Genomic DNA, 57671 nt, shown 5'->3' on the forward strand with positions numbered 1-57671 from the left:
GCGGCGCTCAATGCGCAGGCACCGGACTTCCGTCTCGGTCAGCAGTTCTACGGCGAGCTGAAGACGCGGCTTGCGGTCGACGCCCCGCAGCCGCAGCTGCAGGCATTGGCCGAGGAGGCCCGCCTGCGCCTGGCGAGCGAACGTGCGGTGCCGAAGGCCGGCACGATGCCCGATTCGGTGCTGCGCCTCGCCACCAGCTTCAAGCATCTGATCGTCGTCGATCTGCCGCGCGCGCGGCTGTACGTGCTTGGCAACGACGGCGGACAGCTGAAGCTGATCAGCCACCACTACGCGGCGATGGGCAAGAACGGCTGGGGCAAGCAGAGCGCCGGCGACAACCGCACCCCGGTCGGTATCTATCACGTCACCGGCTGGATCGACGGCAGCAAGCTGCCCGCGTTCTATGGTGCCGGTGCGTTCCCGCTCAACTACCCGAATCTCTGGGACCAGTTCAAACGTCGCACCGGCTACGGCATCTGGCTGCACGGCGTGCCGATCGGCACCGACACGCGCCCGCCGCTGTCGAGCGAAGGCTGCGTGACGATGGCCAATGCCGATCTGCTCGCACTCAAGCCCTACATCGAACTGGGCCAGACACCGGTACTGCTGAGCGACGCGCTGAGCTGGCAGGAACCGGAGCAGATGCGCAAGGATCGCGATGCCTTCATGGCGCGCGTCGAACGTTGGCGCACGGCCTGGTCGTCGAAGAACACGGCGGCCTACCTGGATTTCTACGGTCCGGAGTTCACGACCGAGGGCATGAATCGCAAGGCCTTCGTCGATCACAAGGAGCGCGTCAACGCGCAGAAGAAGTTCATCGACGTGCAGCTCAGCGATATCAGCCTGTATCGCTATCCGGGCAGCGACGATCAGCTGATGCTGGCCGAATTCACGCAGCACTACCGCTCCGACAACTACAAGCTCGACTCGCGCAAGCAGCAGTTCTGGAAGCGCGACGACAAGGGCGAGTGGAAGATCTTCCGCGAAGAAAGCCGCTGAGGCGCAACGCCGGGGGCTCTGCAGAGCTTGTCGTCGCGGGAAGTTCGGCAACGAAGCAGTCCAGCGACACCGCTCGAGCCGGCGTCTCCTCTGGATTGCTTCGCTACGCTCGCAGTGCCGATCAACAGTGCAGGGTTTCTGCGCTTCCCGAACGGCTCTGCACAGCGTAGCGAGCGGGCCTAGTCGCTTTCCCAGGACTTCTCGGTCAGGCGCAGATAGATCGGCGGTTCCTTCGGCAGATTCGCCTGCAGCCAGGACAGCATGTCACCCCAAACGCGCTGCGATTGCGCCGGCGTCGGCATGATGCCGGCGTGCGGCAGTTCCAGCGTGATCACCGGCAGGCCGAGATTGACCCCGGCATAGTTGCCGAGCGAGCCCGGATAGGTGCCGAGCTGATGCAGGTGCAGATAGCCGAATCGCGTCGGCGGTTCGTCCGGGCCGTCGTAATCGAGCACGCCGTAAGGCGCGTGCACCGAGACGATCGCATCCGGGTGGAAGTCGTTGATCTGCTGCAGCAGCCAGCGCGTTTCCGGCTCCGACAGTGCCGCCGGCCCCGGATAGCGGCGCGGATCGCGGTGCGTGCGCTGCTCCCAGTACTGCATCGCGTCGGCCTTCCAGTCCGGCGTCGGAAAATTGCGGTTCAGGTCGACGCCGTGCGCGTTCATGCGCGTCGCCGGATCGCCGAGCAGGCCGTCGGGGTTGGCACAGGGAATCACCCGCCAGTGGAACGGCTGGAAACGCTCGCCCTGCAGACGCTTCATCCACTGGAAGACCACGCTGACGGCGGAAAACTCGTCGCCGTGAATGCCGCCGAGCAGCAGCACGCGGCGCGGCGCCACCCGCCGCGAACGCGGCAGATAGTCGCGGTACAGCAAGGGCTGGCCGTTGACGCTGGCCGCCTGCGTGATCTGCAGATCCGACTGCAGGCAGGTCTGCACATCGACGCTGCCGAGTCGCTCGCCGAGCGCCTGGCACGCAGCGCTGACACTCGCCAGCGGCATTGCGTGTGCGCCACCGGCGGCTGCAAGAAAAAGCCCGGCGAGTAGCCGGGCTGGCAGCTGCGCGAGCAGCCGCTTATTTTTTGATGCCACGTTCCTTGCGAACCTTGTCGACGAGGAAATTGATGGTGGCAATGGTCTGATCGAGACCGCCGGTCATCGCCGGACCCGTCATGTATTTGCCGCCGACGATGATGGTCGGCACGCTGAACACACCGTAGCTGCGCGCCAGGTTTTCGGCCTGCCGGACTTCGGCGTCGACGACGAACCCGTTGAACGTGCCGCTGAACTTGTCCGGATCGATCCCCGCCTTGCTCTGGAACAGCGCGGCGATCTGCGCTTCCGAGATCAGCGGATTGCCGTCCTTGTGGATCGCGTCGAACAGCGCCGTGTGCATGGTGTCGAACACGCCCAGCGCCTGCTCGGTATAGAACGCCCGCGAATGCAGCAGACCCTGCGGGTGACCGAGCGAGTTCGGATAGCGGACGAAGTCGACGTCGGCCGGCTTGGTCTTCTCCCAGGCCCGCAGCGACGGATCGAAGGCGTAGCAATGCGGGCAGCCGTACCAGAAGAACTCCGCGACCTGCACGCGCTTCTTGTCGGCCGGCGCCTGCACTTCGTTGACCTGCTTGTACTGCTTGCCTTCCTCGAACGAGGCCGGTTTGTCGGCCGCCGAACAGGCAATGGCAGACAAGCTCAGGACAGCGGCAATCAGGCCGCGAAGCGCACGACGCATGGGTATGTCCCCGCTGGAGGGTCTTACTGCAGACCGTTGACGTATGAGGCGAGCGCAGCGATTTCTTCATCGCTGAGCTTGCCTGCGACCGTCGCCATGATCTTGTAGTTCCCGTCCTTCAGTTCGCCCTTGCTGGCCTCGCGATAGGCCTTGAGATGATTCGCGACATAAACCGAATGCTGTCCGCCGATACGCGGAAATGCGGCCGGCGAAACACCGGCGCCGGTCGGGCCGTGGCAAGCGGCGCAGGCCGGCAGGCCGCGCGCGGCGTCACCGGAGCGGAACAGCTTCTGCGCGACCGGAATCGCATCGGCGCTGCCGACGCCGGGAGCCGGTGGCTGGGCCGCGAAGTAGGCCGCCAGATTGGCGATGTCCTCGTCCGACAGCGCAGCCGCCTGCGGCTGCATCAGCGGGTTCTGGCGCTCGCCGGCCTTGAAGCGATGCAGCTGCTCGCTGATGTAGCGCGCGCTCTGCCCGGCCAGCTTCGGCCATTCGGGATTGGCGCTGTTGCCGCCAGGACCGTGGCAGGCGGTGCAGGCCGCCGACTTGGCGGAACCCGCCTCGACGCTGCCCTGCGTGAACGGATCTTGGTTGGTCCCTTCCGCGGCCATTGCCAGCATGGGGGCGGACACGCACAGAACGGCAGCCAGCAAAACGCGCTTCATGCGACAAACTCCCGAAAGCGATTCGCGTGCGTAGCCGGCGTGGCGCCGCTAGCCGCGATGAGTGGACAAAACAAAAGTCGGCCGATTCTACAGGTTCCGCGAGATGGATTTCACGCTGCCGCACCGATGCGCTCGGCCCATGCACGTTATGCTCGCGCCATTCCGATGCCTTGGCCTTCGATGTCCGTCTCGCAAAAAAACGGCAGCTCCACGCAGGGTGATCGCGGCGCACCGAACCCGTTCGTCGGCGCCGCGTTTCTGATGTCCTGCGCCAGGATCACGCAATTGCCGGCCGACGGTCTGCCGGAGATCGCGTTCGCCGGACGCTCCAATGCCGGCAAGTCGAGCGCGATGAATGCGCTGTGCGGCCAGAAACAGCTGGCGCGCGTCAGCAAGACGCCGGGCCGCACGCAGCTGATCAACATGTTCAATGTGCCGAACGGTCGCTTCGTCGATCTGCCCGGTTACGGCTTCGCCAAGGTGCCGAAGGATGTCAGCCAGGCCTGGGGCAGTCTGATCGGCGACTATCTGCAGGGGCGCGCCAACCTGCGTGCGATCGTGCAGATCATGGACATCCGCCACCCGCTCACCGACTTCGACGTGCAGATGCTGGAGTGGGCCGCGCATCGCGGCCTGCGCTGCCTGGTGCTGCTGACCAAGGCCGACAAGCTCCGTTTCGGCGCCGCCAAGACCGCCCTGCTGCAGGTCCGGAAAGCGCTCGCCGGCTTGCCGAACGTGGAGGCGCAACTGTTCTCGTCGACCTCCAAGCAAGGCCTCGACGACGCGCGCAACACGCTCGCGTCGTGCTTGAGTGCGACGATCGCCGGAACGCCCTGACGCCGGTCCGGCGTCGTCGCTGGGGAATCATCCGCATTGCCAGCCGCCGGCGCCGCGGGCAGGCTGGCGCGCGGATCGTCCATCGCCCTGACACGTTTCCTCAAGTGATGTGCAAATCCGCAAAACGGTGGCGGGATTCGCCACGCCGGTCTGTCGGGATGCCCGGACAGAACAGGCAAGTCCATGATTTACAAAAATTATTCTGGAGACCCGAAAACGGCATCGCTTGTGCTCGTCATCGAGGCATCCAATTCTGCGGTTGCCGCATCTAATCACTCACGCTCCGAAAACTCGTGCTCATGACCTCCCGCATCCGTACCGGGCCGCGCCTGCTGGCTACCGCCGCGCTGTCGCTGTGCGCCGCCTGCGCCGTCGGCCCCGACTACCGCGCGCCGGCGGCCGACGCAGCGGCGGTGCCGCTCAACTGGCACGCGCGCCTGCCGCACGACGGTTCGCTGGCCTCGCTGGCGCAGTGGTGGCGCCAGTTCGACGACCCGCTGCTCAGCGAACTCGTCGATTCGGCCGAGGCCCACCATCCGAGCATCGACGCGGCGATCGCCTCCGTGCGCGCAGCCCGCGCCGGGGTCATCGCGGCACGCGGCGGCCTGCTGCCCAGCGTGAACGCCGATGCGTCTCTGACGCGCAGCTCGGGCGCCGGTGACACGTCCGGCACCAAATCGCCACCGTTCACGCTGGTCAACGGCGCACTCGATGCAAGCTGGGAGCTCGATCTGTTCGGCGGGGCGCGTCGCGATCTCGAGGCCAGCCACGCGCGGCTGCAGGCTGCACAGGCGGACTGGAACGAGGCGCGCGTCTCGCTTGCCGCCGAAGTCGCCGATGCCTATGTCGAACGCCGCTATTGCGAGCGCCTGCTGCTGCTGTATCGCGACACCCTGCAGTCACGCCGCGAAACCGAGCGCCTGACGACGCTCAAACTCAAGGCCGGATTCGTTTCACCGGCGGACGAGGCCCAGGCGCGCGCCGGCAGCTACGACAGCGAGAACCAGCTGATCGCGCAGGAAGGCATCTGTCAGCAGGATCTCAACCGCCTCGCACAGCTCAGCAGCATTCCGGCCGCGCAGCTCGAAGCCCGGCTGACGGCCAGCGCGCCGGTCCCGGCACCGGCCGCCGATGAGGCCAAGGTCGCGGTGCACTCCGGCATTCCGATGCCGCAGGACCCGGCGGTGCCGTCGGTACCGGCGGTGATCCTGTCGCAACGCCCGGATCTGCAGTCGGCGGAACGCAGCCTGGCCGCGGCCAGCGCCGGCATCGGCGTCGCGGTCGCCAGCCGCCTGCCGGCCTTCAGCCTCAGCGGCTCGATCGGCATCAATCATCTCGTGCATGCCGACGGCAACGTGCGCAGCTGGTCCTGGGGTCCGTCGTTCAGCCTGCCGGTGTTCGACGGCGGCGCCGGCCATGCGCGCGTCGAGACCGCGTACGCACAATACGATCAGGCGCTGGCGCAGTATCACGGCAAGGTGCTGGTCGCCGTGCAGGAAGTCGAAGACGCGCTGACCCGCGTCGACGCCTCGGTGCGGCGCGCCAATGCCGCGCGCGAAGCCGAGCGCAACTACACGATCCTGCTCGACTCGCAGGAGAACCGTTACAAGCTCGGCGAAACCTCGCTGCTCGAACTCGAGGACAGCCGTCGCCTCGCGCTCGCCAGCCGCGAATCGCTGGCCGCCGTGCAGCTCGAAATCAGCGAATCGTGGATCGCCTTGTACAAGGCCGCCGGCGGCGGCTGGAACGACGCGACGGCGACGCCCCCCTCATCACCTTCCGCGCCCGGCGATCACGCCGCGGCACCGACATCGCAAGCAGGAGCCGGCGCATGAGCCTGGTCTTTTCCCGTCCCCGTCGCCAGACCGTTCCGTTCGCCGTGCTGTCGCTGGCCCTGCTCGCCGCACTCGGCGGCTGCAGGAAGAAGGAAGCGGCAGCTGCCGAAGCCAAGCCGGTGATGTCGGTCGAGGTCGTCTCGCCGCAGCCCGGCGAGTGGCCGCAACGCCTGCCGGCCAGCGGCAATGTGCAGGCCTGGCAGGAAGCGGTGGTCGGCGCCGAAGTCGGCGGTGCGCGCCTGCTCGAGGTCAAGGTCAACGTCGGCGATGTCGTCAAGAAGGGTGACGAGCTCGCACGCCTCGATCCGGCGACGCTGAGCGCGCAGGTCGCGCAGCAGCAGGCCGCGGTCGCGCAGGCCGAAGCCAATCTTGCCAAGGCGGATGCCGACGCGCGGCGCGCGGCACTGCTCGACCAGACCGGTTCGATCAGCCAGCAGGACATCCTGCAGTACCGCACGGCTGCCGCAACGGCGGCCGCGCAGCTCAAGCTGGCGCGTGCACAAAGCGACGTCGCAAGCCTGCAGTTGCGCTACGCGCACGTCGTGGCGCCGGATGACGGCGTGATCTCGTCGCGTACCGCGACGGTCGGCACCGTGGTCGCCGCCGGCACCGAACTGTTCCGCCTGATTCGCGGCCAGCGTCTCGAATGGCGCGCCGAGGTGCCGGGCGACCAACTCGGCCTGCTGAAGCCGGGCATGCGCGCCGACCTGCGCCGGCCGGGCGACGGGGCGCCCATCGCGGGCACGATCCGCCAGCTCGCGCCGACGGTCGATCTGCAGACGCGCGATGCGCTCGTCTATGTCGATCTGCCCAAGGATGCCGGCCTGACCGCCGGCCAGTTCGTCGAAGGCGGCTTCGAGCTCGGAACGCAGTCGGTGCTGAGCCTGCCGGAGTCGGCCATCGTGCTGCGCGACGGCCACAGCTATGTGATGACGGTCGACGACAAGCACCTCGTCCATCAGCTGAAGGTGACGACCGGCGCGCGCAACGGCGACGCGATCGCGGTCAGCGGCGATCTGACGCCGCAGACGAAGATCGTCAAGGCCGGCGGCAGCTTCATCGGCGACGGCGACCTGATCAGCGTGGAGACGCCATGAACATCAATTTCTCGGCCTGGTCGATCCACCGACCGACGCCGGCGATCCTGCTGTTCTTCCTGGCGACCGTCGCCGGTCTGGTCGGCTTCCGCGCGCTGCAGATCGCGAAAATGCCGGACTTCGACTTTCCCGGCATCGTCGTCGACGTGCAGCTGCCGGGTGCGACGCCCTCGCAGCTGGAAACCGAAGTCACGCGCAAGATCGAAGACGCCACCGCCAACATTCCCGGCGCGCGCCACGTCACGTCGAGCGTGTCCGACGGCGACTCGAACACCTTCATCGAATTCGAGATCGGCAAGAACATCCAGGAAGCACTGGACGATGTGCGCGATGCCGTGACCGGCGTGCGTTCGGCGCTTCCTGCCGACATCCTCGAACCGACCGTGCAACGCGTCACCACCAACGGCAGTTCGATCGCGACCTATGCGGTCAGCGCCGACAACATGGACGAGATGGACCTGTCGTGGTTCGTCGACAACATCGTCAGCAAGGCCATCATGCCGATCCTTGGCGTCGGCAAGGTGTCGCGCTTCGGCGGCGTGTCACGCGAGGTTCGCGTCGAACTCGATCCGGTCAAGCTGCAGGCCTACGGCGTCACCGCCGGCGAAGTCTCGCGACAGCTCGGCAGCATGCAGCAGGAAGCACCGGGCGGACGCGGCGACCTTGGCGGCCTTGAACAGGCGGTGCGCACGATCGGTACCGTGCAGACGGCGCAGGACCTGGCGCATTTCAGCTTCCCGCTTGCCGACGGCCGCCGCATCCGTCTCGAACAGATCGCGACCGTGCACGACACCGTCGCCGAGCCACGCCAGGCCGCGACACTCGACGGCAAGCCGGTGATCTCGTTCCGCGCCTATCGCGCCAACGGTTCGGCGGAAGCCGAAGTCGCGACCGCAATCGCCAGGGAGGTCGAGCAGCTCGGCACGAAATATCCGCATGTGCATTTCCAGAAGATCTACACGACAGTGGGGCCGATCGAGCACTCGTATCGCGCGTCGATGCAGGCGCTGCTCGAAGGCGCGATCCTCGCCGTGCTCGTGGTCTGGATCTTCCTGCGTGACTGGCGTGCGACGCTGATCTCGGCGGTCGCGCTGCCACTGTCGATCCTGCCGACCTTCGCCTTCATTCACTGGGCCGGTTTCACGCTCAACACGATCACGCTGCTGGCGCTGACGCTGGTGATCGGCATTCTGGTCGACGATGCGATCGTCGAAGTCGAAAACATCATGCGTCACCTGCGCATGGGCAAGACGCCGAAACAGGCCGCACTGGAAGCCGCCGACGAGATCGGCCTCGCCGTGATCGCGACCTCGCTGACGCTGGTGTCGGTATTCCTGCCGGTGGCGCTGATGCCCGGCATCTCCGGGCTGGTGTTCAAGCAGTTCGGCTGGACCGCGGCGATCGCGATCCTTGCTTCGCTGGTCGTCGCGCGACTGCTGACGCCGATGATGGCTGCCTACATGCTCAGCGCAGCCGGCCTCGGCAAGGGTCACGCGGATCAGACGGACGGTTGGCTGATGCAGCGCTACCTGCGCGCCGTGCGCACCTGCCTGCGTCATCCATGGCTGACCAGTACCGGCGCGGCCCTGTTCTTCTTCATGTCGCTGTGGCTGGCGACGCTGCTGCCGTCGACCTTTCTCAATGCCGACGACTCGGCGCTGTCGCTGGTCACCCTCGAAGCGCCGCCCGGTTCGACGCTGAAGGAGACGCTGGCACTGAACCAGCAGGCCTACGAGCTGCTGCGCAAGATTCCCGAGATCGAGCACGTCTACACGATCATCGGCAACGGCGTGACGGCCGGCAGCAGCGTTTCCAGCGGCGGCAACGTCACGGTGTTCACGCTGCTGATTCCGTTGACGCCGCAGAACCAGCGCAAGCGTACGCAGCAGCAGGTCGAGAACGAGATCGGCGATCAGCTGCACAAGCTTCCGGGCGTGCGCACGACGGTCGGCGGCAACGGCAACGGCCAGCAGCTGACCGTGCAGCTGACCAGCGAAGATCCCTTGATGCTGCAGGCCACCGCCAACAAGGTGCTGCGCGAGATCCGCACGATTCCCGGACTCGGCGGCGCAACCTCGTCGGCCAACCTGCTGCGTCCGGAACTGGTGATCCGACCGGACTTCGCACGCGCCGCCGAACTGGGCGTGACGGCCGAGGCGATCGGCGATGCCGTGCGCATCGCCACCAGCGGCGACTACGACGTGATCCTGCCGAAGCTCAACCTGCCCGAGCGCCAGCTCTATATCCGCACCCTGCTCGATCCCCGCTCGCGAACCGACATCGACACGATCCGCGACCTGCGCGTCGCGTCGATGCACGGGCCGGTGCCGCTGGGCAATGTCGCGAGCGTGCAGGTCGAAGGTGGCCCGGCGCAGATCGATCGCTACGATCGCGCGCGCAATGTGACGCTGACCGTGAATCTGCAGGGCCGTCCGCTCGGCGAGGTCAACAAGCTGATCGAGGCGCTGCCGTCGATGAAGCACCTGCCGCCGCAGGTGCGGCGCGGCGAAGGCGGCGACGTCGAATTCATGAACGACCTGTTCGGCAATTTCGCGATCGCGATGCTGACCGGCATCTTCTGCGTCTACGCCGTCATGGTGCTGCTGTTCCACGACTTCGCACAGCCGTTCACGGTCCTGACGGCGCTGCCGCTGGCGGCCGGCGGCGCGCTCGGCGGCCTGGTGATCTTCGGCATGAATCTGTCGCTGGCCTCGCTGATCGGCCTGCTGATGCTGATCGGCATCGTCAGCAAGAACTCGATCCTGCTCGTCGAATACGCGATCACCGCGCGTGACCAGCGCGGCCTGTCGCGCACCGACGCGATCATCGACGCCTGTCACAAGCGCGCGCGGCCGATCGTGATGACCACGGTGGCGATGATCGCGGGCATGCTGCCGATGGCCCTGAACATCAGCAAGACCGACGCCGGCTTCCGCACGCCGATGGCGGTCGCGGTGATCGGCGGCCTGCTGACCTCGACGGTCCTCAGTCTGCTGGTCGTGCCGGTCGTCTACGAGATCGTCGACAACATCGAAGCCTGGCTGGCCCGGCGTCTGCGGCGCGGCAAGCCGACGGCCACCGACGGTGAGTTGTCGCTGTCCTGAGCGACGCGCGGCGCATTTCGATCGTGCAATAAAAAACCCGATGACTTGGGGGGAAGTCATCGGGCCACGCTTTCCGGCTTGGGGGAGTGCCGGACCCGCCCAGGGAGGGAGGCGGGGAGTGGGCAACAGGGAGATATCGCCACTCGAAGGATTAGATGCGGCCGGCGGCGCAAAGTTCAACGCCTGCATCGCGAAAGTCATGTCGTCGCGATGGCGGATCCCGGCAAGACGCGCCGCACATAAAAAAGCCCGGTGACTTGGGGGGAAGTCACCGGGCCACGCTTTCCGGCTATTGGGGGTTGCCGGACCCGCCCAGGGAGTGGAGGCGGGGAGTGGGACAGGGAGATATCGCCACTCGAAGGATTAGATGCGGCTGTCGAATTGAAGTTCAATGGCGTCCGCAAAATATTTTTGCGGCGCCGCATATCGCCAAACTGAACGTTTGAAATCAAATAGTTGCAGAACCTGACTTTCTGGTCAGATCGCCGATTTCGAACTAAATTCCGTTCAAGTTCCGCTGCTTGCGTGACCGGACCCGGAATGGGCCGAATCCCACTCGGAACCGAAGCCGAAATCCGCCACCAGCGGCACCTGCAGACGGGAAATCCGCACCATGCGGCCGGCGATGACCGGCGCCAGCTCGCGCAACCTGGATTCCGGCCCTTCGAAGACCAGTTCGTCGTGCACCTGCATGATCATGCGCACATCCGGCGCGCGCCGATTCAGGAACCGGGCGACGTCGACCATCGCCAGCTTGATCAGATCGGCGGCCGTGCCCTGCAGGGGCGCGTTGATCGCCGTGCGCTCCGCGTACTGCCGCTGCGCCTGATTGCTGGCGGCGATGTTCGGCAGATACAGGCGACGACCGAACAGCGTCTCGACATAGCCGGTTTCGCGGGCATGGATGCGGGTCGTGTCCATGAAGTGCTTGACGCCCGGATAGCGGCCGAAGAAGCGCTCGATGTAGTCCTGCGCCTCGCCGCGCGGAATACCGAGCTGACGGGCGAGACCGAAGGCCGACATGCCGTAGATCAAACCGAAGTTGATCGCCTTGGCGGCGCGGCGCCGTTCGGCCGGCACGTCGTCCAGCGGCAGGCCGAAGACCTCGGCCGCCGTTGCCTGGTGAATATCGAGTCCGTCGCGAAACGCCGCCTGCAGGCGCGCGTCGCCGGAGAAATGCGCCATCAGGCGCAGCTCGATCTGCGAGTAGTCGATCGACACCAGCGCATTGCCGGGCTCGGCGATGAACGCCTGGCGGATGCGCCGACCCTCGGCATTGCGCACCGGAATGTTCTGCAGGTTCGGATCGGACGACGACATTCGGCCGGTCGCCGCGCCCGCCTGATGGTAGGAGGTGTGGATACGGCCGGTTTTCGGATTGACCGCGAGCGGCAGTTGCTCGGTGTAGGTCGAGCGCAGCTTCTGCAAGGCGCGCCAGTCGAGGATCAGACGCGGCAGGCGGTGCTCGGCGGCCAGACTTTCGAGCACGTCCTCGGCGGTCGACGGTTCACCTTTCGGTGTCTTGCCGAGCACCGGCAGCTTGAGCTGTTCGTAGAGAATCTGGCCGAGCTGCTTCGGCGAACCGAGATTGAATTCGGTGCCGGCTTCGGTGAACGCCTCGCGCTGCAAGGCCGTCATGCGCTCCGCGAGCTCCAGCGAAATCTTGCCGAGCAGCGGCACGTCGATCTTGACGCCGGTCTGCTCGATTTCCGCGAGCACCGGCACCAGCGGCATTTCGATCGTCTGGTAGACCTTGTGCAGCGCCGGCATGGCGCCCAGGCACGGGTACAGAGTCTGGTGCAGCCGCAGGGTGATGTCCGCATCCTCGGCCGAATAGTCTGCGGCAGCGTCGAGCGCGATCTGGTTGAAGGTCAGCTGGTTCTTGCCCTTGCCGGCGATGTCGGTGAACGAGACCGTCTTGTGGCCCAGGTATTTCTCGGCCAGCGTGTCCATGTCGTGGCGATTGCCGGCGGCATCGAGCACGAAGCTCTGCAGCATCGTGTCGTGGGCAATGCCGGCGAGTCTGACGCCATGCCGGGCGAAGACATTGAGGTCGTACTTGATGTGCTGACCGAGCTTGGGCCTGGCCGCATCCTCGAGCAGCGGCTTGAGCTGCGTCAGCACCCAATCGCGCGGCAGCTGTGGTGGGGCACCGAGATAATCGTGTGCGAGCGGCACATACCAGCCTTGCCCGGCTTCGACCGCGAAGGCGATGCCGACCAGATTCGCCTGGTTCGAATCCAGGCTGTCGGTTTCGGTATCGACACAGATCAGCTCGGCGGCCTGCAGCGCGGTCAGCATCGTCGCAAAGCCCGCTTCGTCGACGACCAATGTCGCGACCGTCGCCGGCGACGGTGTATCGGGCGGCGCCGGCAGGACCAACGTCGGCTCGCCCGTATCCGGCGGCGGCGCCACCGCCGGCTTTTCCGTGACCGTCGTCGGCGTCGCCGGCGCAGCACGTGCCGGCCCGGTATCGTCCTGCCTCGGCAGTTCGCCGTGCTGCTGCCGCAACTCGTCGACCCAGCGCCCGAAGCCGAGTCGAGTGTAAAGCGCGACGAGCTTGCCGAGATCGGGCGCTTGCGGCTTCAGGGCCTCGAGCGCGATCGGCAGACCGACGTCGCAGCGGATGGTCGCCAGCTGTCGCGACAGCGGCAACTGCGCCAGATGCGCGCGCAGCTTCTCGCCGACCTTGCCCTTGATCGCGTCGGCGTTCTGCACGACACCATCCAGCGAGCCGTACTCGTTCAGCCACTTCGCAGCGGTTTTCGGGCCGACGCTGGGCACGCCCGGAATGTTGTCGACGCTGTCGCCCATCAGCGCGAGGTAGTCGACGATGCATTCCGGCGGCACGCCGAAGCGCTCGATCACGCCGTCACGATCCAGCGTGCGGTTCTTCATCGTGTCGAGCAGCTTCACGCCGCCGCCGACCAGCTGCGCCATGTCCTTGTCGCCGGTGACGATCAGCACGTGCTGGCCGCGCGCCGCGGCCTGCTGTGCAAACGTGCCGATCACGTCGTCGGCCTCGACATCGGGCACGGCGATCACCGGCAGGCCGAGCCCTTCGATCATCTCGACGATCGCCGGATACTGCTGCTTCAGTTCCTGCGGCGTCTCGTCGCGGTTGGCCTTGTACTCCGCATACAGCTCGTGGCGGAAGTTCGTGCCCGGCGCATCGAAGATCACGGCGATCTCCTCGGGCGCGTAATCCTTGAGCAGCTTGCGCAGCATGTTGCCCATGCCGTACACGGCACCGGTCGGCTCGCCCCTGGCATTCGTCAGCGGCGGCAGCGCGAAGAACGCGCGGAACAACCACGACGAACCGTCGATCAGGATCAGCGGCTGGTGCGGGCCGTCACTCATGGTCGCGCAGAGCCGGCATCACGGCAGCAGCCGCTCGCCGCGCACCAGATCGTCGAAGCTTTCGCGGGCACGCACCACATGCACGTCGCTGCCATCGACCATCACCTCCGCGGCGCGCGGTCGCGAGTTGTAGTTGGACGCCATCGTGAAGCCGTAGGCACCGGCGGTCCGCACGGCCAGCAGATCGTCGGTCGCGATCGCGAGTTCACGATCCCTGCCGAGCCAGTCGCCGGACTCGCAGATCGGCCCGACGACATCGTAGGTCTGCAGCGCGCTGTCGCTGCTCTCGATCACCGGCACGATGTTCATCCAGGCCTGATAGAGCGTCGGCCGCAGCAGGTCGTTCATCGCCGCATCGACGATCGCGAAGCGCTTGGCCTCGTTGCCCTTGATGCCGAGCACGCGCGTGACGAGGATGCCGGCGTTGCCGGCAATCGCGCGGCCCGGTTCGGTCAGGATCTTCAGGCCCAGGCTGTCCAGCTTCGGCCGCAGCGCGGTCGCCCACTCGCGCGGCGCAATCGGCTTTTCCTCGTGATAACGCACGCCGAGGCCGCCACCGACATCGAGATGGCGCAGCGTGATGCCGCGCGCGGCCAGACGTTGCACCAGGGCCAGCACGCGATCGAGCGCATCGAGGAACGGCGAGACGTCCAGCAGCTGCGAGCCGATGTGGTTGGCGATGCCGATGATCTCGATCCCCGCCATTTCCGCCGCCCGCTGGTAGAGGGCTTCGGCGGTGGCGATGTCGACACCGAACTTGTTGTTCTTCAGACCCGTGGAGATGTATGGGTGCGTCCTGGCGTCGACGTCCGGATTGACGCGAAACGCGATGCGCGCGCGCTTGCCCATCAGCCGCGCCGTCGCATCGAGCAGTTCGAGTTCGTATTCGGACTCGACATTGAAGCAGTAGATGCCGGCGTCGAGCGCGAGACGGATCTCGTCCTCGCTCTTGCCGATGCCGGAGAACACCACCTTGCCGGCGTCGCCGCCGGCGCGCAGCACGCGCTGCAGCTCGCCGCCGGAGACGATGTCGAAGCCGGCGCCGAGCCGCGCCAGCGTCTGCAGCACGGCAAGGTTGGAATTGGCCTTGACCGCGTAGCAGACCAGATGATCGAGCCCGGCCAGCGCCTCGTCGAAAGCGCGATAGTGGCGTTCCAGCGTCGCCCGCGAATAGACGTAGAGCGGCGTGCCGTGCGTTTCGGCAATGCGCGAGACCGGCACATCTTCGGCGTGCAGCTCGCCATGGCGGAATTCGAAGTGGTCCAAGTGCAAAACCTGTGTTCGGATCAGGGTGACGGCGGCGAGCTCTCGCCGGGATTCGGAGTGCTGTCGACGGCACCGGTCGACGGCGTCGCATCGGCCTTGCGGTCCGGGGCCGCCGGGGCTGGCTGTGGCGTCGCGGGCTGCGCGGTCGGCACGACCTTGGCGGGCTTGTCCTTGTGCCTGGCCGGCGGCTTGCCGCGATCGGGCAGATACAGCGCGCCGGTCTGTCCGCAGGCGGACAGCAGCAGGGCAACACAGAGCGCGGCAATGGACTTCGGCATGATCGGCAACCGGACGGGGCACGCAGTTTAGCGTGCTTCGCCCGCCGGCCCGCGGCGTTGGCGAATCGCGCGCGCGCGGCGACAATCGCCGCCATGAAAATGATCCGCAATGCCGACGCCATCGTCCTCGAACCCCTTGCGCCGGCACGCGCGGCCGTGGTCTGGCTGCACGGTCTGAGCGCCGACGGCAGCGACTTCGTGCCGCTGGTGCCGGAACTGGGATTGCCGGCCGATGCCGGCATCCGCTTCGTCTTTCCGCACGCGCCGATGCGGCCGGTGACGCTCAACGGCGGCATGCCGATGCGCGCCTGGTATGACATCGTCGGCCTGAGCACCGGCGATGCCCAGGACGACGCCGGCATTCGCGAGTCCGAGCGGCGGGTGCGCAGCTATCTCGATCAGCAGCTGGACACCGGTATCGCACCCGAACGCCTGATCCTCGCCGGCTTTTCGCAGGGCGGTGCGATCACCCTGCACACCGGCCTGCGTCTGCCGCAGGCGATCGCCGGACTGATCGCACTGTCGTCCTACGTGCCGCTGCACGAGGTGCTGGACGTCGAAGCCACGCCGGCCGCCCGGCAGATGCCGATCTTCATCGCCCACGGCCGCCAGGACCCGGTCGTGCCCTATGCCTGGGGCGAGGACAGCGCCAATGGCCTGAGCGCCCGCGGCTACCGCGTCGAATGGCACCGCTACGCGATGGCGCACGAAGTCTGTGCCGAGGAGATCGCCGACATTGCCGCGTTCCTGCGCAAGACGCTGCTGTAAGGGCGCCTTGCGCGCAACCCGCGCTTGCGGATGAGCGCGCATGACGCTGGATTGCGACTTGCGTCGCTCACTGCAAGGGGACCCGGAGCGACGTCAGGCGTTGCAGGCGCGGCGCGAACCGCGATTGCCTTTGCTGTCCAGGCCGCCGATCGCGACTTGCACCGCTGCTACTTGCGCTCGACCGTGTAGAGCAGGTCGCCGCCCGATTCGACACCGGTCTCGGTGCGTGCCTTGAAGCCGTGGCCGAGGTCGTATTGCATGCGAAAGGTATAACCCTGCTGGAACAGGCCGATGCCGTAACTGATGAACAGTTTCGGCGACAGGTATTTGCCGACCGTGAACATCGCCTGCTCGTTGCTTTCGCCGGGCTTGGCGCCCACCGTGATCTCGTCGATGCCGATCTTGCTGCCGAGCTGCTGCGCCAGCCATTCGCCGCCGGCGAGACCCAGCGAAGTCGCTGCGTTGCCCACCGCCGACTTGTCGTCCGCGCTCGCGGTATCGGCCAGCGGCCGGCCCAGCACCAGCCAGGCCAGTTGCTGCTGCTGCGGCATCGGCGGCGTCGAGAACAACTGGAAGTCCGGTTTGCGCAGGGTGCCACGCACGTACAGGCCGACCGTCACCTCCTCGGTCGGCTTTCGCGTCGCGCGCACTTCCAGCGCCGGCTCGGTAACCGGCCCGCCGCTGAAGATCAGCTTGCCGGTTTCGATCGTCAGATCCTGACCGTAGGCCTTGTAGTGGCCGTCGACCAGATTGATCTCGCCGCGCGCGCGCGTCGCCACGCCAGGCTGTTCGATCGCCTGCACGGAACCGCTCAGGCGTGACTTGAGGCCGAAACCTTCGAAATGCACGTCGTCGCCGAGCTTGAGCGTGACGTCGGCATTGATCAGCACATTGCGTTTCGGCTGCGCGCCCGGATCGTCGCCGACCATGACCTCGTCGCTGCTCGCCGAAACGCTGCCGTCGCCGAGCGACTTCGGCGTGATGCCGGCCTTGGGCACCGCGACACTGCCGTCGACAGCGAGCCGTCGGTCGGCGAGCGCGACATGCAGATCGGGCGACACCCAGACCTTGGCTTCGTTGGTGTTCATCGCCTGGAAGTTGTCGCCGCGCAGACGCAGATCGAGCTTCAGCGGATCGGCACGCGGGCTGACCGTGCCGGACAGGTGCACGCTGCCCTTGTCGGAACTGGCCTCGCCGTCGAGCTTGAGATCGCCGGCCGCGTCGGTATCGACCCGCAGACCGATGGCGCCGAGCGTGATGCCCGGCGTCACCAGCGCCAGTTCGCCGTCGGCCAGCTCGACACGGCCTTCGAACTGCGGACTTGCGAGCGTGCCGCCAAGCTGCAACTGGCCGCTGGCATGACCCTTGGCGCTGGACACTTCCGGCGTCAGCAGATGCAGCCAGGCCAGGTCCGGAAGATCGAGCTTGAGCGTGCCACCGAGGTGGCGCTCCATGAACGCGGCGCCGGCGGCAAGCGTCGCATCGGCACTGATCACGCCGCTGGCGAGCGGCAGGTTCAATTCGATCCTGGTGCCGTCCGCGCCGTTGTCGTCGATGCTCAGCTTCGCGGGCTTCAGTGCGATCGGCGGCAGACCGCCGACCTGCCAATGGCCGTCGCCGGTCGCGAGGTCGGCGCGCAGATCCTCCATGCCGTTCGGCCCGAACTCGGCATGACCGCTGGCCTGCAGCACGACATCGGCTCTGGCACCACCCGGCAGCAGAGGCTGCAGATAGGTCAGCGCGAAATCCGAGAGCGCGAAGTCGGCGCGCTGCTTGCCGCTCTCGTTCTTCAGGCCCAGGCAGGCGTTCGCATCGGCTGCGGTCCAGCACATCGGATCGAAGCTGAGCGTGCCGGCATCGAAGACGATCGCGGTCGGCTGCTTGAGCGTCCAGGCTGCCAGCGAGGCCGGCGTGAGCTGGCCGCTGCGCAACTCGCCTCGCCATGACGGCCGCTCGATGTCGAGCGCGCCATGCGCGGTCAGCGCGACGTCACCCTGCGCGCTGCTGACATCGAGCCGGATGTCGTGGTCGCCGGCCGGGCCGTGAATCGCCAGCGTCGCTTTCGGGATCGCCACGCCGACGTCCGCGTCGTGCAGGTCCAGGTCCAGATCCAGCTGCCCTTTCGGATCGACGTCGGCATTCAGCTGCGCGTGCTGCAATTTCATGCCGTGATAGCTCAGGCCGTCGACGCGCAGCCTGGCCGTGGCATGCGGCGCGCGCAGCGGACCGCGCGCACCGATCTGTCCATGCAGACTGCCGAGCAGTTCCGGCCAGGCATCGGCCAGGCGCGGCGCATCGACGTCGGCCTGCGCGTCGAGCGTCGGCAGCACCTGTCCCCTGGCCTTGATGACCGCCTGACCGCTCTGCAACTCCAGGGTTTCGAAACTCAGTCGATCGCCGCGGTACTGGCCACGGGTATTCAGGCTCAGCGGATAACCGCGCAGCGTCGAGTCGTGCAGTTGTGCAGTGAACCGCACATTCGGCTGGCCGTCGGCGATCGTCGTGTTCGCGTCGAAGCTGCCGTTCAGCACACCGGGCAGTTCGCTACTGAGCTTCTGCGGATGCAGATTGCTGAACTGCCCGGCACCGTCGATCCGCACGCCATCGTTCCAGCTGACGTCGGCCCTGGCGTGCAGTTCGCCGTCGAGGCCCCTGGCGTCGAGCTGCGCCAGATGCACGGCCGACAGCGAGCCGGTGCCGCGGGCCTGCAGCGAAACGGCAAGCTGTGGCAGCGTCACCGCGCCATGCAGATCGAACCGGTAATCGTCGAGCAGGCCGCGCCAGTGCGCCTCGCCGCCGCCGCTGTCGAGAGCGGTCGCCGCCGCATTGGCGGCATCCGGCGGCCATGCGATCTTCTGCCACTCGAGATGCAGATCGCTGGGCGTGTCGTAACCGAATACACCGTCGATGCTGGCGACGGCAAAGCCCTGCGTGTGCAGCGGATGCAGCTCGATCGCGTCCGGCCGCAGCGTCGCGATTCCGTCGAGGCGCGCATGACCGACCCAGGGGGTGGTGGCCTCCAGGCGTTCGACGACGACACGATCGCCGACCCAGCTTGCAGCCAGCGCGGCATCGTGGATCGTGATCGGTTCGCTGCCGGCGGGCACGATGACCAGCTCGCCGATGCTGGCGTCGTGCACGGCGATGGCCAGCGGCAGCCTCGCGATCGCGCCTTCGCCGGACGCCGGCGTCTGCTGCGGTGCGCCGGGCCTGAGCGCGAGCTGCACGCGCGTGGCGTGCAGGGCTGCGACATCGAGCCTTCGCCGCAACAGCTGGGTGAAGTCGGCATCGAGCTCGGCATCGTCGATCGCGATGTCGATGCTCGCGAGGTGCACTTCCAGGTGCTGCAGTTTGAGCGGCCCCCAGAGCGTGCCGTCGACACCTTCGGCAACCACCATGTCGTTGGTCACGGCGCTGGCGATGCGCAGACCGAGTTGCGCGCCGGCCGTGGTGAACGGCACGAATACCAGTGCGCCGATCAGCAGCGCCCCGACGATCCAGACCGTCGCGCGGCTGATCGCCAGGGCCAGCCACAGGGCATTCTTCAGGCGCGCATTCACAGGCCGACCCTCACGCCGATGTTGAGCCGGACCGGCGGCTGTCCGGCATCGAACGGGTGGCCGACATCGACGCGGATCACGCCGACCGGCGAGCGATAGCGCAGGCCGCCGCCCGCCGCGTAGTGAAATCCCGGTGCCGCGTCCGAGGACACGCCGCCGCCGTCGGCGAATGCGGCGACGCCCCAGTTGCCCCAGACGCGCGTCTCGATTTCGCTGCTGAAAGTGGTCAGGAAGTTGCCGCCGATGACCGCGCCATTGGAGTCCTCGGGGCCGATCGACTCGTAGTCGTAGCCGCGGATCGAATCGTCGCCACCGGCGAAGAAACGCTGCGACGCCGGGAGCTTGCCGAAGTTGCCGACCCAGTTGGCGCCGTACTCGTAACGCAGCAGCACCCGCGAACGGCGGCCGATCGGATAGGCGAGCTTGGCGGTTGCGTGGGCCTGCACGAAGCTGACCGTCGACAACAGATTGTGCGCGGCGCCGTGGACATCGGCGAAGATCGACCAGCCGCGCCGCGTGTAGATGGTGTCGTCCAGTTGCGAGCGGTTGATGCCGATGCCGGGCATCACCAGATCGGCGCTGGTGCTGTCCTCGCCCAGATGCGAATCCTCGTGCAGATACTTTAGATACAGGCGCCGCTGCCATTTGCCGGGCGAGCGCGTCAACCCGAAGCCGAAGCCGCGCAAGTCGCTGGAGCCCGATTTGTAATCCTGCTGGCCGATGTTGCCGGTGATCGAGAACAGCTCACCGGCCTTGGTGCCGAGCGGGATGCGGTACTCGCCCAGCGCTTCGGTCTTGATCTGCGACACCTGGGTTTCGAGATGCAGGGTATGGCCGCTGTCGTTGAGACGACGGAAATCGGCGCCGACCGAGCCGCGCAGGCCGGTATCGGTGCCGTACCCGATGCCGAAGTCATAATGCTGGCTGTTGCGCGGCGTGGTGTTGATCAGGATCGGCACCTTGCCGTCGACCGCGGCGTCGCGCTGCGTGAGGATTTCCACGCTGTCGAAATAGCCGAGATCGCCGAGCGCGAACTGCGTGTTGAGGATCACCTGCGGATCGTAGACATCGCCCGGCGTGATCGGCACGTAACGCCGCAGGAAGGCGTCGTCGAGCTTGCGGCCGTCCTCGACCTGCACGATCGTGAAGTCGCCGAAGCGATACTGCGGCCCGGTCTCGAAATGCAGCACCGCCTCGGCCGTGTTGTCCGACGGCTTCACGCGCAGTTCCGAGCGCACGTAATGCGCGTCGAGATAGCCCTTGGCGTAGGCAGCGGCGGTCAGGATCGCCTTGGCCTCGTCGTACTGGCTGTGCAGCAGCGGCTCGCCCTCCTGCAGCCAGCGGTGCATGCGTCGCAGTTGGTGATCGAAGTCCCTGGCGCCGTCGCCGCTGATGTCGATGTCGACCGCGGTCAGCTTCATCTGCGGTCCCGGATCGATCGTGTAGGTCGCCCGCCAGTTCGGCGCCTGACCTTCGAGCCGGGCATCGATGAACGGGTTGTAGTAGCCGAACGGCCGCAGCGATTCACGCAGCTCCGGGCCGGCCTGACGCTGCAGACGCTCGACCGTCGCCTGGTCGAGATCCTTGCGGTCGGCAGCGTCGCGAATGCTCAGATAGGCCTCGGCGTTGTGCTTCAGGGCACCGCTGACGCCGTCCACCTCGACGTGAATGCCCGCCGCCGCCAGCAGCGGCCAGCACAGCAACACACCGGGAAGAAAACGAAGACGCGTCACAGAGGGTCCGGAGCAGCCCTTTACGGGCGGGGGCAGAGGCGCAGTATTATCCACATGCCCGGTCGACAGTTCTGCCTGCGAGCAGCTGCTGACCGCATCGGGCAATGCCACGGAAAGGAAGTCCCCCGATGAATCCGATGACGCTTTATATCGGCAGCAAAAGGCTGTCGTCGTGGTCGCTGCGGCCCTGGCTGCTGATGCGACATCACGAGTTGTCGTTCGCCGAATCGGTGATCAGCCTGGACGCACCGGATACCCACGCACGCATCCTCACGCACTCACCCAGCGGTCGCGTGCCGGCGCTGGTCGACGGCGATATCCGCGTCTGGGAATCGCTGGCAATCTGCGAATACGTGGCCGAGACCTGTGCCCTGCCGCGTGCCTGGCCGCTGCTGCCGGCCGCCCGTGCGATGGCACGGTCGATCTCGCAGGAAATGCACGCCGGCTTCGCCGATCTGCGCCGCGAATTGCCGTTCAACGCCTGCCGTGAACCGGAGCGCACCTCCATCTCGGTTGCCGCGGAAGTCGACATCAAGCGCATCCGCCAGCTGTGGCGCGAAGCGCGCCGCAACTACGGCACCGACGGCGAATGGCTGTTCGGAAAATTCGGCATTGCCGACGCGATGTATGCGCCGGTCGCCCTGCGTTTCTTCATCTACGACATCCCGCTCGACGGCATCGAGCGCGACTACATGCACAGCGTGATCATGCATCCGGCCGTTCAGCAGTGGATGGAAGCGGCGACGCTTGAACACCCGGGCGGTGAATCGACGCTGGACCGCACTCAGGAAGTGCCGGCTGCCGCAACGGCGGCCGCGTCCGGACCGGCACAGGCCTCGGCGATTTCCGCTGCGGCCGCCGCAATCAAGGCCGGCGCCGCGCTCCCGAAAGTCCGCTCGTTCCAGTTGCCCAGCGACTGAATCGCCGTCGCCGCGCTAGGGCCTGTTAACGCCATGGACGATCGCTGCGTTGCTGCCAGAAATCACGCCAGGCAAGGCAGGAGCCGCAGGGCTTGGTGGCGCCAAGCGCAAGGCTCGTAACGCCGCATGGCGCGATTGCTGGCGCAACCCGAATGGGGCGGAGGCCGTTTTGGCGCAGGGCGGCGTTGCCAGCCGCTTGCCTGGCGCGACCAGGCGGCGCGGCTGGCGCCTTGCCCTGCGCCAAAACGACCTCCGCCGCAGCGATTGCCATCGCGTTAACAGGCCCTAGTCGTGCGGCACGGCGGCCGGTGGCACCACGCTCAGGCTGCTGTCGAGTTTGAGATCGAGCGGCACGCCGGCAGGTGCATCGACACGGCGCACATCGAAGCCGCGCAGGCGCAGCGCCGGTACGAGGCCGTCCGGGCCGACCAGATGGGCGGCGCCGACGATGATCATCTGCGAACCCGGCAGCTTCAGCCGTGCCGCCAGCACCGGCAGCCACGCGCGATTGCGCGCGGCCAGCAGGCGTTCGTACAGGGCCGGATATTGCTGCTTCATGTCGATATCGAGTTGCTCGACGTAGCCGATATCACCCGCTCTCCAGGCATTCAGCAATGCCGTCGGCTGCTGCCGCGGATCGCCATCCTCGTCCAGCACCGAAGCCAGGAAGCGGCGGCCCATGTCGGCGTCCATTTCGGTGAACAGGCGCAGGTGCTCGCTCGGCGCCTCGAACCAGGCGACCGTCTTGTTGTCGTTCGCGGCCCGCGCGTAGAAATACTGATCGAGACCGGTTGCGGCGTCGAAGCCCTGTTGCTGGAACGAGAAGATTTCCAGCGTCATCGCACAGAACCAGGCCGCGTACGGATCGCAGACCGTGTCCGCAAGCCCGTAACGGCGCGCGCGCGCCTGAACGCGCTCGTACAGGGCCGGCGGGATTTCGTCGCGCAGCCCCTTGCCGCGCGCGGCCGCCAGCACGTCGCGCTGCATGGCCGGCGCATCGAGCGCGCCGAGGTCGCTTTCGAACACCAGGGTGTCGGCACCAGCGTAGGCCTTGTCGAGCGCCGGTGGCAGCGGTTGCACGGACTTCGGCAGCAGATGCACCGAGCCGAGCAGGTAGTGCGTGACATTGCCGACGGAGATCTGCCACAGGAACGGCGCCGGCGAGGCGACGACCGTGTCTGCGGTCGGGGGCGCCACCGCGCCTGCCGGCGCGGCATTCGGCGTTGGCGCCGGCGCCTGGCTTGCCGCTGTCTGCGCCGACACGACGCCGGAGCTCGCGAACAGCAACAGCAGCGCGGCGATGAACTTCATGATGCCGCGGTGCCCGATTCAGGCATCAGCCAGTCGATTGCAGTGCCGACGTCGCCGCCGAGACCGGCAAAGTCGAACAGCCTGGGATCGGCCAGCTGCGACGGCGCGACATTGGTCAGCGCGGCGAACACCTGTTCGATGCGTGCCGGATGCTCCTTTTCCCAGGTTTCCATCATGCGCCGCACCTGCTTGCGCTGCAGCTGTTCCTGCGAGCCGCAGAGATTGCAGGGGATGATCGGGAATTCCTTGAGCCGTGCGTACTCGGCGATGTCGCGCTCGCGGCAGTACGCCAGCGGCCGGATGACGACGTTGCGACCATCGTCGGACTGCAGCTTCGGCGGCATCGCCGACAGCTTGCCGCCGTGGAACAGGTTGAGGAAGAACGTGGCGACGATGTCGTCCTTGTGATGCCCGAGCGCGATCTTGGTGAAGCCGTTCTCGGCCGCATACGTGTACAACGCGCCGCGGCGCAGCCGCGAGCACAGCGAGCACATGGTCTTGCCTTCCGGAATCACGCGCTTGACGACCGAATAGGTGTCCTGCTCGATGATGTGGAACGGCACGCCGACCGCCCGCAGATAGTCCGGCAGCACGTGCTCCGGAAAATCCGGCTGCTTCTGGTCGAGATTGACGGCCACCAGCTCGAACTTCACCGGCGCCTTGGCCTGCAGCTGCACGAGCATGTCGAGCATCGTGTAGCTGTCCTTGCCGCCCGACAGCGCGACCATGACCTTGTCGCCGTCACGGATCATGTTGTAGTCCATGATCGCCTGGCCGACCTGGCGACGCAGGCGCTTGGCGAGCTTGTTCTGCTCGCGGCGTCCTTCCGGCAACACGAACTGGACGGGAACTTCGGCGACGACAGCGGACATCGTGCAACTCGGTGATCAGGCTGGGCGGCATTGTCGCACGTCGCACTGAGGAATCGACCGGATAGGGCCGGACCCGGCTTTTGCCGACAATCGGCACATCGGCCGGGGGGCGTCTGCGGACGACCGGCCATCGTCATTGGGGAACCATTGCATGGACGCAACACTGTGCGCGCCGCTGGCGCCGGGCACACGTGTCGGCGGCTGGCAGATCGCCGGCCTCGTGGAACGCACGCCTTACCTCTGCCGCTACCGCGCCGAAGACGGTCGGCGGCGCGTGATCCTGCAGGAATTGCTGCCGCAGGCCTTCGTGCTGCGCGATGGCGACGGCATCCAGCCGCACGATCCGGAAGACCGCACGACCCTGCGCTGGTGGCTGCGCGCCTACCTGGATCGCGCGCACGCCTTTGCGGCACTGCCGCTGCCGGGCATGGCGCAGGTCTTCGACGCCTTCGAAGCCAACGGCACCGCGTACGCGGTGCTCGAGCCTTTGCAGGGCGAAGCCCTCAGCGAGCGCCTGCGGATGCGCGGACTCATGGCCTGGGACGAATATCTGGTGGCGCTGCGCCCGGTCGTCGATGCGTTGACCCGTCTCCACGCGCAGAATCTGGTGCTGCGCGATCTGAGCCCGGCACAGCTGGTCCTGCGCAGCAACGGCACACTGGCGATCAGTGCGTTCGGCCCCCTGCGCGCGGCGGTGCGATTCCGGCGCCAGACGCTGATTTCGACGCTGCCGCGCGCGTACGCCGCGCCCGAGGAACTCGGCGCCGGCGCGGCGATCGGTCCCTGGACCGATCTCTACAACCTCGCCGCCAGCAGCGCCCAGGTGCTGGCCGGACGTACGCCGGTCGACGGCGATCCGGCGTCCCTCGCCGACCTGTTCACGCTACCCGATCCGATGCCGGCCGCCACCCGCGCCGTGTTGCAGGCGATGCTGAACCCGGTCGCCGAGCAACGCCCGGCCGCCGGTGCATTGCTGCGCAGTCTGCCGGGCAGCGACGTGGCCGCGCCGTTCGCCGGCGAAGCCGGATCGGGTGCCGCGGCAACGACGGCGCCGCTCGCACGGCGCATCGGTCTGGTCGCCGTCGGCGGAATCGCAGTGCTCGGCCTCGCCCTGTGGCTGTGGCTGCGCACGCCGGCGCCGGAAGCAGAACCCGCGGCCAGCACCGCGAACGCGCTCACGACGGCGCCGGTCGCGACAACACCCGCTACGGAGCCTGCGGCGCCGGTCGCGCCGGACCGTGGCGCGTCGCTCACGGCCGTGGCGGAGACGGCGCCGGCAAGCACCCCGAGTCCGGCGGGCACCGGCACCGCCGCGAAAGCCACGGCCGCGATACCGGCACCGCGCATCGCGACGGCCAGTCCACCGCCGGCCGCCGCCGTCACCAGCACCGGCGTACGCGCGTCGGACGCCGCTGCCTCGCCACCGATCACGCACCCGGCCGCAATGCCGGAAACCGCATCCGTCAAACCGGACAGCGAGCGTTTCGCCGTACCGAACGCACCGCTCGCGGTCACCATCACGACCCCGACGCTGAACGTGGCCCCGGCGAGCAAACCCGCCGTCGACGCGCAGGCCGAACGCCAGCGACTGGCCGCCGCGCACGCCGCGGAGCTGGCAGCGGAACGCAAGCAGTGCAAGACGCCGATCTCCGCACTGCTCGGCGACCGCCCGATCACCTACGCCGATCTGTCGACGATGAAGGGAGTCGAGCATGACAGTGGCGGCCAGCTGCGGCTGCCACACGTTGCCACCGACGACGGTCGCCACGTGTCGCTGCGCGTCGATCCGCACGGCTGTGTGGTCGACGTGCACGTCGACTGACATCGCGGTCAGACCTGGTTCATCATGCCGCCGGTAAAAACGCTCGGCGCCATGACCGACCCATTTCCGACCCTCGCCACAGGACGCTGCGACGCATGCTCAGCCGCCGCCGATTCATTGCTGCCTCGACCTCCGCCGCCGCGCTTGCCGCACTCGGTCTCTCGCCGTCGGCGCTGGCCGCATCCGGCCTCAAGCTCGGCAAGGCGCGGCCGTTCTCGTACGACGCGTTGATCGCGCAGGCGCGCGCGCTGGCCGCCGCCGGCTACGCGCCGCCCCCGGTGCTGTCGCGTTCGGTACTCGAACGCATCAACTACGAAGAGCACGGCAAGATCAAGTTCCGGATCGACGACGCGCTGTTCGTCGACGGCCCGGGCGCCTACCCGGTGACCTTCTTCCATCTCGGACGCTACTTCCAGACGCCGGTGCACATGCACGTGCTCGACGACGATGCGCACAGCGCACGCGAAATCATCTACGACGCCGCGTACTTCGACATGCCCGCCGACAGTCCGGCGCACGAATTGCCGAAAGGCGCCGGCTTCGCCGGCTTCCGCTTCCAGGAAAGCCGCTACGGCGACCAGAAGACCTTTCCGTGGCAGAAGGACGACTGGGTGGCGTTTCTCGGCGCCTCGTATTTCCGCGCGATCGGCGCGCTCGCACAGTACGGCCTGTCGGCGCGCGGCATCGCGCTCGACATCGCCGAACCGGACCGGCCCGAGGAGTTTCCGTCGTTCACCAACTTCTGGTTCGTGCCGCCGGCGAAGGGCAGTGATCGCGTGACCGTCTACGCACTGCTCGACGGGCCGAGCATCAGCGGCGCGTACCGCTTCGACATGCAGCGCGAGACCGGCGTGGTGATGGACATCGCCTGCTCGCTGTTCCTGCGTCGCGATGTCGCGCGCCTCGGCCTCGCGCCGGCAACCTCGATGTTCTGGTTTTCGGAAACGATCAAGCAAACCGCGATCGACTGGCGTCCGGAAGTACACGACTCCGACGGCCTGGCGATGTGGGCCGGCGACGGCGAACGGATCTGGCGCCCGCTAAACAATCCGCCGCGGACCATGGCCTCCGCATTCAGCGACAAGACCCCGAAAGGCTTCGGCCTGCTGCAGCGCGACCGCGTGTTCGATCACTATCAGGACGGCGTCTACTACGATCGCCGGCCGAGCCTGTGGGTCGAACCGCTGGGCGACTGGGGCGAGGGCAGCGTGCAGCTGGTCGAGATCCCGACCGACGACGAAACCAACGACAACATCGTCGCGATGTGGGTCCCGAAGGCAGCCGCCAGGGCCGGCAACGAATATCACCTCAAGTACCGGTTGCACTGGGAAGCCGACGAGCCGTATCCGACCCCGCTGGCGCGCTGCGTCGCGACCCGTCTCGGTCGCGGCGGCGAACCCGGCAAGCCGCGCCCGCAGGGCGTGCGCAAGTTCGTCGTCGAGTTCAAGGGCGCGCCCCTGGAGACGCTGGCCTACGGCGTCAAGCCGGAGGCGGTGCTGAGCGCCTCGCGCGGCACGTTCTCGTACGTGTTCACCGAAGCGGTGCCGGACGGTGTCGCCGGTCATTGGCGTGCGCAGTTCGATCTGACGGTCGACGGCAAGGAGCCGGTCGACATGCGCCTGTACCTGAAGCACGGCGACCAGACCCTGTCGGAGACCTGGCTGTACCAGTATCACCCACTGGCCTGAGTTCGCCGCGCCGTCGAGGCTTCACCGCCGCGACACATTCGATCGCTACCGTCGGCGGTCGACGCGGTGCACCTCGGCGGCGCATCGCGTCTTCCCTGCCACGGTTCGAGCCGCGCGTTGATGCCGCGTGGCGCGCGGACCTTTTCGAGACGCCGGCGTGCCACGCAATCCTGACGAAACCGAGCAGCCGCTGCCCGACGGCAAGCGCCGCGCCTTGCTGAAAGCCGGTGCCGGCGCCTTGCCGTTGCTGTTGTTGCCGGGCTGCGGCAGTGGCAGCCATCCGTCGACCGGCGGTGGCGGCAGCCTCCCGCCGGGCACGCCGGCCATCACGCCGCGCGGCCTGCACGTCAGCTTCACCGGCGATCCGCAGACGACGCGCACGCTCAGCTGGTTCACCGATGGCAGTGTTGATCCGGGCGGCGTGATCGAATACGGTCCGGTGACGCCGGACATGGACGCGCGCGCGATCGCGACCGCCGCGTTTCCGTCGCGCGCCGAGGGCACGGCAACGGCGACTTACGGAGTCGATGCCCTGACGCACCGCGCCACCGCAGCCGATCTGCCGGCCGATCTGCCGTTGCGCTACCGCGTCGGCTCGGCGCAGGGCTGGTCGGCCGTGCAGCTGCTGCCGGCTGCGGCCGGCGAGAACTTCCGTTTCTGCCATTTCGGTGATCACGCGCAGAACGACGCCAGCCGTGCGGTGCGCGACGGCGTGATCTCGCGCGCGCCGGATTTCACGATCATCGCCGGCGATCTCGCGTACGCGAACGGCGAGCAAAGCCTCTGGGATTCGTACTTCGACATGCTGCAGCCGCTGGCCGCGCGCATCCCGATCATGACCGCGCCGGGCAATCACGAGGCCAAGGACGGCGGCGGCCAGGGCTACAGCTCGCGCGTCGCGCAGCCCGGCAAGGGCACCTACTACAGCTGGCAGTACGGGCGTGTGCACTTCGTCCATTCGACCGGCGGCTCGCTGCTCGGCAGCGATGCGGCGTCGGCCGCGGCGCTGGTCGACGAACTGCTGTGGCTGGAACTGGATCTGGCGAGCGCGGCGCTGCAGCGCGCCGCCGGCAGGATCGACTTCATCGTCTTCGTCCAGCACTACACGATCTGGACCGACGACGACGGTCGCAATCCGGCGAACTTCGAACTGGTCGCGCTCGAAGAACAGTATCTGCTCCTGTACGGCGTCGACCTGCTGCTGGTCGGTCACGACCACATCTACGAGCGCTCGAAACCGATGGCGCTCGGACTGCCGCTGCCGGGCGGCTACGTGCAGGTCACGCAGGGCGGCGGCGGTCAGGACCTGTACAGCGTGCTGGCGAATCCGGCGAGCTGGTCGGCAATGGCGGTGGCGCGTCACGCCTTCACCGAGTTGAGCGTCGAAGCGGGTCGCATCAAGGGCACGACCTGGGCGGTCGATGATGCGTCGAACGAGCTGCGTCGCGACGGTTCGCTGGAGTCGATCGACCAGTTCGAGATCGTCGCACGCGGCGCCACCGCCAGCGCCGGCTTTGCCAGGTCGGCACGGCCACGCAGCGCCGTGCTCGCCGACATCGATGCAGTCATCGCCCACACGCGCCAGCGCAATGTCCTGCACGATCTGATCGAGATCGGCGGCGAGCATCTCGGGCCGTAAGCGGACACTGGCTCGATTTCCCATCGTGGGCACCCGCCGCGCAACCGTATGATCGCTGCCGGCCGCATGCCGTTCGCAGCAGGGGGAACATGAGATGGCGCCACCGATTGATCGACGCGATTTTCTCAAGGGCGCAGCCGCACTCGGCGTGCTGCCGCTGACCGGTACGCTGGCCGACTGCGGCGGCGCTCGCAGCCCGGATGGCAGCGGCGACTCGTCCGGCGGCGATCTGCCGGGCAATCTGAACGAAACAGCAGACTTCGATTTTCCGCTGGCGCTGCCGTTGCCGTTCGCGCACGGCGTCGCCAGCGGCGATCCGCTCAAGGATCGCGTCATCATCTGGACGCGCATCACCGAGACGACACCGTCGGCGAACACGATTCCGGTGCACTGGTCGGTATCAACGACACCGGATTTCGCGCGCGTGCTCAAGTCCGGTACACAGATGACGAACGCGGCGCGCGACTGGACCGTCAAGGTCGACGTCACCGGCCTGGCGCCGGCGACCAGCTACTACTATCGCTTCGCGGCCTTCGGCCGGAGCTCGATCGTCGGCCGCACGCGCACCGCGCCGGACACGGCAGTCGATTCGATCCGCTTCGCGGTGCTGTCGTGTTCGAGCTACTGGTCAAGCTACTGGAGCGGCTTGTCGCATATCGCCGATCGCAATGATCTGGATCTGGTCGTGCACTGCGGCGACTACATCTACGACTTCGTCGACGAAGACGAGACCGTTCGCGCCCGCAAGGATCGGAAAGACACGGCGCTGCCCGACTATCGCGACTGGCTCGACATCGGCGAACTGCGCCGTCGCTACGCGCTCTGGCGTTCGGATGCGAACAATCTGCGCGCGCATCAGCAGCATCCCTGGTTCATCGTCTGGGACAACCACGATCTAGACGAGGACTACGGCAACGAACTGCCGACGCCGCTCGACGGCCAGAAGAGCACGACGACGCTCGCGCAGACCACGCAGGTGTTCTGGGAATGGACGCCGTCGCGGCCGGTCAGGGCCGATGGCTCCGGCGACTTCGTGCTCGTCGACGACGGTTCGTATCCCGAGCCCGAAGACAGCCAGCTGGTCTGGCGGCGCCTGCCGTACGGACCGCTGCTCGACGTCTTCGGCGTCGACACGCAGATCGGCCTGCCGGGTCACGGCCTGACGATGGACGCCTCGCACCTGGCTGCCGGCAACAGCCTGATGGGCCGCAGGCAGTTCGAATGGCTGACCACGGCGATGCAAGGCTCGGCGCAGGCCGGCGTGACCTGGCGCTTCGTCAACAACCAGACCTGGTTGGCGCCCTGCGATACCCCGGATGTCATCGACGGCCTGCCGTCGTTGCCGAAACTCGGCATCAGTCGCTGGAGCGATTACCCGGAAGAACGTGCGGCGCTGATGCAGTACCTGCGCGGCGACAACGATGCGTCCTTTCGCGTGCGCAACAACATCGTCGTGTCCGGCGACGTGCACGGCAACTTCGGCTCCGATCTGATCGAAAGCCCGGCGCTGCTGAGCAACTACGTGCCTGCCGCGCCGCTGCCGAACCTGCGCCAGGGTTCGACGGCGGCGAATTTTCCGGCAGGCTTCGGTCGCGCCGGCACCGGCAATCCCGGGCCGCTGAATCTGCGCGCCGCGTCGGTCGGCGTCGAGTTCGCGCCGACCTCGATGGGCCGCGGCGGCGGCGACGAGATGCTCGCCAACTGGCTGCAGCTGCCACCGGGTTCGGCACCCACCATCGTCGGCACGCGCGCGCTCGAAACCGCGCTGATCACCGCCAACAAGAACGTGCAGTTCATCGAATGGGTCGACCACGGCTACGGCATCGTCGACATCAACAGCGAGCGCGCACTCTTCGAATACTGGTGGCAGGACAAGCTGACGCCGGATTCACCCGATGTGCTCGGCCGGCAGATGGTGGCCTGGGCACAGCAGGACACGAATCGTGCGGTCGCGCGTTTCCAGGACCAGCTCGACGACGTCAGCGCGCACGGCATGCCGGTCGCGGCCAGCTCGGGCACGCGGAGCGCCGAACCAGCGCCACTCGACCCGAGCGTGTTGCAGCCGCGCTGAACGCCCGGTGGTGCGGTGCAGCCTCAGTGCTCCTCGGCGAGCGCCTCTGCGTCCGAAGCGTCGGCCACGCCGCGCACGAAGGTGCGCTCGCGGTAGAAGATCGCGACGAAGATGAACAGCAGCGCGCCGCCGCTCATCACCGCCGTGAAGAACAGGAAGTACATCGGCCCGACCAGCGCGTAAGTCGAGACCTGCGCCGCACCGGAATTGAACTGGCCATCGCTGGCGATGGGTTTGCGGTGTATCGCATCCATCAACCGCACGCGGCCGGCGGCAGCATCAACCTCGGCGACCATGAAGGTGCCTGCCAGCGGCTGCGGCTGGTCGTCGACGGTCACCGTCACGCCCGTGTCGCCGGCGAAATCGATCTTCTGGCCGACGACCATCTTGCCGGCGTCGGCGAGCGAAACCCAGGTCTGATCACCGGTTTCGACCGAACTCGCCTGCAGCGGCTGGACCATCACGTCGTTGACGACCGCCGTGAACAGATTGCCGACACTGGTCGACAGCAGGAACAGCGCCATGATGAAACTCTTCATGCGCAGCGGCGCCTGCTTGTAGCTGAATTCGAGCGCGGTGATCGACACCAGCACTTCGGACGCGGTGAGGATCGCGTAGGCCAGGATCTGCCACCAGATGCTGACGACATGCCCGGCCTGGATGCGCGATTCGATCCAGGCGATGACGATGAACGACGATGCGCAGACGAACAGGCCGGCGGCGATCTTGCGCAGCGGCGTGATGGTGACGAAGCGACCGACGAAGGGATAGATGCCGTAGCTGAACACCGGCACCAGCATCAGGATGAACAGCGCGTTGACCGACTGGATCTGCGCCGGCAGCACGTCGAAGGAGAACAGGCCGAAGACATTGATGTGCTTGTCCATCAGATCCGACTGCGCCTGCAGCACCCAGGTCTGGCCGTTGGACTGCTCCCACAGCGACCAGAAGAACGCGACGAACAGGTAGATCAGCAGCAGCCGCAGGATGATCGACAGGCCGTCCTTCGAGAACACGTCGCGGAGCCAGGCCTTGCCGGCCGGCGGCACGACCGCGAAGTTGCGGCGACCGAGCCAGAACACCAGCGTCGCGAACGCCATCATCACGCCGGGCAGGCCGAACGCGAATTTCGGCCCGTAATGCGGCAGCAGCCAGGGGCAGGCGATGATCGAAATCAGCGAACCGGCGTTGATCGACAGGTAGAACCACGAGAACGCCCGCTCGATCAGGTGCTGGTTGGCGGCGGTGAACTGGTCGCCGACATTGGTCGACACGCAGGGCTTGATGCCGCCGGTGCCGAAGGCGATCAGGCCGAGACCGAGCGCGATGCCGGCGCCGTCGCTGCTCAGCGCGAGCATCGCGCAGCCGATCACGTAGACGCTCGAGAAGATCATGATCGTCTTGAACTTGCCGAGGAAGACGTCGGAGACGATCGCACCGACCAGCGGGAAGAAGTACGCCGCCGACTTGAACAGCGACTGCCAGCTGGTCGCCTGCGCGTCGCCGAAGTGCAGGAAGTTGACGAGATAGACCGACAGGATCGCGTTGATGCCGTAGTAGCAGAAACGCTCGGCGAACTCGTTGGCGACGATGTACGGAATGCCGGCTGGCATGCGGCTGTTGCGGGTATCGGTCATGAGATTCACGGTCGGCGGTAATGGGAATGCGGTCGGCCCGGCGGCCGACAGCGGAGTCTAGGCAACGAAGCCCGGCAGGCGCCTGAGGATTTCTCCGTCGTCGAGGCCGGTGATGTCGAACAGTTTCTGGCTGCGGGTATCGCCCTGCAGCAGCGTGATCGCGGATTTCGGCAGCCGCAAGGACCTCGCCAGCAGCGCCTGCACGGCGGCATTGGCCTTGCCGTGCTCGGGGACGGCGGTAACCGCCACCTTGAGCATCGCGTCGTGCCAGCCGAGTACGGCATTGCGCGAAGCCCTGGTGCCGACTTTCACCATCAGCTTCACGGCGCCGAGACGTTCTGCAGCAGTTGCCGGTAGAAACGCACCATGTTCGCGAATTCGTCGACCGATACCCGTTCGTCGACACCGTGTATGCGTTCCAGATCGTCGGCCTGCAGACGACCCGGCGTGAAGTTGTAGCGCGCGTCCATCACGTCGGCGTAGTGGCGCAGATCGGTGGCGCCGACCACCAGCCCCGGCACGACGATCGCGTCCGGAAAGATCTGTTCGACGGTCTTGCGCAGGATCGCGAAGCCGGGGCCGCCGGCATCTTCGTCCGGAGACGCTTCCTCGGACAGCTGCGGATCGTTGCGAACCGTGATCGCCGGATCGTTGATGGCGGCAATCACGTGCGCGCGCACATCGGCAATCGTGTCGCCCGGCAACAGGCGGAAGTTGACGACGGCGCGCGCTTCGCCGGGCAGGACATTGTCCTTGACGCCGGCATCGAAAATCGTCGGCGCCGTGGTCGTCCGCACCAGCGCGTTGGTCACCGGCGCCTGCGCGAGCTGATGCAGTAGCACGGTCGCGAACAGCCAGCGATTGGCGATCGCCAGCCGCTGTGCGAACGGCAGCGATGGCGCCAGCGCGTCGAGCATGCCACTCACCGGCGCGGTCAGGCGCGCCGGCATCGGTGCGGCTTCGAGCTGCGTGATCGCGCGTGCCAGCTCGCCGATCGCGGTGACCTTCGGTGGCATCGACGAGTGACCGCCAGCCGCGTGCGCCAGAAGCTCGAACGAGACATAGCCTTTTTCGGCCGTCATGATGGACGCGATCGGTGCGCGCACGGCCTTGATCACGCCCTGCGTGATCGCACCGCCCTCGTCGACGCCGAACAGGGCATGCACGCCGCGCTGTTCGAGCACGGCGGCAATCTCGCTGGCGCCGTGGACACCGCCGGTTTCCTCGTCGTAGCCGTAAGCGAAATACAGCGTGCGGCGCGGCGCGTAGCCCTGCGCCAGAAGCGCCTCGACGGCTTCGAGCTGGGCGATCAGATTGCCCTTGTTGTCGAGCGTGCCGCGGCCCCAGATGTAGCCGTCGCTGACATCGCCCGAGAACGGTGCATGCTGCCAGCGCGGCAGCGCGGCCGCCTCGACCGGCACCACATCCTGATGCGCAAGCAAGAGCACCGGCGCAAGTTCGGCGTCGCTGCCGGGCCAGCGATACAGCAGACCGTGCTTGTCGACGGTGTCGAGTTCGAGCGCTGCATGCGCGCGCGGATACTGCGTCTGCAGCAGTGCCGCGAAGGCATCGAACGCGGCGTCGTTGGGCAGCTCGGCGGTCGGCGACACCGTCGCGATGCGAATGGCTGCCGCGAGATGTTCTGCGAGCGCCGCATCATCGACCGCAATCGCGACCGGTGCCGCGCGCGACGCCGGCGTGGATGCCTGCATCGTCGGCAACAGCAGCGCCACCCCCAGCAGCAACACGGGAACCGCAAGGATCAGCAGATACCGCATCGCCAGCTCCGTCAGTTGGCCTCGCCGCGCGACCGTCCTGGCGCGCCGGCCCGGTCGCCAGACCGGTATCTCAGCTCGCGAGCAAGCCGCCGATCACGGCGCCGACCAGGAGTGCCGCGACCTGCATGCCGGCCAGAGCCAGTCCCCCCATACCGGCCACGAAGCCGATGATCGGCAGGCCGGCAAACAAGGTGGCAAGAAAGAACAGCAATACGCCGATGATGACACCAGGCAGAAGCGCCGCCACGAACGCCGCGCCAAAGCCGCTGGCGAGCTTGCCACCGACGATGCCGGCGACCAGCGTGCCGAAGCCCGGAATCCAGCTCAGCAGTACGCTGAGCATCAGCATTGCCGACATGCCCGCAGCCATGTCGCCGCGGTTCGCACCTCTTGCCATCTTGCACCCCCAACCGAAACGTCGCGGGCCTTGCCGACCCGATGCCGGTGACCGGACCGTTCCCGACGGTCCCGGCCGCTGCGCCCCCGCGCAACGAAACGGCGCATCCGCGACGCGCGTCCTCCGATGGGCGAATCTTCGGCCAGAACCGGCAGGGTCGGCAATATCAAACCGCTGACACGGATCGGGGAATCTGCCCACAGGTCCGGCGGCGCGACGCGACGCTTCGAATGGCGCGCACCGCACCGCGGCGAGGTAATCGGGCGGCCAGTCGCAAAACCTCGTCTGTTACCATGTGCAGCTCATTTCGCAGCCCCCGAATCCCATGGAAATCGCAGATCAACGCGTCGTTTCGATCCACTACACGCTCACCAATGCGCAGGGCGAAGTCCTCGACAGCTCGCAGGGCAACGACCCGCTCGCCTATCTGCACGGCGGCGGCAACATCATCCCGGGCCTCGAAAAAGCGCTGCTTGGCAAAAAGGCGGGCGACAAGCTGACCGTCAATGTCGCGCCGGCCGAAGGCTACGGCGAACGCAATGACGCGCTGATCCAGCAGGTGCCGCGTCGCGCGTTCCAGGGCGTCAAGGACATCGAGCCCGGCATGAGCTTCCAGGCACAGGGCCCGCAGGGTCCGATGCATGTCCGCGTCACGCGCGTTGCCGGTGACATGGTGACGGTCGACGGCAATCATCCGCTGGCCGGCGAAAACCTCAACTTCGATGTCGAAGTGACCGACGTGCGCGCTGCCACCGCCGAGGAAATGGAGCACGGTCACGTGCACGGCGCCGGCGGCCACCATCACTGAGTCCGTCGTCATCGCCTGAAGCGGCCGGCAGGCGTGTGACGCCAGCCGGCCGCCGCGCTTCGGGCGCTACCGCGCCGCCGCCTCGGCGAACTGGTAGTCCCAGTCGTCGCGCTGGTGTACGAGTCGCAGGTCCTGCCACAGCACATAGGGCCGCGTGTGCAGGGCGCGGCCAACGTCGCTGACCGAGAGGTCGAGGCTGCTGGCGATCCGCAGCGCGCCACTGACCACTTCCGAGCGTCCGCTCTTCTCGTGTCCGACCTGCGGCCATTGATGGCGGAACTGCGCACGGTACGCAGCGGCGTCCTGCGGCTCGAATTCGACCTGATACAGACGGTCGTTGAAGAATTGCAGTTCGAGCGCCCCCGGCTGATCGAGATGGCGGTAGTTCTTGACCGTCAGGATGTCGAGATCGCTGGGCGGCACGCCATCGGGAACACGCGCGTGGCGTGACACGCGTTGCGGCTCGTAGCCTGCCTTCTCCAGCGCCGTCTGCGTCTCCTCGAGTCCCGCATAGCTGCGAAACGGCGCGAAGAACAGCAATCGCTGCGCCTCCGGCGGCCGTGCCGTGTAGGCCGCGAGCACGTCGGCCGAGGTGATCGGTTCGTCCTCGATGATTTCCTGCGGGGGCGGCGGTGTCTGCGCAGCTGGAGCGGTCTCATCCGGCTTGCCGGTTTCCGCAGGTGCGGCATCGCTCGCCGGCACGGCACCATCGGCTGGCGCCGTCTCATTCGCCGCCGCGGTCGTTGCCGCCGGCGCCGTTGGTGCGGCCTCCATGGCCGGCGCCGCGGATCGTGCGGCGGCCGGCGGTGGCGCCGCGGGCCACAGGTGCCAGACGATGCGGGCAATCACCAGCAGGCCGATCAGCGCGGCCAGCCAGCGCAGCGGACGCCAGCGCTTCCACCAGTCCGGCGGCTCGTTCGGCATGCCCTTCATGCGCGGGCCCCGCTACGCTCAGGCATCGTCGCTGCCATTGGTTCGTCCATGCTCAGGTGCGGACCGGAGCATAGCGAAGCCGCGGCGCCCGCACTACGCGGCGCGCCGCGGGCGTCAGTCTTCCGGCTCGTAGCCGAGGTTCGGCGCCAGCCACTTCTCGGCCTGCGCCAGCGTCCAGCCCTTGCGCTTCGCGTAGTCGGCCACCTGGTCCTTGTTGATGCGCCCGACCACGAAGTACTGCGATTTCGGATGCGAGAAGTACCAGCCGGACACGGCGGCGCCGGGCCACATCGCCATGCTCTCGGTCAGCGAGATGCCGGCGTTCTTCTCGACGTCGAGCAGTTGCCAGAGCGTCTGCTTCTCCGTGTGTTCGGGGCAGGCCGGATAGCCGGGCGCCGGACGGATACCGCCGGTGCTGCCGATGTACTTCTCGGCGATCAGCTCGTCGTTGCTCAGATGCTCGTCCGCGGCATAGCCCCAGAACTCCTTGCGCACACGCTGATGCAGACGCTCGGCGAAAGCCTCGGCGAGGCGGTCGGCGAGGGCTTCGAGCAGGATCGCGCTGTAGTCGTCGTTCGCCTTGCGGAAGGCTTCGACGCGCGCCGCCGAGCCGATACCGGCGGTGACGGCGAACGCACCGACGTAATCGTGCAGGCCGGTTTCGGCCGGCGCGATGTAGTCGGCGAGACAGCGATGCGGAACGCCGGGGCGATGCTCGCTTTGCTGGCGGATGCTGTGCAGACGCGCGATCTCGTGCGCGTAGGTCTCGTCGCTGTAGACGGCGATGTCGTCGTGCTCGACCTGACGCGCCGGGAAGAGACCGAATACGCCGTTCGCGGTCAGCCACTTCTCGTCGATGATGCGATCCAGCATGGTTTGCGCGTCATCGAACAGCTTGCGCGCCGCTTCCGAGGTCGCCGGGTTGTTGAGCAGGTCCGGGAAACGACCCTTCAGTTCCCAGGCAATGAAGAACGGCTGCCAGTCGATGAACTCGCGCAGCTCGGCCAGCGGATAGTCGTGCAGGGTCTTCACGAACTGCATGGCATTCCCCTCTCCCCCCGGGAGAGGGGTCAGGGGTGAGGGCACCGCATCCGCCGGCGCTGCATGCGTTACCGACCACAGCGCTTCAAGCACCTGTTCGGTTGCATTCAGAACCTCCGTGTTCCAGAAGCGCTGCACTCGAATGCCCTGATCGTTCAGATACTGCGTTCTCGCTTGATCGCGCTTTTGCACTACAGGCTCGGCGTGCTGGCCGCCATCAATCTCGATCGCCAGCTTTTTCTCGTCGCAGTAGAAATCCAGCACATAGGGGCCCAGCGGATGCTGCCGCCGGAACTTCATGCCGTCGAAGCGCCGGTCCCGAAGCACCGACCAAAGCCTGGCTTCCGCGTCAGTCTGCTCTTGGCGCAAATCCCGAACGAAACCGAGAAGCTCGGCTGGAAGCCTGGCTTTGCTGCTTTTTGCAGCACCCTCACCCCCGGCTCCTCTCCCGGCGGGGGAGGGGTGATGCCGATGGTCGCAGCCGACGATGCCGCAGACATCCTTCGCCTGCTGCAGCAGCAGGCGCGGGCGCGGCGGCCGGTAGCCGGCCCAGTCGATGGGCGTGCGATTGGCACGCGCGGCGTCGAGGCTGACGAACTTCTCCTGGCGATCCTTGTTGGCGTGACGGTGACGGATTTCGTCGTAGTCCTTCTTCGTTGCCGCCAGCAGCGCCGGCTTCTGCTCGGCCGACAGCAGGCCGGCGGCGACCGGCACCGAACGCGACGCATCCTTCACCCAGATCACCGGCCCGTGATAGGCGGGATCGACCTTGACCGCGGTATGGGCGCGCGAGGTCGTCGCGCCGCCGATCAGCAGCGGGATGTCGAAGCCCTGGCGCTCCATCTCCTTGGCCAGCGTCACCATCTCGTCGAGCGACGGCGTGATCAGGCCCGACAAACCGATGATGTCGGCCTTGTGTTCGCGCGCGGCGTCGAGGATCTTCTGCGGCGGCACCATGACGCCAAGATCGACGACGTCGTAGTTGTTGCACTGGAGCACGACGCCGACGATGTTCTTGCCGATGTCGTGCACGTCGCCCTTGACCGTCGCCATGACGATCTTGCCCTTGGCCTGCTGTGCGTCGCCGGGCTGCTTTTCGGCTTCGATGAACGGGATCAGATGCGCGACCGCCTTCTTCATCACGCGCGCGGATTTGACGACCTGCGGCAGGAACATCTTGCCGGCGCCGAACAGATCGCCGACCACGTTCATGCCTTCCATCAGCGGACCTTCGATCACTTCGATCGGCCGCTTGCCTTCGGCGGCGAGCTGCGCGCGCAATTCCTCCGCGTCGGTTTCCGCAAACGCGTCGATGCCCTTCACCAGCGCGTAGGTGATGCGCTCGCGCACCGGCTTCTCGCGCCACAACAGCTCGTCGCCGGTCTTCTTCTCACCGGCGCTCGCACGATAGCGCTCGGCGATGTCGAGCAGGCGCTCGGTGCCGTCGGCACGGCGGTTGAGGATCACGTCCTCGATGCGCTCGCGCAGTTCGGCATCGATGTCCTCGTAGACCGGCAGCACGCCGGCGTTGACGATGCCCATGTCCATGCCGGCGCGGATGGCGTGGTACAGGAATACCGAATGGATCGCCTCGCGCACGAAGTTGTTGCCGCGGAACGAGAACGACACGTTCGACACGCCGCCGGAGACCTTGGCGTGCGGCAGGTTCTGCTTGATCCAGCGCGTCGCCTCGATGAAATCGACGCCGTAGTTGTTGTGCTCCTCGATGCCGGTTGCGACCGCGAAGATGTTCGGGTCGAAGATGATGTCTTCGGCCGGAAAGCCGACCTGCTCGGTCAGGAGCTTGTACGCCCGCGCGCAGATGTCCTTGCGGCGCTGCAGGTTGTCGGCCTGGCCCTGTTCGTCGAAGGCCATCACCACCGCGGCGGCGCCGTACTGCAGGCACAGCTTCGCCTGGGCGATGAATTTCTCCTCGCCTTCCTTCATCGAGATCGAGTTGACGATGGGCTTGCCCTGCACGCACTTCAGGCCGGCCTCGATGACTTCCCATTTCGACGAGTCGATCATGATCGGCACGCGCGAGATGTCGGGCTCCGAGGCGATCAGGTTGAGGAAGGTGCGCATCGCGGCGACGCCGTCGAGCATGCCCTCGTCCATGTTGACGTCGATCACCTGGGCGCCGGCCTCGACCTGCTGGCGCGCGATCGCCAGACCGGCGGCGTAGTCGCCGGCCTTGATCAGGTCGCGGAACTTGGCCGATCCGGTGACATTGGTGCGCTCGCCGACATTGCAGAAGTTGATCGCGCGGGTCAGGTTCAGCGGCTCGAGACCGGCGAGACGCGCGACCGGTTCGACCTCGGCCGGCGCCCGCGGCGCGAGCCCGTCGACGGCTTTGGCGATGGCGCCGATGTGGCCCGGTGTCGTGCCGCAGCAGCCGCCGACGATGTTGACGAGCCCGGCCTGCGCGAACTCGCCGACGATCGCCGCCGTGTCCTGCGGCAGTTCGTCGTATTCGCCGAACGCGTTCGGCAACCCGGCGTTCGGATAGCAGGAGATGAAGGTATCGGCGAGCCTGGAGAGCTCGGCGATGTACGGGCGCATGTCCTTGCCGCCGAGCGCGCAGTTCAGGCCGATCGCCAGCGGCCGCGCGTGACGCACGGAATTCCAGAACGCCTCGGCGACCTGGCCGGACAGCGTGCGCCCGGAGGCATCGGTGATCGTGCCGGAAATGATCACCGGCAGGCGCGTTGCGCTTTCCTCGAAGAAGGTCTCGCAGGCGAAGATCGCCGCCTTGGCGTTCAGCGTGTCGAAGATCGTCTCGATCAGCAGCAAGTCGACGCCGCCTTCGACGAGGCCGCGCACCTGTTCGAGATAGGCCTCGACCAGCTCGTCGTAGCTGACGTTGCGCTTGCCCGGATCATTGACGTCCGGCGAGATGCTGGCGGTGCGATTGGTCGGCCCGAGCGCGCCGGCGACGAAGCGCGGCCGCGCCGGCGTCGCCGCCGCGTCCGCGGCTTCGCGCGCGAGCTTCGCCGCGGCAACATTCATCTCGCGGCTCAGCGCTTCCATGCCGTAGTCGGCCATCGAGATGCGCTGTGCGTTGAAGGTGTTGGTCTCGATGATGTCGGCGCCGGCCGCGAGGTACTTGCCGTGAATCTCGCGAATGATGTCCGGCTGCGTCAGCACCAGCAGATCGTTGTTGCCCTTCAGATCGCTCGGCCAGTCGGCGAAGCGCGTGCCGCGGTAGTCGGCCTCCTCGAGCTTGTAGCCCTGGATCATCGTGCCCATCGCGCCGTCGAGCACGAGGATGCGGCGGCGCAATTCGAATTCGAGACGGGCGGCGGGCGCCGGAACGGGACGGGCAGGCATGGCGGACGGAGAAAGCGGGCGGTGGTGAATTATATCTGTTTATGCGGATAGACGGATTGGCGCCGTTCATCCGACCGGATCCGCCACGCATCCTGCGCCGCCGTTTGCCGCCATCGCAGGGCGGTAGTCTGCAGTTGTGGCTCGCGGCAAGGACGCCGCCGCCGAATTCCCCCAACCCGGATTCCCCAACCTTCCGGGTTCCTGAGGACCAGCCCCAAGCTGGTCCTTTTTTTTGCTCGCCGCGGCGCATGCCCATTTCCGACCAACGGATTTGACTTGAATTAAACGAACGGATAATTTCATCGCCCAATGGCAAGATCAACCGCGAGCTTGCGGGGCCATAATCCGAATCCGAGGAGAAGGGCGATGACGACTGCAACGCTGGCGCCGGTCTGGCGCGACAACAAGCGCTACCTGTGGCCGCTGGGTGCGGTCATCATGCTGATCCCGATCATCGCCGGCCTGCTCTACGGCCTGACCGGCTGGGGCGTCTGGTGGTGGCTGGGCCCCATCGTCGTCTACGGCTTCATCCCGCTGGCCGACTGGCTGGTCGGCACCGACACCAACAATCCGCCGGAGGCCATCGTGCCGACGCTGGAACGCGAGCGCTACTACCGCTACGCGGTCTACGTCGCCGTCGTCGCCGAATATGCGGCCGTGATCTGGGGCGCCTGGACCTTCGTGCACGGCGGCCTGCCCTGGTATCACCTGGTCGGCCTGACGATCACCATCGGCATGATCACCGGGGTGTCGATCAACACCGCGCACGAGCTCGGTCACAAGACCGACCCAACCGAGCGCTGGCTGGCGAAGATCGCGCTCGGCCCGGTCGCCTACGGCCACTTCTTTACCGAGCACAATCGCGGCCATCACGTGCGCGTCGCGACACCGGAAGATCCGGCCAGTTCGCGCTTCGGCGAGAATTTCTACGAGTTCCTGCCGCGCACGATGATCGGCAGTCTGACGTCGGCCTGGGAACTCGAGCGCAAGCGCCTCGAACGACAGGGCAAGGGCGTGTGGTCGCGCGACAACCAGAACCTGCAGGCCTGGGCGATCACCGTCGTGCTGTTCGGCGCGCTGACCGTGTGGCTGGGCTGGATCGTCCTGCCGTTCCTGCTGATCCAGGCCTTCTACGGCGCCTCGCTGCTGGAAGTCGTCAACTACCTGGAGCACTACGGCCTCAAGCGCCAGAAGCGCGCCGACGGCAGCTACGAGCGTTGCCAGCCGGAGCACTCGTGGAACAGCAATCACATCGTCACCAACGTGTTCCTCTACCACCTGCAGCGCCACTCGGACCACCATGCCAATCCGACGCGCTCGTACCAGGCGCTGCGCCATTTCGAGCAGGCGCCGCAGCTGCCGTCGGGTTACGCGTCGATGATCGTGCTCGCGTATATCCCGCCGCTCTGGTTTAAAATCATGGACCCCAAGGTCGTCGCGCACTATCACGGCGACATGCGCCTTGCGAACATCAAGCCCTCGCGTCACGACGAAGTGATCGCGCGGTACGCAGCGCAGCGTTCGTCCGGAGTTGCCGCTTAAGGCCGCCCGTCGCATCCCCAGCCCATCGTCCCGGCGGCGCATCGGCTAAGATGCGCCGCCTTTTTATTGTCTGCCGTCGGAGCCTGCGAGAGAGTTATGCCGTTCAAGAAGTGGCGTTGCGTGATCTGCGATTACGTTTATGACGAAGAGCTCGGTGCCCCGAATGACGGCATCGAACCCGGCACGCGCTGGGCCGACGTGCCCGACAGCTGGAGCTGCCCCGACTGCGGCGCCTCGAAGGCCGATTTCGACATGGTCGAGATCGACTGATGAGCACGCAGTTCGATCAGGTGTCGGTCGTCAAGAAGGCCAACGTCTATTTCGACGGCAAATGCGTCAGCCATACGGTCACGCTGGCCGACGGCACGCGCAAATCGGTCGGCGTCATCCTGCCGTCGACGCTGAATTTCGGTACCGCGGCGCCGGAAACCATGGAACTGCTGGAAGGCCATTGCCGCGTGCGGCTCAAGGGCCAGGACCACTGGATCGAATACCGCGGCGGTCAGTCGTTCGACGCGCCCGGGAATTCGTCTTTCGACATTGAAACCATCGACACACTGCACTACGTCTGCCATTTCGGCTGAGCGCCGGACGGCAGGCCCGACGCGACCATGAAATGGGTCGCGCAGACCGTTGCGGCCACCCGGCGCTGGCGCTTCCAGGCCGGCCGCTTCTGGCTGCGCTGGAAACCGCGTCTGCGCTGGTGGACGGCCGCCGCGGCCATCGGCTTCGTCGCCGCGATCTTCACGCGCGGTGCGGAATGGGCCTACTCGCATCTGATCGCGTGGACCCACTGGCTGCCGGAAATCTCCCTGCTGCTGGCACCGATCGGCATTACCGCCATCGTCTGGATCACGCGCCGCTACGTGCCGACCGCCGCCGGCAGCGGCATTCCGCAAGTGCTGGCCGTGCTGCACCATGCCGACGACGGCATGCGCAAACGCATGCTGGCGCTGCATATCGGCCTGCTCAAGCCGGTCCTGACCTGCATCGCCCTGCTGTGCGGCGCCTCGGTCGGCCGTGAAGGTCCGACCGTGCAGATCGGCGCGGCGATCGCCAATTTCGTCGGTCGTCACAATTCGGCGCGCCTGCAGCGCGGCCTGATTCTCGCCGGCGGCGCTGCCGGTGTCGCCGCGGCGTTCAATACGCCGATCGCCGGCATCGTGTTCGCCATCGAGGAGCTGTCGTCCAGCCTCGAGGAAAAAGCCAGCGGCACGCTGCTGCTGCTGGTCATCATTGCCGCGCTGGCGGCGATCGCGGTGCTCGGCGATCGCGTGTATCTCGGCGTCATCGACACCAATCTCGATCATTTCAGCCAGTGGCGCGCGGTGTTGATCTGCGGCCTGGCCGGCGGCCTCGGCGGCGGCCTGTTCAGTCGCATGCTGCATGCCGGAACCCGCGCCGCGCAGCATTATTTCAGCACCCGCGGCCTGCGCTGGCCGCTGCTGTGCGGCGTGCTGATCGCGCTGCTCGGCATCATCAGCCACGGCACGACCTATGGCAGCGGTTACGCCGAGGCGCGCGCGCTGCTCGACAATCACACGGCGGTGACGCCGTGGTACCCGCTGCTCAAGGGCCTTGCGACCTGGCTGTCGTACGTGAGCGGCGTGCCCGGCGGCATCTTCTCGCCGTCGCTGGCCGTCGGCGCCGGCATCGGCGCCGATCTGGCCCGCTACATCGACTTCGCGCCGTCTGCAGCGGTCATCCTGCTGACGATGGCGGCGTACTTCGCGGGCGCGACGCAGGCGCCGCTGACGGCAGCGGTGATCGTCGCGGAAATGACGCTCGGCCAGAAGATGACCCTGCCGCTGATGGGCGCCGCGCTGCTCGGCGGCGGTACTGCGAGGCTGGTCTGGCGCGATTCGCTGTATCACGCGCTGATGCGCGATCTGCTGCCGCCGCCGGCACCGGTGACGACCCCGGAAACGCCGCGGTAGTCAGGATCGGCCGCGCGCGACCGTGGTGCGGGTCGGCGATTGTTGCGCGGGCTGCGGGCGCAAGTCGGCACTTCGCCGTTCGCCGGATCTGCGGCCAGGCCCGCATCCGCTGGCAACGATGCGCCGTATCAGGGTCTCCAGAAAACGTCTGCGCGGTCACTGCGCGGACCAGCGGAGAACGCTCATGCAAGCTCGTTTCGGAAATACCCTGATCGCCAGCGCCGCCGTCGGCGGCCTCATCGTCTGCGGCGCCGCGCTCGCACAGACCGCGGCACCCGCAGAACCGGAAACCGTGTTCGTGCGGCCGGCAATGGTCTACACGCATCCGATGCCGGCCAGCGCCGAGGATCAGGAAATCACGCGCCAACTGGTCAGCGTGCTGGCCAATGATCACGATCTGGTCGGTGACAACATCGGTGTGCGCACCGTCAACGGTGTCGTCCATCTCAGCGGCCACCTCCGCTCGCCGGCACGCATCTACCGCGCCGTCGAACTGGCCCGGCAGATTGCCGGCGTCGTGGCGATCGACGATCGCGCGCTGGACGCCTGAAGCCGGCGAAGCCCGTTAGCATGTGCGCGTGAACAGCGCGCACCTGCTTCAGTTTTCGCTGGACCGGAAGGTCGCCATCGTCACCGGCGGCAGCCGCGGACTCGGACGCGAAATGGTCCGAGCCCTGGCAGCGGCCGGGGCGACGGTGTACCTGCATGGTCGCGATGCCGGGCGGATCGATGCCGCCTTGCAGTCGCTGGACGACGATGCGGCCGGTCGCATCCGGCCACTGTGTTTCGATCTTGCCGACGAACAGGCCACGCACGCCACACTTGGGGCGCTGACTGCGGCGCACGGCGGCATCGACATTCTCGTCAACAATGCCAGCGTGCGTGACCGGCGCAGTCTTGCGCAGCTCGATCGGGCCGCACTGCGTACGCTGCTGGAAATCGATCTGATCGCCCCGTTCGAACTGGCACGGCTGGTTGCACCGGCGATGCCGAGCGGCGGCCGCATCGTCAACGTCACCTCGATTGCCGGGCAGATCGCACGCGGTGGCGACGCCGCCTACACCGCCGCCAAGGGCGGCCTCGACGCGCTGACACGGGCGCTGGCCGCCGAACTCGGGCCGCGCGGCATCACCGTCAACGCGATCGCACCCGGTTTCTTCGCTACCGAGGCCAATGCCGGCATGGTGGCCGATCCGGCGGTCGGCGCCTGGCTGGCGCAGCGCACCTCGCTCGGCCGCTGGGGCAGGCCGCAGGAGATCGCCGGCGCCGTGTGCTTTCTCGCATCGCCGGCCGCTTCGTACGTCACCGGCCAGACGCTGGCGGTCGACGGCGGTCACCTCACCCATTTCTGAATCCGCGCTTCAGCGCTGCGGGGACGCCACATGACCGACACTGCATGCAGGATCACCGACCGGCACCGGAGTCGCTGGCGATGAGCGATGCGATCTTCCCGGCGCGTCCGGACCGGCAGTCGAATCTCGCCGGCACCGTCCGCAAGTCCGGCACCGCCACGCTGACGCTCGGCGCACTGGGCGTCGTCTACGGCGACATCGGCACCAGTCCGCTGTACACGATCAAGGAAGTGTTCGGGCCGCTCGCGCATATTCCGCGCGATGCGCCGAACATCATCGGCGCCGTGTCGGTGATCCTCTGGGCGCTGGTGCTGGTCGTCACGCTCAAATACGTGCTCTTGATCCTGCGTGCCGATCACAACGGCGAAGGCGGCATTCTCGCGCTCGCGTCGCTGGCCTCGCGCACGGCGCGCAATCGGCGGCTGCGCGGCGCGCTGCTGCTGATCGGCGTCTGCGGCGCGACGCTGTTCTACGGCGACGGCGTCATCACGCCGGCGATCTCGGTGGTCGGCGCGATGGAAGGCCTGGAAGTGGTCGCACCGTCGCTCGGCCGCTACGTCGTCGCCGCGAGCCTGGTGATCCTGGTCGGCCTGTTCATGATCCAGCGCTACGGCACCGGCAAGGTCGGCAAGACGTTCGGGCCGGTCATCCTGCTGTGGTTCCTCGTGCTCGGCGCCACCGGCATCGCGCAGATCGTTCGCGAACCGATGATTCTCGCAGCGCTCAATCCGCTGCACGCCTGGCAGTTCCTCGTCGCGCGCGGCTGGCATCTTTTTGCGGCGATGAGCGCGATCGTCCTCGCGCTGACCGGCGCCGAAGCGCTGTACGCGGATCTCGGCCACTTCGGTCGTCGGCCGATCCAGTACGCCTGGAGCGCCGTCGTGCTGCCGGGGCTAGCGCTCAACTACATGGGGCAGGGCGCACTGCTGCTCGCGCAGCCGGAAGCGGTCGACAATCCGTTCTTCCGCCTGTTTCCGAAACTGCTGATGATTCCGGCGCTGGTGCTCGCGACGCTGGCGGCGATCATCGCCTCGCAGGCCGTGATCACCGGCGCGTATTCGATGACCAAGCAAGCGATCCAGCTCGGCTTCCTGCCGCGCATGGCAGTGCGCTACACCTCGGTGCGCGAAGCCGGACAGATCTACATGCCGGGCGTCAATTTCACCTTGATGATCGGCGTGATCATCGTCGTCGAGATGTTCGGCAGCTCATCGGCTCTCGCCGGCGCCTACGGCATCGCCGTGACGCTGACGATGATGATCACCTCGCTGCTCGCTTTCTTCGTGCTGTCGCGACACTGGAAGCTGGGGCCCGTCCCCGGCGCCGCGATCACGCTGTTCTTTCTCGCGCTCGACGTGCTGATGGTCGGCGGCTGCATCCTCAAGCTGCCGGACGGCGGCTGGTTGCCGCTCGCGCTGGGTGCCGCGCTGTTCACGCTGATGAGCACCTGGCGCCGTGGGCGCGCCCTGATCCTCGAGAACAGCCCGGACCAGGATCTCAGCCTGAAAGCGTTCGTCGCCGAACTGGCCGGCAAGTCCTATCCGCGTGTCGCCGGTACCGCGATCTATCTGGTCGCCACGCCCAACCGCGTACCGCAATCGCTGGCCAGCAATCTGCGACACAACAAGGTGCTGCATCAGCGCAACATCGTCCTGCACCTCGTGTTCGTCGAAGAGCCCTGGGTCGGCATGTCCGAGCGTGCGACGCTGCAGGCGCTCGGCAACGGCTTCTGGCGCGTCACGCTCAAGTTCGGCTTCATGAACATCCCGGATGTGCCGAAGGCCCTGCAACTCTGCAACAAGCATCAGGGACTGCAGATCGACGAGGACGCGGCCGATGTCACCTATTTCCTGAGCCGCCTGCGTGCCGTGCCGACGCCGGGCCAGGGCATGGCACCGTGGCGTGAACGCCTGTTCGTGACGATGAGCGCGCGCGCCGGCAACGCCGCCGAGTATTTCTGCCTGCCGGACAGCTCGGTGATCCAGCTCAGTACGCGCGTGCCGATCTGAAACATCGGCGCGCGGATTGCCGGTTCGGTGCTAGGCGCTGCGCACCGGACAGCCGGTCTTCTGCCGCACCGCCTCGAGGTCGGTGCCTGGCGACAGTTCGCTGACCAACAGGCCGGCGGGCGTCACGTCGAACACGCCGAGCTCGGTGATGATGCGATCGACGACCCCGACGCCGGTCAGCGGCAGATCGCAGGCCTTCAGAATCTTGTGCGTGTCGCCCTTGGCGGTGTGTTCCATCAGCACGACGACGCGCTCGACGCCGGCGACCAGGTCCATCGCGCCGCCCATGCCCTTGACCATCTTGCCGGGGATCATCCAGTTGGCGAGATCACCCTTCTCGGACACCTGCATCGCGCCGAGGATCGACAGATCGATGTGGCCGCCGCGGATCATCGCGAACGAATCGGCGCTGCTGAAATAGGCGCTGCCCGGCAGGTCGGTAACGGTCTGCTTGCCGGCGTTGATGAGGTCGGCGTCGACTTCGGCGTCGGTCGGGAACGGGCCGATGCCGAGCAGGCCGTTCTCGGATTGCAGCCAGACGTCCATGCCGGCGGGAATGTGGTTGGCGACCAGCGTCGGCAGACCGATGCCGAGGTTGACGTAGTAACCGTCGCGCAGTTCCGCGGCCGCGCGCCTGGCCATCTGTTCGTGTGTCCAGCCGGCCATATCAGTTCTCCCTCACGGTGCGCTTCTCGATGCGCTTTTCCGGTGTGGCATTGACGACGATGCGTTTCACGTAGATGCCCGGCGTGTGGATCTGGTCGGGATCGAGCTCGCCGTTCTCGACCAGCTGCTCGACTTCGGCGATGCACAGCTTCGACGCCGTCGCGCACATCGGATTGAAGTTGCGCGCGGTCTTGCGGAACACCAGATTGCCGGCGCGATCGGCCTTCCAGGCCTTCACCAGCGAGATGTCGGCGCGCAGGCTTTTTTCCATCACGTACCAGTGGCCGTCGAACTGCCGCGTTTCCTTGCCTTCGGCGACCAGGGTGCCGTAGCCGGTGCGCGTGTAGAACGCCGGAATGCCGGCGCCGCCGGCGCGCAGCTTCTCGGCGAGCGTGCCCTGCGGCGTGAATTCGAGTTCGAGCTCGCCGGCCAGATACTGGCGTTCGAACTCCTTGTTCTCGCCGACGTACGACGAAATCATTTTCTTCACCTGGCGGGTATTGAGCAGCACGCCGAGGCCGAAGCCGTCGACACCGGCATTGTTGCTGATGACCGTGAGGTTCTTCCTGCCCGTGTCGCGCAGCGCTTCGATCAGCGCCTCGGGAATGCCGCACAGGCCGAAGCCGCCGACGGCCAGCGTCATGCCGTCCTCGACGAGGCCCTGCAGCGCGGTCGCTGCATCCGGATACAGCTTGTTCATGGTGTTGCACTCCCGTGCTCGCCGGCAGCGGCTTGCGCGACGCAAGCGCGGGCCGACGGCTTCAGAAACCCGTAGATGAATTGTCCGTCGCGTGACCGCGGGGCGCCATCGTCGCCACCCAAGCCGCCGAATGGCCCCCTGCGAAAACCGGCAGCGCTCATTTCGCCGCCTCGAACTCGACGAGTTCGGCGCCGTCCTTGACCTGTTCGCCGACCGTGCACAGATAGGCGACGACGCAACCCTTGGCAGGCGCCACCAGCGTGTGCTCCATCTTCATCGCCTCCATGACCACCAGCGCGGCGCCCTTCTCGACCTCGCTGCCGACCACGGCCGGCAAGGCGACGATCTTGCCGGGCATGGGCGCCGTCAGACCGCCATGCGCATCCTGCTCGTCGGCCGCATGCGCAAGACGGTCGAGCGGATGAAGGACGTGATGCTGCGCGTCGCTGAACACATGCAGCTGCTCGCCGACGCGCACGACACTGGCGACGAAGCGCTGCGCGCTCAGCGCGTACTGCTGTGCGCCGTTGCCACGTACGGTGATCGCCGCATCGTCGTCGCCGATCTGCAGGCCGTTGCCGCGGTAACGCAGCTGCAGCGCGTGCACGGTCTCGCCATCGCGATATTCGAGTGTGCGCGACTGCGCGCCATTGACGCGCCAACCGTCGGCGTCGCCCCACGGCGAATGCGGATCGGCGCCCGACAGGCTGTGCGCCTTGATCGACCGCGCCTCGGCGTCCGCAGCCCAGAGGCTGGCGGCGGCGTAGGCTTGCGCGGTCGCCGGCGCCGGTCCGGGGATCAGGGTCGCGCGCTCGCGCTCGATCAGGCCGGTGTCGACGATGCCGGCGCGAAACTCGGCGTGATCGACGAGCCGCGAGAGGAAAGCGATGTTGTTGCCGACGCCGGCGATCTGGAAGTCTGCGAGCGCTTCGAGCATGCGTGCGGTCGCGCGCTCGCGGTTCTCATCCCAGACGATCAGCTTGGCCAGCATCGGATCGTAGTGCGGGCTGACGCTGTCACCTTCGTCGACGCCGGTGTCGACACGCACATGAGCCGACTCGGCCGGCTTGCGGAAATGCGCGAGCGTGCCGATCGACGGCAGGAAGCCCTTGTCCGGTTCCTCGGCGTAGATGCGCACTTCGATGGCATGGCCGCGCAACGGAATCTCGCCCTGCGTCAGCGGCAGCGCTTCGCCGCTGGCGACGCGCAGCTGCCACTCGACAAGATCAAGGCCGGTGATCATCTCGGTCACCGGATGCTCGACCTGCAGGCGCGTGTTCATTTCCATGAAGTAGAACGCGCCATCCTGGTCGGCGATGAACTCGACTGTGCCGGCACCGACATAACCGACGGCGCGCGCCGCATCGCAGGCCGCCTTGCCCATCTCGGCACGGCGCGGGGCGTCGATGCTCGGTGCCGGCGCCTCCTCGACGACCTTCTGGTGGCGGCGCTGCGCGGAACAGTCACGCTCGTACAGGCTGACGATATGACCTTGCGTGTCACCGAAGACCTGGATCTCGATATGTCGCGGACGCTGCAGATATTTCTCGAGCAGCACGCGCTCGTCGCCGAACGACGCCGCGGCTTCGCGCTGGCAGGAGGCGAGCGCGGCTGCGAAATCTTCGCTGCGTTCGACAATGCGCATGCCCTTGCCGCCGCCGCCGGCGCTGGCCTTGATCAGCACCGGATAGCCGATGCGGTCTGCCTCGCGCTGCAGCAGCTTCGGGTCCTGGTCATCGCCGTGATAGCCGGGCACCAGCGGCACCTTGGCCGCCTGCATCAGCGCCTTGGCGGCGGATTTCGAACCCATGGCCTGGATTGCCGTCACCGGCGGACCGATGAAGACGATGCCGGCGTCGGCGCAGGCGCGCGCGAAACCTTCGTTTTCGGACAGGAAGCCGTAGCCCGGATGTACTGCCTGTGCGCCGCTGCGCCTGGCGACTTCGAGGATGCGATCGGCGCGCAGATAGCTGTCGCGCGAGGCCGCCGGACCGACGCAATACGCCTCGTCGGCGAGCCGCACATGACGCGCGCCGGCATCGGCTTCCGAATGGACGGCGACCGTGCGGATGCCGAGACGCCGGCAGGTCTTGATGACGCGGCAGGCGATCTCGCCGCGGTTCGCAATGAGGATTTTCGTGAACATGAGCGTGCGCCTCGGCTTTACATGCGGAACACGCCGAAGCGCGTCGGGGCGATGGGTGCGTTCAGCGCGGCGGACAGGCCGAGGCCGAGCGTGCGACGCGTCTGCGCCGGATCAACGATGCCATCGTCCCAGAGCCGCGCGGTCGCGTAGTACGGGTGGCTCTGCAACTCGAACTGCTGGCGGGTCGGCGCCTTGAATTTCTCTTCGTCCTCGATGCTCCAGGTCTTGCCCTGGGACTCGAGGCCGTCGCGGCGCACGGTGGCCAGCACGCTGGCCGCCTGTTCGCCGCCCATCACCGAGATGCGCGAGTTCGGCCAGCTCCACAGGAAGCGCGGCGAGTACGCGCGGCCGCACATGCCGTAGTTGCCGGCGCCGAACGAGCCGCCGATCAGCACCGTGAATTTGGGCACCTGCGCGGTTGCCACGGCCGTCACCATCTTGGCGCCGTCCTTGGCGATGCCGCCGTTCTCGTACTTGCGGCCGACCATGAAGCCGGAAATGTTCTGCAGGAACACCAGCGGAATGCCGCGCTGCGCGCAGAGTTCGATGAAGTGCGCGCCCTTCTGCGCGGATTCCGAGAACAGGATGCCGTTGTTGGCGACGATGCCGACCGGGTAGCCGTGAATGTGCGCGAAGCCGGTGATCAGTGTGCTGCCATAGCGCGCCTTGAACTCGTCGAGGCGCGAACCGTCGACGATGCGGGCGATGATCTCGCGCACGTCGTAGGGCTTGCGCGTGTCGGCCGGCACGACACCATAGATCTCGTCCGGATCGTAGAGCGGCGCCTCCGGGCTCTGCAGATCGAGGGAGACCTGCTTGCGGATGTTGAGATGCGAGACGATGTTGCGCACCAGCGCCAGCGCATGGTGATCGTTCTCGGCGAAGTGATCGGCGACGCCGGAAATGCGCGTGTGCACGTCGGCGCCGCCGAGGTCCTCGGCGCTCACCACTTCGCCGGTCGCCGCCTTCACCAGCGGCGGACCGCCGAGAAAGATCGTGCCCTGATTCCTGACGATGACGGTCTCGTCGCTCATCGCCGGCACGTAGGCACCGCCGGCCGTGCACGAGCCCATCACGCAGGCGATTTGCGGAATGCCCAGCGCCGAGAGATTGGCCTGGTTGTAGAAGATGCGGCCGAAATGGTCGCGGTCCGGAAACACCTCGTCCTGCATCGGCAGGAAGGCGCCGCCGGAATCGACCAGATAGACACAGGGCAGGCGATTCTCTCGCGCCACTTCCTGCGCACGCAGATGCTTCTTGACGGTGATCGGGTAGTAGGTGCCGCCCTTGACGGTGGCGTCATTGGCGACGATCACGCACTCGCGGCCGCTGATGCTGCCGATGCCGGCGACGACACCGCCGCTGGCGATCTCGTTGTTGTACATGCCATGGGCTGCGAGTGGCGACAGCTCGAGAAACGGCGAGCCCGGATCGAGCAGGGTGTCGATGCGCTCGCGCGGCAGCAGCTTGCCGCGCGCGGTGTGCTTCGCGCGCGCAGCCGCGGAACCGCCGAGCGCCGTCTGCGCGGTGAGCTCGCGCAGAGCGTCGACCTGTGCCTTCAGCGCCGCGGCATTGGCCTTGAAGTCGTCGGCGCCGGTGCGCAGCTTGGATTTGATGGCAGGCATCAGGGGATCTCGTTACTTCGTTTCGTGGAAAAGTTCGCGGCCAATCAGCATGCGGCGGATTTCCGAGGTACCAGCGCCAATCTCGTAGAGCTTGGCGTCGCGCCACAGGCGCCCGGTCGGAAATTCATTGATGTAGCCGTTGCCGCCCAGCGCCTGTATCGATTCGCCGGCCATCCAGGTCGCCTTCTCGGCCGAATAGAGAATCGCGCCGGCGGCATCCTTGCGCGTGGTCTCGCCGCGGTCGCAGGCCTTGGCGACGGCGTAGACATACGCGCGGCAGACGTTGAAGCCGACGTACATGTCGGCGAGCTTGCCTTGCATCAGCTGGAATTCACCGATGCTTTGCCCGAACTGCCTGCGCTCGTGCAGATACGGCACGACGGTGTCGAGGCAGGCGGCCATGATGCCGAGCGGGCCGCCGGACAGGACGACGCGCTCGAAGTCGAGGCCGGACATCAGCACCTGCACGCCACGGCCGACCGTACCGAGCACATTTTCTTCCGGCACTTCGCAGTCCTGGAACACCAGTTCGCAGGTGTTGGAGCCGCGCATGCCGAGCTTGTCGAGCTTCTGTGCCGTCGAAAAGCCCTTGAAGCCCTTCTCGATGATGAAGGCGGTGATGCCTTTCGAGCCGGCGGCCACGTCGGTCTTCGCGTAGACGATCAGGGTGTCGGCATCCGGCCCGTTGGTGATCCACATCTTGTTGCCGTTCAGCACGTAGCGGTCGCCCTTACGGTCGGCGCGCAGCTTCATGCTGACGACGTCCGATCCGGCGCCCGGCTCGCTCATCGCCAGCGCGCCGATGTGCTCGCCGGAAATCAGCTTCGGCAGGTACTTGTGTTTCTGCGCCTCGTTGCCGTTCTTGCGCAACTGGTTCACGCACAGATTCGAGTGCGCGCCATACGACAGGCCGATTGCCGAGCAGGCGCGCGAGATCTCTTCCATCGCCACGACGTGCGCGAGATAACCCATGTTGGTGCCGCCGTATTCCTCCTCGACGGTCAGGCCGAGGATGCCGAGCTCGCCGAACTTCGGCCACAGCGCGTTCGGGAACGCATTGTCGCGATCGGCCTGTGCGGCCAGCGGCGCGACTTCGCGGCGGGCAAAAACCTGCACCGCATCGCGCAGCTGGTCGATGTCTTCGCCCAGATCGAAATTGAGGGACGGATGGTTCATGGTGGCGCAGACTCCGGGCGACGCATCGCCGCCGCATGTGGTATTTCGGTGCCGCCTGCGGTCCCGGCATGCGCCTGGAATTCCGGCAACGGCCGCGGCAGTCTATGCGCAATCGGAAAAAAGTGAAACACTATTCACTAAAATAATCACGATTCATAAATGGCGATCGAGACATGGCTTATCAGCGTTCGGCCCTGATGCAGGAGCGATTGGCGGAAAACCGGCAGCGCATCCTCGCGTCGGCGCGCCAGCTGGTCGCCAGGGGCGGCTTCCGCGCCGCGTCGATCAATGCCGTGGCCGAAGTTTCGGGGCTGTCGACCGGCGCGATCTACCGCTATTTCCCGTCCAAGTCGGCGTTGTTCATCGAAGTGCTCAGCTCGGCGGTCCGTCACGAATGCGACATCCTGCTGGCGATCGTCGATGGTGATGGCAGCGCCGGCGAACGCCTGCGCGCCGCGGTGGAATCCTTCGCGCGGCGCGCCCTGCAGGGTCCGCACCTGGCTTATGCCTTCATCGCCGAACCGGCCGATCCGGAGGTCGAGGCCGCGCGCATCCTCTGCCGTCGCGAGTTCAGCGACGTATTCAAGCGCGTCTTGCGCCAGGGCATCGCCAGCGGCGAATTTCCGAAGCAGTCGGTCGATGTCAGCGCCGCCTGCGTGGTCGGCGCGTTTACCGAGGCGCTGGTCCGGCCCACCGAACACAGCGCCAGGCGCCGGCAGGACAAGGCGCTGGTCGGCGCGATCGTCGATTTCTGCGAACGCGCGGTGACCGGCACTGCCTGAGCCGGTCGTCGACCGCCGTCACCCGCACTTCGACCAGCCGCAATCCAGACAGGTCGGGCAGCCGTCCTTCATCGCCATGCCGCCGCGGCACTGCGGACAGCGTTCGGCGAGCAGGCCCGGGAGCGGCGGCATCGGCGCGGCGGCTGGCGATTGCCCGGCATCACGCGCCGGCGCGTCACGAAAGGCGCGCGTGTTGGCGTAGTGCGCGGCCAGCTCGGCGACCGGCCGTTCGTTGCCGTGTTCGTCGAGGTAGCCGCGGCGCTGCAGCTCCTGCTGGATGGCCCAGGCAATGGCCGCAACTTCGGAGTCGTGGACCAGGCCTTTGCCGGACTTGCTGCGTCCGTACCAGACCGGGCCACGATCCCAGGACACCTTGCGCAGATCGGCCAGCGCCTTGACCAGGAAGCCGCCGCGCGCGGCCAGCGACAGCGTGCGCATGGTCGCCGAGACCCACTGGTGTTCGGCGGCGGTCTGGCCGGCGGGCACGAAGAATTCCAGCGGCCGTTCGATGCAGACGCGTTCGCCGGAAAGGCGTCCGCAGACCACGCCGAAGCCGATGACGAAATACAGGGTCTTGCTGCCGCTGGCCGAGGTCAGGTTGATCTTGGTGGTGACCGATTGCCAGCTGCCCTCTTCGCGGCGATCGATGCGCAGACTCAGCGGATCGATGTCGGCGGCCGCGTCGTTCGCGGGTTCGCGCAGCACCGACCAGCCGACGATCTTCTGCGTGACCCGAACCGGCTTGTCGTTTTTCGTCGCCATCAGAATTTCCCGTATTGCCCTTCCTTGAGGGCGTCGTAGAGATTGGCGGCGGTGTAGCGACCGCCCTCGTATTCGATCTCGGCGTCGCCGGCAAGCTGCAGTGTCGAGCCGTCCGCCATGCGGAATTCGTAGCGGGTCGCGGCCAGGTCGGCGTCCTGCACGAGCACGCCCTGATGCGCTTCCGGATTGAAGCGGAACGTCGTGCAGCCTTTCAGCCCGCGCTCGATCGCGTACAGATAGATGTCCTTGAAATCTTCGAACGCGATGGCGCTCGGCACGTTGATGGTCTTGGAGATCGACGAGTCGATCCAGGTCTGGGCGGCGGCCTGGATGTCGACGTGCGCCTTCGGCTCGATGTCCGCCGCGGTGACGAAGATCGGCGGCAGCTTCGCGGGATCGGCCTTCGGATCGACCAGCGCGCGGTAGCGCTGCAGCTCCAGCGATTCCATGCGCAGGGCGCGCTTGGCGCGCTCGCCCGGCACGATCATGTTGCGGATGTAGCTGTGCGCGAACGACGGCTCGATGCCGTTGCTGGCGTTGTTGCCGACCGACGCGGACATCGTGCCGGTCGGCGCGATCGAGGTCGCGTGCGTGTAGCGCGCGCCGGTTTCGGCGAGCGCATCGACGAGCACCGGGTCGAGGCCGGCGATGCGCTGCAGGTGCACCGAATAGCGTGCGTGCAGGACCCGCGCCGGCAGGCGATCGCCGGCCTTGTGGCCGTCGCGCGCGAGCGCGGGATTGCGCTGCAGATGCGCCGGCATCAGTTCGACGGATTCGGCCAGCGCGGGCGCCGGCCCTTTTTCCTTCGCGAGTTCGAGCGCGGCACGCCAGTTCTCGAGCGCGAGCCGCTGCGTCACCTTCGCCGTGAAATCGATCGACGCCGGCGAGCCGTAACGCTGGCCGAGCATCGTCAGCGTCGAGCCGAGCCCGAAATAGCCCATGCCGTGACGCCGCTTGCGCACGATCTCGTCGCGCTGTTCGCGCAACGGCAGACCGCTGATGTCGCAGACGTTGTCGAGCATGCGGGCGAAGACGCGCACGGTATCGGCGTAGCCGTCGAAGTCGAAGTGCGCCTGCGGCGTGAACGCCTGGCGGACGAAGCTCGCCAGATCGATCGAGCCCAGCAGGCAGGCGCCATGCGGCGGCAGGGGTTGTTCGCCGCAGGGATTGGTCGCGCGGATCTCCTCGCTGAACCACAGCGGATTCATGCGATTGCACTCGTCGATCAGGATGAAGCCCGGATCGGAGTACGCGTAGGTCGAACGCATCACCAGATCCCAGAGCGCACGCGCCGGTACCGAGCGGTAGATGCGGCAGCAGGTTTCGCCGCGCTCGTTGACCGTGAAGTTGGCGTCGCGCGCCGGCCAGTGTCGCCACAGTACCGGCCGGGTATCGAGTTCGTGACGGAAGGCCGGAAACACCAGCGGCCAGTCGGCGTCCTGACGCACGGCGGCGACGAAGGCGTCGGTGATCAGCACCGAAAGATTGAAG

Annotated in this window: 43 protein-coding genes (2 of these 43 running past the window's edge); 20 read left to right on the top strand and 23 right to left on the bottom strand. The window is 66.8% G+C overall.

Translation table 11 applies throughout. The features are described from left to right. On the top strand, positions 1 to 999 hold the 3' portion of the coding sequence (locus G7Y85_RS16645; RefSeq protein WP_166259932.1) for a L,D-transpeptidase family protein. Its footprint begins 153 nt before the window's first position; 999 of the gene's 1152 nt are visible here — the last part of the coding sequence; its start codon lies off the left edge, out of view; the stop codon is at positions 997 to 999. A 179-nt stretch (positions 1000 to 1178) separates the two neighbouring features. Here the strand turns inward: G7Y85_RS16645 and G7Y85_RS16650 are convergent, their stop codons facing one another. The 3 genes from G7Y85_RS16650 to G7Y85_RS16660 form a co-directional block, all read right to left on the bottom strand. Then, complete coding sequence (locus tag G7Y85_RS16650) at positions 1179 to 2000, bottom strand: M14 family murein peptide amidase A (RefSeq protein WP_241696243.1); 822 nt, start codon at positions 1998 to 2000, stop codon at positions 1179 to 1181. Positions 2001 to 2073: 73 nt separating this feature from the next. Then, complete coding sequence (locus G7Y85_RS16655) at positions 2074 to 2733, bottom strand: thiol:disulfide interchange protein DsbA/DsbL (RefSeq protein ID WP_194241227.1); 660 nt, start codon at positions 2731 to 2733, stop codon at positions 2074 to 2076. 23 nt (positions 2734 to 2756) lie between these two features. After that, positions 2757 to 3398, bottom strand: a complete 642-nt coding sequence (locus G7Y85_RS16660) for a c-type cytochrome (protein WP_166259935.1) — start codon at positions 3396 to 3398, stop codon at positions 2757 to 2759. Positions 3399 to 3578: 180 nt separating this feature from the next. Between G7Y85_RS16660 and yihA the strand changes: the two genes are divergently transcribed. The 4 genes from yihA to G7Y85_RS16680 all read left to right on the top strand — a co-directional run bounded on the left by yihA (position 3579) and on the right by G7Y85_RS16680 (position 10271). Further along, positions 3579 to 4235, top strand: coding sequence for a ribosome biogenesis GTP-binding protein YihA/YsxC (gene yihA / locus G7Y85_RS16665; protein WP_241696244.1), 657 nt, complete (start codon positions 3579 to 3581; stop codon positions 4233 to 4235). Positions 4236 to 4534: 299 nt separating this feature from the next. After that, positions 4535 to 6070 carry an efflux transporter outer membrane subunit gene (locus G7Y85_RS16670; RefSeq protein ID WP_166259941.1) on the top strand — a complete coding sequence of 512 codons (1536 nt, stop codon included), beginning with the start codon at positions 4535 to 4537 and terminating at the stop codon, positions 6068 to 6070. Continuing rightward, positions 6067 to 7167, top strand: coding sequence for an efflux RND transporter periplasmic adaptor subunit (locus G7Y85_RS16675; protein ID WP_166259944.1), 1101 nt, complete (start codon positions 6067 to 6069; stop codon positions 7165 to 7167). The genes G7Y85_RS16670 and G7Y85_RS16675 overlap by 4 nt, the downstream gene beginning before the upstream one ends. After that, positions 7164 to 10271: an efflux RND transporter permease subunit gene (locus G7Y85_RS16680; protein ID WP_194241228.1), complete on the top strand. Its 3108-nt coding sequence runs from the start codon at positions 7164 to 7166 to the stop codon at positions 10269 to 10271. The genes G7Y85_RS16675 and G7Y85_RS16680 overlap by 4 nt, the downstream gene beginning before the upstream one ends. Positions 10272 to 10778: 507 nt before the next feature. Here the strand turns inward: G7Y85_RS16680 and polA are convergent. Genes polA through lptM form a run of 3 tightly spaced genes read right to left on the bottom strand, consistent with a single transcriptional unit; the run spans position 10779 to position 15175 of the window. Then, the gene (gene polA / locus G7Y85_RS16685; RefSeq protein WP_166259947.1) at positions 10779 to 13631 is read right to left on the bottom strand and encodes a DNA polymerase I; all 2853 of its coding nucleotides are present in this window, start codon (positions 13629 to 13631) and stop codon (positions 10779 to 10781) included. Between the two features lie 18 nt (positions 13632 to 13649). Further along, positions 13650 to 14897: a diaminopimelate decarboxylase gene (gene lysA / locus G7Y85_RS16690; RefSeq protein WP_166259950.1), complete on the bottom strand. Its 1248-nt coding sequence runs from the start codon at positions 14895 to 14897 to the stop codon at positions 13650 to 13652. A 20-nt stretch (positions 14898 to 14917) separates the two neighbouring features. After that, entirely contained in the window at positions 14918 to 15175 is a 258-nt protein-coding gene (gene lptM, locus G7Y85_RS16695) for an LPS translocon maturation chaperone LptM (protein WP_166259953.1), read from the bottom strand. Between the two features lie 93 nt (positions 15176 to 15268). On the opposite strand from lptM, the gene G7Y85_RS16700 reads away from it, so the two are divergent. Further along, the gene (locus tag G7Y85_RS16700; protein WP_166259956.1) at positions 15269 to 15943 is read left to right on the top strand and encodes an alpha/beta hydrolase; all 675 of its coding nucleotides are present in this window, start codon (positions 15269 to 15271) and stop codon (positions 15941 to 15943) included. 167 nt (positions 15944 to 16110) lie between these two features. Here the strand turns inward: G7Y85_RS16700 and G7Y85_RS20690 are convergent, their stop codons facing one another. Both G7Y85_RS20690 and G7Y85_RS16710 read right to left on the bottom strand, forming a co-directional pair. Then, positions 16111 to 19503, bottom strand: a complete 3393-nt coding sequence (locus G7Y85_RS20690) for a translocation/assembly module TamB domain-containing protein (RefSeq protein ID WP_166259959.1) — start codon at positions 19501 to 19503, stop codon at positions 16111 to 16113. After that, on the bottom strand, positions 19500 to 21236 hold the full coding sequence (locus G7Y85_RS16710) for an autotransporter assembly complex protein TamA (protein ID WP_166259962.1): 1737 nt from the start codon (positions 21234 to 21236) through the stop codon (positions 19500 to 19502). Before G7Y85_RS16710 ends, G7Y85_RS20690 begins: the two co-directional genes overlap by 4 nt. A 128-nt stretch (positions 21237 to 21364) precedes the next feature. Between G7Y85_RS16710 and G7Y85_RS16715 the strand changes: the two genes are divergently transcribed. Next, a complete protein-coding gene (locus G7Y85_RS16715; RefSeq protein ID WP_166259965.1) occupies positions 21365 to 22156 on the top strand; it encodes a glutathione S-transferase family protein in 792 nt (263 codons plus the stop codon). A gap of 285 nt (positions 22157 to 22441) precedes the next feature. Here G7Y85_RS16715 and G7Y85_RS16720 read toward each other — a convergent pair whose 3' ends face one another. Together G7Y85_RS16720 and ttcA are read right to left on the bottom strand one after the other, a co-directional pair. Continuing rightward, positions 22442 to 23467 carry a TraB/GumN family protein gene (locus G7Y85_RS16720; protein ID WP_166259968.1) on the bottom strand — a complete coding sequence of 342 codons (1026 nt, stop codon included), beginning with the start codon at positions 23465 to 23467 and terminating at the stop codon, positions 22442 to 22444. Next, positions 23464 to 24339, bottom strand: a complete 876-nt coding sequence (ttcA, locus tag G7Y85_RS16725) for a tRNA 2-thiocytidine(32) synthetase TtcA (protein ID WP_166259971.1) — start codon at positions 24337 to 24339, stop codon at positions 23464 to 23466. Before ttcA ends, G7Y85_RS16720 begins: the two co-directional genes overlap by 4 nt. Before the next feature lie 151 nt (positions 24340 to 24490). Between ttcA and G7Y85_RS16730 the strand changes: the two genes are divergently transcribed. From G7Y85_RS16730 to G7Y85_RS16745, 4 genes are all read left to right on the top strand, one after another. Next, positions 24491 to 26161, top strand: coding sequence for a serine/threonine protein kinase (locus G7Y85_RS16730; RefSeq protein WP_166259974.1), 1671 nt, complete (start codon positions 24491 to 24493; stop codon positions 26159 to 26161). A 95-nt stretch (positions 26162 to 26256) separates the two neighbouring features. After that, the gene (locus tag G7Y85_RS16735) at positions 26257 to 27849 is read left to right on the top strand and encodes an OpgD/OpgG family glucan biosynthesis protein (protein WP_166259977.1); all 1593 of its coding nucleotides are present in this window, start codon (positions 26257 to 26259) and stop codon (positions 27847 to 27849) included. A 157-nt stretch (positions 27850 to 28006) separates the two neighbouring features. After that, positions 28007 to 29488 carry a metallophosphoesterase gene (locus tag G7Y85_RS16740; protein ID WP_366514992.1) on the top strand — a complete coding sequence of 494 codons (1482 nt, stop codon included), beginning with the start codon at positions 28007 to 28009 and terminating at the stop codon, positions 29486 to 29488. A gap of 94 nt (positions 29489 to 29582) precedes the next feature. Next, positions 29583 to 31559: an alkaline phosphatase D family protein gene (locus tag G7Y85_RS16745; protein ID WP_166259980.1), complete on the top strand. Its 1977-nt coding sequence runs from the start codon at positions 29583 to 29585 to the stop codon at positions 31557 to 31559. A 23-nt stretch (positions 31560 to 31582) separates the two neighbouring features. On the opposite strand, the gene G7Y85_RS16750 is transcribed toward G7Y85_RS16745, so the two are convergent. The 4 genes from G7Y85_RS16750 to G7Y85_RS16765 all read right to left on the bottom strand — a co-directional run bounded on the left by G7Y85_RS16750 (position 31583) and on the right by G7Y85_RS16765 (position 35344). After that, the gene (locus G7Y85_RS16750) at positions 31583 to 33196 is read right to left on the bottom strand and encodes a POT-type proton-dependent oligopeptide transporter (protein ID WP_166259983.1); all 1614 of its coding nucleotides are present in this window, start codon (positions 33194 to 33196) and stop codon (positions 31583 to 31585) included. Between the two features lie 57 nt (positions 33197 to 33253). Next, entirely contained in the window at positions 33254 to 33511 is a 258-nt protein-coding gene (locus tag G7Y85_RS16755) for a DUF167 domain-containing protein (protein ID WP_166260509.1), read from the bottom strand. Between the two features lie 5 nt (positions 33512 to 33516). Continuing rightward, positions 33517 to 34974, bottom strand: a complete 1458-nt coding sequence (locus tag G7Y85_RS16760) for a M20 family peptidase (RefSeq protein ID WP_166259986.1) — start codon at positions 34972 to 34974, stop codon at positions 33517 to 33519. A 70-nt stretch (positions 34975 to 35044) separates the two neighbouring features. Beyond that, entirely contained in the window at positions 35045 to 35344 is a 300-nt protein-coding gene (locus G7Y85_RS16765; RefSeq protein ID WP_166259988.1) for a hypothetical protein, read from the bottom strand. Positions 35345 to 35696: 352 nt separating this feature from the next. On the opposite strand from G7Y85_RS16765, the gene G7Y85_RS16770 reads away from it, so the two are divergent. After that, entirely contained in the window at positions 35697 to 36179 is a 483-nt protein-coding gene (locus G7Y85_RS16770; protein ID WP_166259991.1) for an FKBP-type peptidyl-prolyl cis-trans isomerase, read from the top strand. Between the two features lie 66 nt (positions 36180 to 36245). Here G7Y85_RS16770 and G7Y85_RS16775 read toward each other — a convergent pair whose 3' ends face one another. Next, a complete protein-coding gene (locus G7Y85_RS16775; protein WP_166259994.1) occupies positions 36246 to 37112 on the bottom strand; it encodes a hypothetical protein in 867 nt (288 codons plus the stop codon). 114 nt (positions 37113 to 37226) lie between these two features. Beyond that, positions 37227 to 41483: a methionine synthase gene (gene metH / locus G7Y85_RS16780; RefSeq protein WP_166259996.1), complete on the bottom strand. Its 4257-nt coding sequence runs from the start codon at positions 41481 to 41483 to the stop codon at positions 37227 to 37229. Between the two features lie 366 nt (positions 41484 to 41849). Here metH and G7Y85_RS16785 point away from each other — a divergent pair, with 366 nt between their 5' ends. The 7 genes from G7Y85_RS16785 to G7Y85_RS16815 all read left to right on the top strand — a co-directional run bounded on the left by G7Y85_RS16785 (position 41850) and on the right by G7Y85_RS16815 (position 48323). Then, complete coding sequence (locus G7Y85_RS16785; RefSeq protein WP_166259999.1) at positions 41850 to 43025, top strand: alkane 1-monooxygenase; 1176 nt, start codon at positions 41850 to 41852, stop codon at positions 43023 to 43025. A 96-nt stretch (positions 43026 to 43121) separates the two neighbouring features. Continuing rightward, positions 43122 to 43295: a rubredoxin gene (locus tag G7Y85_RS16790; RefSeq protein WP_166260002.1), complete on the top strand. Its 174-nt coding sequence runs from the start codon at positions 43122 to 43124 to the stop codon at positions 43293 to 43295. Beyond that, the gene (gene ppnP, locus G7Y85_RS16795; protein ID WP_166260005.1) at positions 43295 to 43609 is read left to right on the top strand and encodes a pyrimidine/purine nucleoside phosphorylase; all 315 of its coding nucleotides are present in this window, start codon (positions 43295 to 43297) and stop codon (positions 43607 to 43609) included. The genes G7Y85_RS16790 and ppnP overlap by 1 nt, the downstream gene beginning before the upstream one ends. 27 nt (positions 43610 to 43636) lie before the next feature. Further along, on the top strand, positions 43637 to 44962 hold the full coding sequence (locus G7Y85_RS16800; protein ID WP_166260007.1) for a chloride channel protein: 1326 nt from the start codon (positions 43637 to 43639) through the stop codon (positions 44960 to 44962). A 184-nt stretch (positions 44963 to 45146) separates the two neighbouring features. Beyond that, on the top strand, positions 45147 to 45512 hold the full coding sequence (locus G7Y85_RS16805) for a BON domain-containing protein (RefSeq protein WP_166260010.1): 366 nt from the start codon (positions 45147 to 45149) through the stop codon (positions 45510 to 45512). 28 nt (positions 45513 to 45540) lie between these two features. After that, entirely contained in the window at positions 45541 to 46314 is a 774-nt protein-coding gene (locus tag G7Y85_RS16810; RefSeq protein ID WP_366514993.1) for an SDR family oxidoreductase, read from the top strand. A 44-nt stretch (positions 46315 to 46358) separates the two neighbouring features. Then, a complete protein-coding gene (locus G7Y85_RS16815; RefSeq protein WP_206675601.1) occupies positions 46359 to 48323 on the top strand; it encodes a potassium transporter Kup in 1965 nt (654 codons plus the stop codon). A 30-nt stretch (positions 48324 to 48353) separates the two neighbouring features. Here G7Y85_RS16815 and G7Y85_RS16820 read toward each other — a convergent pair whose 3' ends face one another. The 5 genes from G7Y85_RS16820 to G7Y85_RS16840 form a co-directional block, all read right to left on the bottom strand. Continuing rightward, on the bottom strand, positions 48354 to 48989 hold the full coding sequence (locus tag G7Y85_RS16820; protein WP_166260013.1) for a CoA transferase subunit B: 636 nt from the start codon (positions 48987 to 48989) through the stop codon (positions 48354 to 48356). Position 48990: 1 nt separating this feature from the next. Continuing rightward, a complete protein-coding gene (locus G7Y85_RS16825; protein ID WP_166260016.1) occupies positions 48991 to 49689 on the bottom strand; it encodes a CoA transferase subunit A in 699 nt (232 codons plus the stop codon). Positions 49690 to 49846: 157 nt separating this feature from the next. Beyond that, the gene (locus tag G7Y85_RS16830; RefSeq protein WP_166260018.1) at positions 49847 to 51835 is read right to left on the bottom strand and encodes an acetyl-CoA carboxylase biotin carboxylase subunit; all 1989 of its coding nucleotides are present in this window, start codon (positions 51833 to 51835) and stop codon (positions 49847 to 49849) included. A 17-nt stretch (positions 51836 to 51852) separates the two neighbouring features. Further along, complete coding sequence (locus G7Y85_RS16835) at positions 51853 to 53460, bottom strand: carboxyl transferase domain-containing protein (RefSeq protein ID WP_166260021.1); 1608 nt, start codon at positions 53458 to 53460, stop codon at positions 51853 to 51855. A gap of 12 nt (positions 53461 to 53472) precedes the next feature. Then, the gene (locus tag G7Y85_RS16840; RefSeq protein ID WP_166260024.1) at positions 53473 to 54636 is read right to left on the bottom strand and encodes an isovaleryl-CoA dehydrogenase; all 1164 of its coding nucleotides are present in this window, start codon (positions 54634 to 54636) and stop codon (positions 53473 to 53475) included. A 173-nt stretch (positions 54637 to 54809) separates the two neighbouring features. On the opposite strand from G7Y85_RS16840, the gene G7Y85_RS16845 reads away from it, so the two are divergent. Continuing rightward, positions 54810 to 55418, top strand: coding sequence for a TetR/AcrR family transcriptional regulator (locus tag G7Y85_RS16845; RefSeq protein ID WP_166260026.1), 609 nt, complete (start codon positions 54810 to 54812; stop codon positions 55416 to 55418). An 18-nt stretch (positions 55419 to 55436) separates the two neighbouring features. Here G7Y85_RS16845 and G7Y85_RS16850 read toward each other — a convergent pair whose 3' ends face one another. Beyond that, a complete protein-coding gene (locus tag G7Y85_RS16850) occupies positions 55437 to 56180 on the bottom strand; it encodes a hypothetical protein (RefSeq protein WP_206675602.1) in 744 nt (247 codons plus the stop codon). Next, a protein-coding gene (locus tag G7Y85_RS16855) for an adenosylcobalamin-dependent ribonucleoside-diphosphate reductase (RefSeq protein WP_166260521.1) crosses the window boundary here: on the bottom strand, positions 56180 to 57671 show its 3' portion. 641 nt of this gene lie beyond the right edge of the window; 1492 of the gene's 2133 nt are visible here — the last part of the coding sequence; its start codon lies beyond the right edge, outside the window; its stop codon occupies positions 56180 to 56182. Before G7Y85_RS16855 ends, G7Y85_RS16850 begins: the two co-directional genes overlap by 1 nt.

Origin of the sequence: Solimonas terrae (assembly GCF_011067135.1) — a bacterium.
Lineage (GTDB): Bacteria > Pseudomonadota > Gammaproteobacteria > Nevskiales > Nevskiaceae > Solimonas > Solimonas terrae.

What these genes read in the sequence shown, in the direction of transcription:
- G7Y85_RS16650 (WP_241696243.1), bottom strand. Translation starts at nt 2,000, where the DNA reads ATGCCGCTGGCGAGTGTCAGCGCTGCGTGCCAGGCGCTCGGCGAGCGA.
- G7Y85_RS16655 (WP_194241227.1), bottom strand. Translation starts at nt 2,733, where the DNA reads ATGCGTCGTGCGCTTCGCGGCCTGATTGCCGCTGTCCTGAGCTTGTCT.
- G7Y85_RS16660 (WP_166259935.1), bottom strand. Translation starts at nt 3,398, where the DNA reads ATGAAGCGCGTTTTGCTGGCTGCCGTTCTGTGCGTGTCCGCCCCCATG.
- yihA (WP_241696244.1), top strand. Translation starts at nt 3,579, where the DNA reads ATGTCCGTCTCGCAAAAAAACGGCAGCTCCACGCAGGGTGATCGCGGC.
- G7Y85_RS16670 (WP_166259941.1), top strand. Translation starts at nt 4,535, where the DNA reads ATGACCTCCCGCATCCGTACCGGGCCGCGCCTGCTGGCTACCGCCGCG.
- G7Y85_RS16675 (WP_166259944.1), top strand. Translation starts at nt 6,067, where the DNA reads ATGAGCCTGGTCTTTTCCCGTCCCCGTCGCCAGACCGTTCCGTTCGCC.
- G7Y85_RS16680 (WP_194241228.1), top strand. Translation starts at nt 7,164, where the DNA reads ATGAACATCAATTTCTCGGCCTGGTCGATCCACCGACCGACGCCGGCG.
- polA (WP_166259947.1), bottom strand. Translation starts at nt 13,631, where the DNA reads ATGAGTGACGGCCCGCACCAGCCGCTGATCCTGATCGACGGTTCGTCG.
- lptM (WP_166259953.1), bottom strand. Translation starts at nt 15,175, where the DNA reads ATGCCGAAGTCCATTGCCGCGCTCTGTGTTGCCCTGCTGCTGTCCGCC.
- G7Y85_RS16700 (WP_166259956.1), top strand. Translation starts at nt 15,269, where the DNA reads ATGAAAATGATCCGCAATGCCGACGCCATCGTCCTCGAACCCCTTGCG.
- G7Y85_RS16715 (WP_166259965.1), top strand. Translation starts at nt 21,365, where the DNA reads ATGAATCCGATGACGCTTTATATCGGCAGCAAAAGGCTGTCGTCGTGG.
- G7Y85_RS16720 (WP_166259968.1), bottom strand. Translation starts at nt 23,467, where the DNA reads ATGAAGTTCATCGCCGCGCTGCTGTTGCTGTTCGCGAGCTCCGGCGTC.
- ttcA (WP_166259971.1), bottom strand. Translation starts at nt 24,339, where the DNA reads ATGTCCGCTGTCGTCGCCGAAGTTCCCGTCCAGTTCGTGTTGCCGGAA.
- G7Y85_RS16730 (WP_166259974.1), top strand. Translation starts at nt 24,491, where the DNA reads ATGGACGCAACACTGTGCGCGCCGCTGGCGCCGGGCACACGTGTCGGC.
- G7Y85_RS16735 (WP_166259977.1), top strand. Translation starts at nt 26,257, where the DNA reads ATGCTCAGCCGCCGCCGATTCATTGCTGCCTCGACCTCCGCCGCCGCG.
- G7Y85_RS16745 (WP_166259980.1), top strand. Translation starts at nt 29,583, where the DNA reads ATGGCGCCACCGATTGATCGACGCGATTTTCTCAAGGGCGCAGCCGCA.
- G7Y85_RS16750 (WP_166259983.1), bottom strand. Translation starts at nt 33,196, where the DNA reads ATGACCGATACCCGCAACAGCCGCATGCCAGCCGGCATTCCGTACATC.
- G7Y85_RS16755 (WP_166260509.1), bottom strand. Translation starts at nt 33,511, where the DNA reads ATGGTGAAAGTCGGCACCAGGGCTTCGCGCAATGCCGTACTCGGCTGG.
- G7Y85_RS16760 (WP_166259986.1), bottom strand. Translation starts at nt 34,974, where the DNA reads ATGCGGTATCTGCTGATCCTTGCGGTTCCCGTGTTGCTGCTGGGGGTG.
- G7Y85_RS16765 (WP_166259988.1), bottom strand. Translation starts at nt 35,344, where the DNA reads ATGGCTGCGGGCATGTCGGCAATGCTGATGCTCAGCGTACTGCTGAGC.
- G7Y85_RS16770 (WP_166259991.1), top strand. Translation starts at nt 35,697, where the DNA reads ATGGAAATCGCAGATCAACGCGTCGTTTCGATCCACTACACGCTCACC.
- G7Y85_RS16775 (WP_166259994.1), bottom strand. Translation starts at nt 37,112, where the DNA reads ATGAAGGGCATGCCGAACGAGCCGCCGGACTGGTGGAAGCGCTGGCGT.
- metH (WP_166259996.1), bottom strand. Translation starts at nt 41,483, where the DNA reads ATGCCTGCCCGTCCCGTTCCGGCGCCCGCCGCCCGTCTCGAATTCGAA.
- G7Y85_RS16785 (WP_166259999.1), top strand. Translation starts at nt 41,850, where the DNA reads ATGACGACTGCAACGCTGGCGCCGGTCTGGCGCGACAACAAGCGCTAC.
- G7Y85_RS16790 (WP_166260002.1), top strand. Translation starts at nt 43,122, where the DNA reads ATGCCGTTCAAGAAGTGGCGTTGCGTGATCTGCGATTACGTTTATGAC.
- ppnP (WP_166260005.1), top strand. Translation starts at nt 43,295, where the DNA reads ATGAGCACGCAGTTCGATCAGGTGTCGGTCGTCAAGAAGGCCAACGTC.
- G7Y85_RS16800 (WP_166260007.1), top strand. Translation starts at nt 43,637, where the DNA reads ATGAAATGGGTCGCGCAGACCGTTGCGGCCACCCGGCGCTGGCGCTTC.
- G7Y85_RS16805 (WP_166260010.1), top strand. Translation starts at nt 45,147, where the DNA reads ATGCAAGCTCGTTTCGGAAATACCCTGATCGCCAGCGCCGCCGTCGGC.
- G7Y85_RS16815 (WP_206675601.1), top strand. Translation starts at nt 46,359, where the DNA reads ATGCAGGATCACCGACCGGCACCGGAGTCGCTGGCGATGAGCGATGCG.
- G7Y85_RS16820 (WP_166260013.1), bottom strand. Translation starts at nt 48,989, where the DNA reads ATGGCCGGCTGGACACACGAACAGATGGCCAGGCGCGCGGCCGCGGAA.
- G7Y85_RS16825 (WP_166260016.1), bottom strand. Translation starts at nt 49,689, where the DNA reads ATGAACAAGCTGTATCCGGATGCAGCGACCGCGCTGCAGGGCCTCGTC.
- G7Y85_RS16830 (WP_166260018.1), bottom strand. Translation starts at nt 51,835, where the DNA reads ATGTTCACGAAAATCCTCATTGCGAACCGCGGCGAGATCGCCTGCCGC.
- G7Y85_RS16835 (WP_166260021.1), bottom strand. Translation starts at nt 53,460, where the DNA reads ATGCCTGCCATCAAATCCAAGCTGCGCACCGGCGCCGACGACTTCAAG.
- G7Y85_RS16840 (WP_166260024.1), bottom strand. Translation starts at nt 54,636, where the DNA reads ATGAACCATCCGTCCCTCAATTTCGATCTGGGCGAAGACATCGACCAG.
- G7Y85_RS16845 (WP_166260026.1), top strand. Translation starts at nt 54,810, where the DNA reads ATGGCTTATCAGCGTTCGGCCCTGATGCAGGAGCGATTGGCGGAAAAC.
- G7Y85_RS16850 (WP_206675602.1), bottom strand. Translation starts at nt 56,180, where the DNA reads ATGGCGACGAAAAACGACAAGCCGGTTCGGGTCACGCAGAAGATCGTC.